Annotated in this window: 40 protein-coding genes and 1 tRNA gene (1 of these 41 cut by a window edge); 19 read left to right on the top strand and 22 right to left on the bottom strand. The window is 59.2% G+C overall.

Going from position 1 to position 40,921, the window contains the following annotated elements; translation table 11 throughout:
* Positions 1-231: 231 nt before the first annotated feature.
* Positions 232-2,106, bottom strand: a complete 1,875-nt coding sequence (locus P406_RS16725; RefSeq protein ID WP_003415632.1) for an MFS transporter — start codon at positions 2,104-2,106, stop codon at positions 232-234.
* A 242-nt stretch (positions 2,107-2,348) separates the two neighbouring features.
* Between P406_RS16725 and P406_RS16720 the strand changes: the two genes are divergently transcribed.
* Positions 2,349-5,825: a hybrid sensor histidine kinase/response regulator gene (locus P406_RS16720; protein WP_003317424.1), complete on the top strand. Its 3,477-nt coding sequence runs from the start codon at positions 2,349-2,351 to the stop codon at positions 5,823-5,825.
* 69 nt (positions 5,826-5,894) lie between these two features.
* Here the strand turns inward: P406_RS16720 and P406_RS16715 are convergent, their stop codons facing one another.
* Positions 5,895-6,833 (bottom strand): aspartyl/asparaginyl beta-hydroxylase domain-containing protein, encoded by a 939-nt coding sequence (locus P406_RS16715; protein WP_003415630.1) that lies wholly within the window; start codon positions 6,831-6,833, stop codon positions 5,895-5,897.
* A gap of 175 nt (positions 6,834-7,008) precedes the next feature.
* Positions 7,009-7,983 carry a cysteine synthase A gene (gene cysK, locus P406_RS16710; protein ID WP_046236764.1) on the bottom strand — a complete coding sequence of 325 codons (975 nt, stop codon included), beginning with the start codon at positions 7,981-7,983 and terminating at the stop codon, positions 7,009-7,011.
* A gap of 126 nt (positions 7,984-8,109) precedes the next feature.
* Here cysK and P406_RS16705 point away from each other — a divergent pair, with 126 nt between their 5' ends.
* Positions 8,110-9,177, top strand: coding sequence for a DUF748 domain-containing protein (locus P406_RS16705; protein ID WP_024648338.1), 1,068 nt, complete (start codon positions 8,110-8,112; stop codon positions 9,175-9,177).
* Here P406_RS16705 and P406_RS16700 read toward each other — a convergent pair.
* Both P406_RS16700 and P406_RS27950 read right to left on the bottom strand, forming a co-directional pair.
* Positions 9,174-9,662, bottom strand: a complete 489-nt coding sequence (locus tag P406_RS16700; protein ID WP_046236777.1) for a DUF2442 domain-containing protein — start codon at positions 9,660-9,662, stop codon at positions 9,174-9,176. The two genes, P406_RS16705 and P406_RS16700, sit on opposite strands and share 4 nt — an antisense overlap.
* A complete protein-coding gene (locus P406_RS27950; RefSeq protein WP_082100832.1) occupies positions 9,659-9,889 on the bottom strand; it encodes a DUF4160 domain-containing protein in 231 nt (76 codons plus the stop codon). The genes P406_RS16700 and P406_RS27950 overlap by 4 nt, the downstream gene beginning before the upstream one ends.
* Before the next feature lie 206 nt (positions 9,890-10,095).
* Here P406_RS27950 and P406_RS16695 point away from each other — a divergent pair, with 206 nt between their 5' ends.
* The 3 genes from P406_RS16695 to P406_RS16685 all read left to right on the top strand — a co-directional run bounded on the left by P406_RS16695 (position 10,096) and on the right by P406_RS16685 (position 13,077).
* Positions 10,096-10,941, top strand: a complete 846-nt coding sequence (locus tag P406_RS16695) for an AAA family ATPase (protein WP_003407249.1) — start codon at positions 10,096-10,098, stop codon at positions 10,939-10,941.
* A 39-nt stretch (positions 10,942-10,980) separates the two neighbouring features.
* Positions 10,981-12,159 carry a vWA domain-containing protein gene (locus tag P406_RS16690; protein WP_046236763.1) on the top strand — a complete coding sequence of 393 codons (1,179 nt, stop codon included), beginning with the start codon at positions 10,981-10,983 and terminating at the stop codon, positions 12,157-12,159.
* Between the two features lie 201 nt (positions 12,160-12,360).
* On the top strand, positions 12,361-13,077 hold the full coding sequence (locus tag P406_RS16685; RefSeq protein WP_046236762.1) for a WbqC family protein: 717 nt from the start codon (positions 12,361-12,363) through the stop codon (positions 13,075-13,077).
* Between the two features lie 37 nt (positions 13,078-13,114).
* On the opposite strand, the gene P406_RS16680 is transcribed toward P406_RS16685, so the two are convergent.
* The 3 genes from P406_RS16680 to P406_RS16670 all read right to left on the bottom strand — a co-directional run bounded on the left by P406_RS16680 (position 13,115) and on the right by P406_RS16670 (position 15,039).
* Positions 13,115-13,639, bottom strand: a complete 525-nt coding sequence (locus P406_RS16680; protein ID WP_003390926.1) for a DUF2937 family protein — start codon at positions 13,637-13,639, stop codon at positions 13,115-13,117.
* Between the two features lie 46 nt (positions 13,640-13,685).
* A complete protein-coding gene (locus P406_RS16675) occupies positions 13,686-14,486 on the bottom strand; it encodes a class II glutamine amidotransferase (RefSeq protein ID WP_046236761.1) in 801 nt (266 codons plus the stop codon).
* Between the two features lie 76 nt (positions 14,487-14,562).
* Entirely contained in the window at positions 14,563-15,039 is a 477-nt protein-coding gene (locus tag P406_RS16670) for a hypothetical protein (RefSeq protein ID WP_003317414.1), read from the bottom strand.
* 132 nt (positions 15,040-15,171) lie between these two features.
* On the opposite strand from P406_RS16670, the gene P406_RS16665 reads away from it, so the two are divergent.
* The 7 genes from P406_RS16665 to P406_RS16635 all read left to right on the top strand — a co-directional run bounded on the left by P406_RS16665 (position 15,172) and on the right by P406_RS16635 (position 22,049).
* On the top strand, positions 15,172-17,232 hold the full coding sequence (locus P406_RS16665; protein ID WP_046236760.1) for a S9 family peptidase: 2,061 nt from the start codon (positions 15,172-15,174) through the stop codon (positions 17,230-17,232).
* Positions 17,233-17,308: 76 nt separating this feature from the next.
* The gene (locus P406_RS16660) at positions 17,309-17,785 is read left to right on the top strand and encodes a cyclic nucleotide-binding domain-containing protein (protein ID WP_003345583.1); all 477 of its coding nucleotides are present in this window, start codon (positions 17,309-17,311) and stop codon (positions 17,783-17,785) included.
* Positions 17,786-17,851: 66 nt separating this feature from the next.
* Positions 17,852-18,226 carry a YajD family HNH nuclease gene (locus P406_RS16655; protein ID WP_003317410.1) on the top strand — a complete coding sequence of 125 codons (375 nt, stop codon included), beginning with the start codon at positions 17,852-17,854 and terminating at the stop codon, positions 18,224-18,226.
* A gap of 86 nt (positions 18,227-18,312) precedes the next feature.
* Entirely contained in the window at positions 18,313-20,091 is a 1,779-nt protein-coding gene (locus P406_RS16650) for a copper resistance system multicopper oxidase (RefSeq protein ID WP_046236759.1), read from the top strand.
* An 8-nt stretch (positions 20,092-20,099) separates the two neighbouring features.
* Positions 20,100-20,996, top strand: coding sequence for a copper resistance protein B (locus P406_RS16645; protein WP_174518718.1), 897 nt, complete (start codon positions 20,100-20,102; stop codon positions 20,994-20,996).
* A 66-nt stretch (positions 20,997-21,062) separates the two neighbouring features.
* Positions 21,063-21,563, top strand: a complete 501-nt coding sequence (locus P406_RS16640) for an RNA methyltransferase (protein ID WP_003317406.1) — start codon at positions 21,063-21,065, stop codon at positions 21,561-21,563.
* Positions 21,564-21,668: 105 nt separating this feature from the next.
* Entirely contained in the window at positions 21,669-22,049 is a 381-nt protein-coding gene (locus P406_RS16635) for a YgaP family membrane protein (RefSeq protein ID WP_046236758.1), read from the top strand.
* A 4-nt stretch (positions 22,050-22,053) separates the two neighbouring features.
* Here P406_RS16635 and P406_RS16630 read toward each other — a convergent pair whose 3' ends face one another.
* Positions 22,054-22,503, bottom strand: a complete 450-nt coding sequence (locus tag P406_RS16630) for a YcgN family cysteine cluster protein (RefSeq protein ID WP_003368281.1) — start codon at positions 22,501-22,503, stop codon at positions 22,054-22,056.
* Between the two features lie 210 nt (positions 22,504-22,713).
* Between P406_RS16630 and P406_RS16625 the strand changes: the two genes are divergently transcribed.
* The gene (locus tag P406_RS16625; RefSeq protein ID WP_003317403.1) at positions 22,714-23,307 is read left to right on the top strand and encodes a nitroreductase family protein; all 594 of its coding nucleotides are present in this window, start codon (positions 22,714-22,716) and stop codon (positions 23,305-23,307) included.
* Positions 23,308-23,373: 66 nt separating this feature from the next.
* On the opposite strand, the gene P406_RS16620 is transcribed toward P406_RS16625, so the two are convergent.
* From P406_RS16620 to gvpU, 6 genes are all read right to left on the bottom strand, one after another.
* A complete protein-coding gene (locus P406_RS16620) occupies positions 23,374-24,306 on the bottom strand; it encodes a D-2-hydroxyacid dehydrogenase (RefSeq protein WP_003409455.1) in 933 nt (310 codons plus the stop codon).
* A gap of 70 nt (positions 24,307-24,376) precedes the next feature.
* Positions 24,377-24,670 carry a YcgL domain-containing protein gene (locus tag P406_RS16615; RefSeq protein ID WP_003317401.1) on the bottom strand — a complete coding sequence of 98 codons (294 nt, stop codon included), beginning with the start codon at positions 24,668-24,670 and terminating at the stop codon, positions 24,377-24,379.
* Positions 24,667-25,800, bottom strand: coding sequence for a ribonuclease D (gene rnd, locus P406_RS16610; RefSeq protein ID WP_046236757.1), 1,134 nt, complete (start codon positions 25,798-25,800; stop codon positions 24,667-24,669). Before rnd ends, P406_RS16615 begins: the two co-directional genes overlap by 4 nt.
* Positions 25,801-25,989: 189 nt before the next feature.
* The gene (locus P406_RS16605; RefSeq protein WP_046236756.1) at positions 25,990-27,630 is read right to left on the bottom strand and encodes a phosphoethanolamine transferase; all 1,641 of its coding nucleotides are present in this window, start codon (positions 27,628-27,630) and stop codon (positions 25,990-25,992) included.
* 231 nt (positions 27,631-27,861) lie between these two features.
* Positions 27,862-29,553 (bottom strand): NAD-dependent malic enzyme, encoded by a 1,692-nt coding sequence (locus tag P406_RS16600; protein ID WP_003415604.1) that lies wholly within the window; start codon positions 29,551-29,553, stop codon positions 27,862-27,864.
* Between the two features lie 313 nt (positions 29,554-29,866).
* The gene (gene gvpU / locus P406_RS16595; RefSeq protein ID WP_003409447.1) at positions 29,867-30,349 is read right to left on the bottom strand and encodes a gas vesicle accessory protein GvpU; all 483 of its coding nucleotides are present in this window, start codon (positions 30,347-30,349) and stop codon (positions 29,867-29,869) included.
* A gap of 297 nt (positions 30,350-30,646) precedes the next feature.
* Here gvpU and P406_RS16590 point away from each other — a divergent pair, with 297 nt between their 5' ends.
* The gene (locus P406_RS16590) at positions 30,647-31,615 is read left to right on the top strand and encodes an LLM class oxidoreductase (protein ID WP_046236755.1); all 969 of its coding nucleotides are present in this window, start codon (positions 30,647-30,649) and stop codon (positions 31,613-31,615) included.
* A gap of 69 nt (positions 31,616-31,684) precedes the next feature.
* Here the strand turns inward: P406_RS16590 and P406_RS16585 are convergent, their stop codons facing one another.
* On the bottom strand, positions 31,685-32,614 hold the full coding sequence (locus P406_RS16585) for a LysR family transcriptional regulator (protein WP_003317395.1): 930 nt from the start codon (positions 32,612-32,614) through the stop codon (positions 31,685-31,687).
* A 332-nt stretch (positions 32,615-32,946) separates the two neighbouring features.
* Here P406_RS16585 and P406_RS16580 point away from each other — a divergent pair, with 332 nt between their 5' ends.
* From P406_RS16580 to P406_RS27945, 3 genes are all read left to right on the top strand, one after another.
* Positions 32,947-34,068, top strand: a complete 1,122-nt coding sequence (locus tag P406_RS16580; protein WP_046236754.1) for an alkene reductase — start codon at positions 32,947-32,949, stop codon at positions 34,066-34,068.
* A 331-nt stretch (positions 34,069-34,399) separates the two neighbouring features.
* Positions 34,400-34,648 (top strand): CopG family ribbon-helix-helix protein, encoded by a 249-nt coding sequence (locus P406_RS16575; RefSeq protein WP_003345556.1) that lies wholly within the window; start codon positions 34,400-34,402, stop codon positions 34,646-34,648.
* A complete protein-coding gene (locus tag P406_RS27945; RefSeq protein ID WP_003409443.1) occupies positions 34,626-34,937 on the top strand; it encodes a type II toxin-antitoxin system RelE/ParE family toxin in 312 nt (103 codons plus the stop codon). The genes P406_RS16575 and P406_RS27945 overlap by 23 nt, the downstream gene beginning before the upstream one ends.
* Positions 34,938-35,154: 217 nt before the next feature.
* Here the strand turns inward: P406_RS27945 and P406_RS16565 are convergent.
* From P406_RS16565 to dapA, 5 genes are all read right to left on the bottom strand, one after another.
* Positions 35,155-35,244, bottom strand: a tRNA-Ser gene (locus P406_RS16565).
* Between the two features lie 90 nt (positions 35,245-35,334).
* Positions 35,335-36,045, bottom strand: coding sequence for a phosphoribosylaminoimidazolesuccinocarboxamide synthase (gene purC, locus P406_RS16560; protein WP_003409442.1), 711 nt, complete (start codon positions 36,043-36,045; stop codon positions 35,335-35,337).
* A gap of 28 nt (positions 36,046-36,073) precedes the next feature.
* Entirely contained in the window at positions 36,074-36,832 is a 759-nt protein-coding gene (locus tag P406_RS16555) for an MBL fold metallo-hydrolase (RefSeq protein WP_011267088.1), read from the bottom strand.
* Positions 36,833-37,951 carry an NlpB/DapX family lipoprotein gene (gene bamC, locus P406_RS16550; RefSeq protein ID WP_003409440.1) on the bottom strand — a complete coding sequence of 373 codons (1,119 nt, stop codon included), beginning with the start codon at positions 37,949-37,951 and terminating at the stop codon, positions 36,833-36,835.
* A gap of 18 nt (positions 37,952-37,969) precedes the next feature.
* Positions 37,970-38,848, bottom strand: a complete 879-nt coding sequence (gene dapA, locus P406_RS16545) for a 4-hydroxy-tetrahydrodipicolinate synthase (RefSeq protein ID WP_003317384.1) — start codon at positions 38,846-38,848, stop codon at positions 37,970-37,972.
* Positions 38,849-39,173: 325 nt separating this feature from the next.
* Here dapA and P406_RS16540 point away from each other — a divergent pair, with 325 nt between their 5' ends.
* Together P406_RS16540 and P406_RS16535 are read left to right on the top strand one after the other, a co-directional pair.
* Positions 39,174-39,737, top strand: coding sequence for a glycine cleavage system transcriptional repressor (locus tag P406_RS16540; RefSeq protein ID WP_003368263.1), 564 nt, complete (start codon positions 39,174-39,176; stop codon positions 39,735-39,737).
* A gap of 9 nt (positions 39,738-39,746) precedes the next feature.
* Positions 39,747-40,220: a peroxiredoxin gene (locus tag P406_RS16535; RefSeq protein ID WP_046236753.1), complete on the top strand. Its 474-nt coding sequence runs from the start codon at positions 39,747-39,749 to the stop codon at positions 40,218-40,220.
* Between the two features lie 66 nt (positions 40,221-40,286).
* Here P406_RS16535 and P406_RS16530 read toward each other — a convergent pair whose 3' ends face one another.
* A protein-coding gene (locus P406_RS16530; RefSeq protein WP_003409439.1) for an AI-2E family transporter crosses the window boundary here: on the bottom strand, positions 40,287-40,921 show its 3' portion. Its footprint extends 436 nt past the window's final position; 635 of the gene's 1,071 nt are visible here — the last part of the coding sequence; its start codon lies off the right edge, out of view — the gene reads right to left on this strand; the stop codon is at positions 40,287-40,289.

Raw genomic sequence — 40,921 nt, 5'->3', positions numbered from 1 at the left:
GAAGGGTGCGACCAGGATCTGAGTGGCCGCATTGTTTTTTTTTTAATGATACGGCGACCACCGAGATCTACACTCTTTCCCTACACGACGCTCTTCCGATCTTCTGCGTCGTCTGTGCCATCGCGGTTGAAAAGCACTTTAGAGCAATTTGGCTAAAGGCACAGCTCGGAGACTGATGACTATCGTGCCAATCCGAAGTGATTGGCACGTCAGTCGTACGGAGCGCAGACGCTACTGCACTTTCCCTCTCAGCGCTTTCACTTCTTCGCGCACGTCCACGGGGGTTGCCACGTCGGCGGCAATGGGCGAACCCGCAACCAGTACCACGCGCGACCAGAGGCGGCGAAACAGGGTCTTGCTCGGGTCGCGGCTGAAGAAGCTGCCCCACAGGCCTTGCAGTGCCAGTGGAATGACCGGTACCGGGGTTTCCTGGATGATGCGGCTCATGCCGTTCTTGAAGCCGTTGATTTCGCCGTCGGTGGTCAGTTTGCCTTCCGGGAAGATGCACACCAGTTCGCCTTCCGCGAGGTACTGGGCGATGCGCTTGAACGACTTCTCGTAGATGTCCATGTCTTCGTTACGCCCGGCAATGGGGATGGTCCCGGCCGTGCGAAAGATGAAGTTGAGCACGGGCAGCTGGTAGATCTTGTAGTACATGACAAAGCGGATCGGGCGCCTCACTGCACCGGCAATCAGCAATGCATCGACAAAGGACACATGGTTGCAGACCAGCAGCGCCGCGCCTTCGTCCGGGATGCGGTCCAGATTGCGGTGTTCGACGCGGTACATGGAATGGCCAAGCAGCCAGATCATGAAGCGCATGGTGAACTCGGGGACGATCTTGAAGATGTAGATGTTGACCGCGATGTTCATCACCGACACGGCCAGAAACAGCTGCGGAATCGACAGTTTGGCAACGCTCAGCAGCAGGATCGAAACAATCGCCGAGACCACCATGAACAGCGCGTTGAGAATGTTGTTGGCGGCGATGACGCGCGAGCGCTCTTTCAGCGGCGTGCGCGACTGGATCAAGGCGTACAGCGGCACGATGTAAAAGCCACCGAATACGCCGATACCCAGAATATCGAACAGCACCAGCCAGCCCTGCCCTGAGGACAGCACCGCCAGCCAGTCGTTGGCCTGCACGTTCTGCGGGAAACCGCCCGAATGCCACCACAGCAGCAGGCCAAAAATCGTCAGGCCCATCGAGCCGAACGGCACCAGCCCGATCTCGACCTTATGCCCGGACAAGCGCTCGCAGAGTAACGAGCCCAGCGCGATGCCAATCGAGAATACGGCCAGAATCAGCGTAACGACCGTTTCGTCGCCGTACATCCATTCCTTGGCATAGGCAGGGATCTGCGTCAGGTAGATAGCGCCCACGAACCAGAACCACGAGTTGCCGACAATCGAGCGCGAAACCGCGGGCGTCTGCCCCAGTCCCATGCGCAAGGTGGCCCATGACTGGGTAAAGATGTTCCAGTTGAGCTTCATCTCCGGCGAGGCAGCATCGGCGCGCGGGATACCGAAGCTGGCCAGGAACCCCAGGCAGGCGACCAGCACGATGGCAGCCGCCACCACCCAGGCATAGTGCGAAGAAGACATCATCACACCCGCGCTGATGGTGCCGGCCAGAATCGCCAGAAAGGTGCCCATCTCGACCAGCGCGTTGCCGCCGACCAGTTCGCTCTCGCGCAGGTGCTGGGGCAGGATCGAATACTTGACCGGCCCGAACAGCGCCGAGTGCGTACCCATGGCGAACAGCGCGGCCAGCATCAACTCCAGATGATTGAACAGAAAGCCTGCGGCGCCAACCACCATGATGACGATCTCGCCGAACTTGATGATCCGGATCAACTTGTCCTTGGGGTACTTCTCGCCGAACTGCCCGGCCAGCGCCGAGAACAGAAAGAACGGCAGGATGAACAGCAAGGCGCACAGATTGACGTAGATCGAACGATCCCCGTCGATGCTCAGCTTATAAAGGATGGCAAGGATCAACGACTGCTTGAAGATGTTGTCATTGAATGCCCCGAGGGACTGCGTGATGAAAAACGGCAGGAAACGGCGTTTCCCGAGCAGGCTGAATTGTGACTGTTGGCTCATCGTCCGTGGTCCTGAGAGGCTGGGGAGAACTGACGCAGCGGCCAATCCGAGGCACATTGAAGACGTAACGCCGCCGAATGTCGATAGGACATTTTCTTTTACAAAACCTGTGTCGCTATTTTTATCACTTCGGGCTTTGTCGCGGCAGTTGCGACACCGCGCCACGCTCGACCTTGGTCGACAAAGACGAAGCGCGGCCATCGTGCGAGACTGCGCGTTATCGATACGGTGTGGAATTTGATATGTCGCTGTCCAGCGGGCTGATTGCGGCCGTTGCTCTTACCTATATGGCCATCATGTTCGCCATCGCCTTCTACGGCGACCGCTACAGCGCGTCGCTGCGCCCGACCATGCGTGCCTGGGTCTACAGCCTGTCGCTGGCGGTGTACTGCACCAGCTGGACGTTTTTCGGCGCAGTGGGTCAGGCCGCCGAGCAGTTGTGGTCGTTTCTGCCGATTTATCTGGGGCCCATCGTGCTGATGGTACTGGCGCCCTGGGTACTGCAAAAAATGGTGCTGATCAGCAAGCAGGAAAATATCACTTCAATTGCCGACTTCATCGCAGCGCGCTATGGCAAGTCCCAGTCACTGGCGGTGATGGTGGCGCTGATCTGCCTGATCGGCATGCTGCCGTACATCGCGTTGCAGCTCAAAGGCATCGTGCTGGGGGTGAATATCCTGATCGGTGCCGTGGCTGACTCCACCGGCACCCGCGCGCAGGACACCGCGCTGGTGGTGTCGCTGATTCTCGCGCTGTTCACCATCGTCTTCGGCGCACGCAATCTGGATGTCACCGAACACCATCGCGGCATGGTGCTGGCCATTGCTTTCGAGGCGCTGGTCAAGCTGTTTGCGTTCATGGCGGTCGGCGTATTCGTCACGTTCGGCCTGTATGACGGATTCGACGACCTGTTCAATCAGGCCAAACTGGCGCCACGCCTCGAGGAATACTGGAAAGACACGATCAACTGGCCGTCGATGTTCGTGCAGACCGGCGTGGCGATGATGGCGATTGTCTGCCTGCCCCGCCAGTTCCACGTGACTGTGGTCGAGAACATCGAGCCTCAGGACCTGAATCTCGCCAAATGGGTGTTCCCAGCCTATCTGGCGCTGGCTGCGCTGTTCGTGGTGCCGATTGCACTGGCCGGACAAATGCTCCTGCCCGGCTCCATGCTGCCCGACTCGTTCGTGATCAGCCTGCCGCTGGCGCACGCTCACCCGTCACTCGCACTGCTGGCCTTCATCGGCGGAGCATCGGCGGCAACCGGCATGGTGATCGTCGCCTGCGTGGCGCTGTCGACGATGATTTCCAACGATATGCTGCTGCCATGGCTGTTAAGACGCAAAAACACCGAGCGGCCGTTCGAAGCGTTTCGTCACTGGATGCTTTCTGTCAGGCGCATCAGCATTGTGATGATTCTCCTGCTGGCCTACGTCAGCTACCGGATGCTCGGGTCGACGGCCAGTCTGGCGACCATCGGCCAGATCGCCTTTGCCGCGATCACCCAGCTGGCTCCCGCGATGTTCGGTGCGCTGTACTGGAAGCAGGCCAATCGGCGTGGTGTATTTGCAGGTCTGGCGGCGGGCATCTTCATCTGGTTCTACACCCTCGTGCTGCCGGTGGCGGCGCATGGCATGGGCTGGTCTTTGAGCACGTTCCCACTGCTCTCATGGCTGCACAGCAACCCGTTCGACCTGCCTATCTCGCCGATGACCCAGGGCGTGGTGCTGTCGATGGCCGGCAACTGCACATTGTTCGCCTGGGTGTCGATGCTGTCGCGCACGCGAGTGGCCGAGCACTGGCAGGCGGGTCGTTTCATCGGTCAGGAAACCCAGGGACGCGACTTCAGCCGCCCGCTGCTCGCGGTACAGATCGAGGACCTGCTCAGCCTGTCGGCACGCTTTGTCGGTGAGGACCGCGCGCGGCAGAGCTTCATCCGCTTCGCCCAACGACAGGGCAAGGGTTTCAACCCCAGCCTGAATGCCGACGGAGAATGGATCGCGCATACCGAGCGACTGCTGGCCGGCGTGCTCGGCACCTCTTCGACCCGCGCGGTGGTCAAGGCTGCTATCGAAGGTCGCGACATGCAGCTGGAAGACGTCGTACGCATCGCCGACGAAGCCTCCGAAGTCCTGCAGTTCAACCGTGCGCTGCTGCAGGGGGCCATCGAAAACATTACTCAGGGCATCAGCGTGGTCGACCAGTCCTTGCGGCTGGTGGCCTGGAATCGTCGCTACCTTGAGCTGTTCAATTACCCCGAAGGCCTGATCGGCGTTGGCCGGCCGATTGCCGACATCATCCGCTACAACGCCGAGCGCGGACTCTGCGGGCCGGGCGAGGCAGAGGTTCACGTTGCGCGGCGTCTGCACTGGATGCGCCAGGGCCGCGCTCACACCTCGGAGCGGTTGTTTCCCAATGGGCAGGTGATCGAGCTGATTGGCAACCCGATGCCGGGCGGCGGGTTCGTCATGAGTTTCACCGACATCACCGAGTTCCGCGCTGCCGAACACGCCCTCAAAGGCGTCAATGAAAGCCTTGAGCAACGGGTAGCCGCACGTACCCACGAATTGTCCCAGCTCAACCAGGCGCTGACCGAAGCCAAGGGCACCGCTGAAGCTGCCAACGAATCGAAAACCCGTTTCCTGGCCGCGGTGAGTCATGACCTGATGCAGCCTTTGAACGCTGCACGGCTGTTCTCCGCTGCGCTGTCACATCAGCAGGAAGGGATTTCCAGCGACGCCCAGCAACTGGTTCGGCACCTGGACAGCTCGCTGCGCTCTGCGGAAGACCTGATCAGCGACCTGCTGGATATTTCCCGCATCGAAAACGGCAAGATCACCCCGGATCGTCAGCCGTTCCCGCTCAGCGCGCTGTTTGACACCCTGGGTGCCGAATTCAAGGCGCTGGCCCAGGAGCAGGGTCTGAGTTTTCGTGTGAGGGGCAGTTCACTGCGCGTCGACAGTGATATCAAGCTGTTGCGCCGGGTGCTGCAGAACTTTTTGACCAACGCTTTCCGCTATGCCAAAGGCCCTATTCTGCTGGGTGTCAGGCGCTACGGTGACAGCCTGAGCCTGGAAGTCTGGGACCGCGGTCCGGGCATTCCCGAAGACAAGCGCAAGGTGATCTTCGAAGAATTCAAACGCCTCGACAGCCACAAGACTCACGCGGCCAAGGGGCTGGGTCTGGGGCTGGCGATTGCCGATGGTTTGTGCCGCATTCTCGAGCATCCTTTGCAAGTGCGCTCATGGACCGGCAAAGGCAGCGTGTTCAGCGTCCGGGTACCGCTGGCCGCGCCCCAGGCGGCACTCCCCGCGACACTGCCTGAGGTCAGCCGCCCCGCACTGAACGGTACGCAGGTGCTGTGTGTCGACAACGAAGACAGCATCCTGATCGGCATGCACAGTCTGCTGTCACGCTGGGGCTGTCAGGTCTGGACCGCGCGCAATCGCCAGGAATGCGAAGCGCTGCTGAACAATGGCGTCCGGCCGCAGATTGCCCTGGTGGATTACCATCTTGATGAAGGCGAAACCGGTACTGAACTCATGGCCTGGCTGCGCACCCGACTGGGTCAACCGGTGCCGGGCGTGCTTATCAGTGCCGATGGGCGTGCGGAGTTGATCGCTCAGGTGCACGCGGCAGGGCTCGATTACCTGCCCAAGCCGGTCAAGCCTGCAGCGCTGCGCGCGCTGTTGAGCCGGCATGTAAGTCTGGACGGGTAACGGAATGCCGGTTGTTCGCAGAGGCGACGAACAACCGGATCAGTGCGGAGTAACAGAAAGGACTGTCGCTTAACCAAACAACCAGTAGCCCAGCAGCGTCAGTACCGCCACTGCCAGAACAGGGCGCAATATGCGATAAGCCTTGGGGTTGGCGCGCTTGAACTGCTTGACCTTGCCACTGAAGCCATCACTGAAACGCTTGCTGAACGCATACGCCTGGTTGATTCCGCCGACGCGCTCGTCGTCGAGATTCTGCGGGGCGGTGGCGCGGCCCAAAAACGCGCTGACGCTGCGGTTGATACGGGTCATGAAGCGGTTGGTCAGTGGACGCTCGATGTCACAGAACAGAATCACCCGGGTCTGGTCGGTCTCGTTCTTGACCCAGTGAACGTAAGTCTCATCGAACATGACGTCCTGACCGTCACGCCAGGCGTACTCCTTGCCATCGACGAAGATCCGGCAGTCATCGGAGTTGGGCGTGGACAGGCCCAGGTGATAACGCAGCGAGCCGGCAAACGGATCGCGGTGCGGATTGAGGTGACTGCCACCCGGCAACAGCGCGAACATCGCGCCCTTGACGTTGGGAATGCTGTTGACCAGTTCGACAGTTTTCGGGCACAGCGCCTCGGCAGACGGCAAGGCCTTGTCGTACCACTTCAGGTAAAAGCGCTTCCAGCCCTTCTTGAAGAACGAGCCAAAACCGGCGTCGTTGTTCTTCTCCGCCGCACGAATATAGCCTTCGTCGAACAGGTGCATGGCTTCGTCGCGAATGGTTTCCCAGTTGTCCTTGAGGACGTCCAGTTCAGGGAATTTGCTGCGGTCCAGATACGGCTCGGACGGCACGCGGGAAAACAGGTACATCAGTGCGTTGTACGGTGCGAACAATGCCGAATGGTTGACGAACTGCCGCAACAGAGGCAATCGGGCACGACCGCGCAAATGAACGTACAGCGTGCTGCCCAGAAACAGCATCAGGATCGATGCCTTGGCAACAAATGAAAGGGTCATGAAGCTCTCCTTGAAGCGGGCAGATAACGCCAAACGTCACGCGGGCAGTGCTGATGCATGATTCTGAATAATGACTGGAGCGCCGGGCGGACAGCGCTGATCGTCCGGCGAGTCGTAAGCTGGCCATCATAAACCCTTGCGTTGCCCGCATGAAGTGCGCACTTGCGAAGATGTGTTACTGGGAAAGCTCCTGATCGGTAAACAGATCGCTGAACAGCATGCTCGACAGGTAACGTTCGCCGGAGTCCGGCAGCACCACCACGATCGTCTTGCCTTGCATCTCCGGCTTTTCAGCCAGACGGACGGCCGCCGCCATTGCCGCGCCGCAGGAAATACCGCACAGAATGCCCTCCTCCTGCATCAGACGCCGCGCCATGGCCTTGGACTCTTCATCGGTGACACGCTCTACCCGGTCGACAATCGACAGGTCGAGGTTTTTCGGGATGAAGCCGGCGCCGATGCCCTGAATCTTGTGTGGGCTGGGGGTGATCGTTTCACCGGCCATCGCCTGGGTGATGATCGGCGAACCGTCCGGCTCGACCGCGACCGACAGGATCGGTTTGCCTTCGGTGTGCTTGATATACCGGGAGATACCGGTGATAGTCCCGCCAGTCCCTACACCTGCCACCAGAACGTCGATGGCACCGTCGGTGTCTGCCCAGATTTCCGGGCCGGTGGTTTTTTCATGGATGGCCGGGTTGGCCGGGTTCTCGAACTGCGCCGGCATGAAATAGTGCTCGGGGTCGCCTGCCAGCAGTTCTTTGGCCTTGGCAATAGCGCCTTTCATCCCCTTGGCCGCTTCGGTCAGCACCAGTTCTGCGCCCAGTGCCTTGAGTACCTTGCGACGTTCTATGCTCATGGAAGCAGGCATGGTGAGCATCAGTTTGTAGCCACGGGCAGCGGCAACGAAGGCCAGACCGATGCCGGTGTTGCCCGAGGTTGGCTCGACGATGGTCATCCCCGGCTTGAGCCTGCCGCTGCTTTCGGCGTCCCAGATCATGTTGGCGCCGATACGGCATTTGACGGAATAACCCGGATTACGCCCTTCGATCTTGGCCAGAATGGTGACACCGCGTGGCGCGATACGATTGATCTGCACCAGCGGCGTATTACCGATGGAATGGGCGTTATCAGCGTAGATACGGCTCATGAGGGTGTCCTTGTGCACATCGGTTAAAGACCCAAAGCCTATGCCGCCAACTGTGGGGCGTCCAGTCTGACCGAACGGATGACGGCGCGAGCAGTCAATCCATCATTGAAACAGGAGAGTCATGTCATGAAACGTCGCTACAGCTGGCCGCTATGGACCCTGGCCGCTCTGATAGTCCTGCTGGTCGCTGTCAATATCGCCCTGCCATACCTGGTGCGTGACTATCTGAACGACAAACTGGCCGACATGGGTGACTACCGAGGCGAGATCACCGATGTGGACCTGGCACTGTGGCGAGGGGCGTACCGGATCAAGGGGCTGAAGATCGTCAAGACCGACGGCAAGGTCCCGGTGCCCTTCTTCGATGCACCGATGATCGAACTGGCAGTCAGCTGGCATTCACTCTGGTATGACCATGCAGTGGTCGCAAAAGCCCTGTTCACCGGCCCGCAGATCAACTTCGTGGACGGCGGCAGCAAGCAGGACTCGCAGACCGGTCAGGGCACCGACTGGCGTACCCAGATGAACAAGCTGCTGCCTATCACCCTCAACGAGTTGCGCATCGACGACGGGCGCATCACGTTCAATAACTTCAACTCCACGCCCAAGGTAAAAATCGAGGCGGATCAGGTCAATGCCAGCATCTACAACCTGACCAACGTGGTCGACGTGGAAGGCAATCGCGACGCCGAGTTCAAGGGCAAGGCGCGTCTGCTGGGCCACGCCGATCTGGAAAGCTCAGCCAGATTCGACCCGTTCAGCAACTTTGAAGACTTTGACTTCAAACTGCGCGCCACCGGTATCCAGCTCAAGAAACTCAACGACTTCTCCTCGGCCTACGGCAAGTTCGATTTCAACGCTGGCGATGGCGACGTGGTAATTGAAGCGCAGGCCGATAAAGGCCAGCTCAAGGGCTATATAAAGCCGCTGCTGCGCAACGTGGACGTATTCAACTGGCATCAGGATGTGGAAAACAAGGACAAGGGTGTTTTCCGATCGATCTGGGAAGCGCTGGTCGGCACCAGCGAAACCGTATTGAAAAACCAGCGGGAAAACCAGTTCGCCACACGCGTCGACCTCAGCGGCAGTGTCCATCAGCAGGACATCAGCGGCTTCCAGGCGTTTCTGCAGATCCTGCGCAATGCGTTCGTGCAGGCATTCAATGCGCGCTATGAGAGCAGCAAGGGTTCCTAGCGTGTTTTTTTGTCTTTGCCGTAGACGCCCCGCTCTTCGGCGGCATGTGCCTGTTGCTGCAATGCATCCCAGCCCAGGCAAGCCAGCGCCAGGGTGCGTGGTGTAGGCTCGCGGGAGTTGCTGTAGCGGGTGATGCTGCGCGGGCTGACACCCAATGCTTGTGCGGCCTGAGCCAGGGGCAAACCCGTGCGGGCCCGCCACCCGATGAAAATACGCGTGTTTTCATCGGTGGCCGCTTGAGCCTGAGCGTCAAGGTACAAGGTATCGGCACCGATCTGGATATCCGGCTCCGGCCATTCAACCGTCCAGCCATCATCGCCCACCTGGGCCTGGGCAAAGGCATCGGCAGCGATCAAAGGCCGTAACCCAGGAAAAGTCTGCACATCCGCGCTCATGTCGAGCACGAATTGCTGATCGTCGATGAACGTCAAGGCCAGTCGATAACCAGACTGGGCCTGAACCTCCTTGAGCCGTGGGCGTTTCATGGATGCCATCGTTTCCATTCCTCCATCAGTTCGTTGCGGTGAGTTCGTATCCATTCAAGAGCTTCCCTTAACACAACAGCCGGTGCGGTTCCGCGCGTGGGCTCTACAAGCTCAAGGCAAATCAGCACGTCCAGCCCTCCACCGGTCAGGTGAACATGCGGCGGCAGGTGGTCTTTTTCTCTCCGCTGAATCCTGTATTTATCCCCGAATCTGTATTTGGTCGGCATAGCACGCACAGTATCGCCAAATTAGCCATACCAGAAGCAGCGTTACAATTTAGACCCGGTCACAGCGTGACGCGCCATTCAAGAACTGAATGAGGCGTCTTCGTTCACAGCCATCGGGCCGCCACGTTATAGTCAGGGCATTGCTTGCCCCTCTTACGGCGTGCGTGCCGACCGGTTACGCGCGCCCACGCGAAAAGGATGGATCAATGAAGTTCGAAGGTACGCCGGCCTACGTTGCCACTGACGATCTCAAGCTGGCGGTCAACGCGGCCATCACGCTGGAGCGTCCATTGCTGGTCAAGGGCGAGCCCGGCACCGGCAAGACCATGCTCGCCGAGCAACTGGCCGAGTCCTTCGGCGCGAAACTGATTACCTGGCATATCAAGTCCACGACCAAGGCCCATCAGGGTCTGTACGAGTACGATGCGGTGAGTCGTCTGCGCGACTCGCAACTGGGCGTCGACAAGGTCCACGACGTACGCAACTACCTGAAAAAGGGCAAGCTCTGGGAAGCCTTCGAGTCCGAGGAGCGTGTGATTCTGCTGATCGACGAAATCGACAAGGCCGATATCGAGTTCCCCAACGACCTGTTGCAGGAACTCGACAAGATGGAGTTCTACGTTTACGAGATCGATGAAACCATCAAGGCCAAAAAGCGACCGATCATCATCATTACCTCCAACAACGAGAAAGAGCTGCCGGATGCCTTTCTGCGTCGCTGCTTCTTTCACTACATCGCCTTTCCGGATCGGGCCACGCTGCAACGCATCGTCGATGTGCATTACCCGGACATCAAGAAAGACCTGGTGAGCGAAGCGCTGGACGTATTCTTCGACGTGCGCAAAGTACCTGGGCTGAAGAAGAAGCCCTCCACTTCCGAACTGGTCGACTGGCTGAAGCTGCTGATGGCCGACAACATCGGTGAAGCCGTGCTGCGCGAACGCGACCCGACCAAGGCGATTCCGCCACTGGCCGGCGCGCTGGTCAAGAACGAGCAGGACGTGCACTTACTGGAACGTCTGGCGTTCATGAGCCGTCGCGGCAACCGCTGATCGTGTCTATCCAACCTGCCATGTAAAAGGGCGACAGCCATGCTGCTCAACCTGTTCAACGAAATGCGCGCAGCCAAAGTGCCGGTGTCTCTGCGTGAACTGCTGGACCTGATCAATGCGCTGAAACAGCGGGTCGTGTTCGCCGACATCGATGAGTTCTACTTCCTGGCGCGCACGATTCTGGTCAAGGACGAGCGCCATTTCGACAAGTTCGACCGGGCCTTCGGCGCATATTTCAATGGCCTGGAAAATCTCGACGAGCATTTGCAGGCGCTGATCCCGGAAGACTGGCTGCGCAAAGAGTTCGAGCGTTCGCTGACGGACGAGGAACGCGCGCAGATCCAGTCGCTGGGCGGCCTCGACAAACTGATCGAGGAGTTCAAGAAACGCCTGGAAGAACAGAAGGAACGCCATGCCGGTGGTAACAAATGGATCGGCACCGGTGGCACCAGCCCGTTCGGTTCGGGTGGCTATAACCCGGAGGGCATCCGAGTCGGCGATGCAGGCGAGCGCAAAGGCAAGGCCGTCAAAGTCTGGGACCAGCGCGAGTACAAGAATCTGGATGATCAGGTTGAGCTGGGGACGCGCAATATCAAGGTGGCCCTGCGTCGCCTGCGCAAGTTCGCTCGTCAGGGTGCCGCGGATGAACTGGACATCGACAGCACCATCGATCACACCGCACGCGATGCGGGCCTGCTGAACATTCAGATGCGTCCGGAGCGGCGCAACACCATCAAGTTATTGCTGTTGTTCGACATCGGTGGCTCGATGGATTCGCACGTCAAGGTCTGTGAAGAGCTGTTCTCCGCGTGCAAGACCGAGTTCAAGCATATGGAGTATTTCTACTTCCATAACTTCATCTATGAATCGGTGTGGAAGAACAACCAGCGCAGAAGCTCGGAGCGGACCGCCACCCAGGACCTGCTGCACAAGTATGGCGAGGACTACAAAGTGATTTTCATCGGCGACGCCTCGATGGCGCCCTATGAAATCACCCAGCCCGGCGGCAGCGTCGAACACTGGAATGAAGAGGCGGGCTATGTATGGATGCAGCGCTTCATGGGCAAATTCAAGAAGATCATCTGGATCAATCCCTACCCGAAAGATGCCTGGGACTACACCACCTCGACGCATATCGTGCGTGATTTGATCGAGGGGCAGATGTATCCGCTAACCCTTAGCGGTCTGGAAGAAGGCATGCGTTACCTGGCGAAATGAAATAAGGCTGCTGCCAATGCTGTACAAGCCGGTCATCAACCGGCCGGTACCACCCGACCAGCAGCATGATCATTTTGAACACCCGAACTACGCTGACAGTTCCACACAACCAATCAGACGGAAAAGCGCTGATTGAGTAGGTCGTTTTGCAGTTACTCCATCGTTTTGCCTGAGCAGCCGTCGCGACGTCGCGGGTTACTTATGAACGAAACGCTCGGGATCATGCAGCCTTACTTTTTCCCCTACATCGGTTACTTCCAGCTCATTGCGGCGGTCCAGCGCGGGCTGGTCTTTGACATCGTCAAATACAAACGCAAAAGCTGGATGAACCGCAATCGGGTACTGGGTAGCAAAGGCGACTGGCAATACATCAATGTTCCGGTCTGTGTCAGCGAGGGCGCACTGATCAAGGACGCGACCATCATCGACCTTGCCTGTGCCCACCGACGAATCACGAATCAGCTTGAACACTATCGAAGCAAGGCACCCTACTTCCGGGAAACCTTGCAGGTGGTCGAGCAGACATTCGGCACACCTGCCACCCACCTGTGTGAACTCAATACACGCGCGCTGAAAGTGGTCTGCGAGTATTTAGGCATGAGCTTTGACTGGGAAAGCTGTGCAGCGATGAACCTTGATCTGCCGCCCATTGAACATGCAGGCCAATGGGCGCTGGAAATAAGCACGGTGCTGGGGGCGCGTCAGTACATCAACGCCACAGGTGGACGCGAAATTTTCATACCCGGCGAATGGCAGGAACGAGGCATAGAACTGAGGTTTCTCGAGCCCGCTTCATTCAGTTATTCCACGGGACCTCTGAATTTCGTCGAAAACCTTTCAATCATCGACGTGCTGATGTGGAACGCACCTGAAACAGTACTCGCCTATCTACGTAATGAAACACGGGCAGTCATATGAACTGCCCGCCGATGTTTCGCTACGCCCCGCCCCACAGTCAATTCCAGTCGCGTTCGAGCTGAGGCTTACGTCGTCCGCCGTGGACGACCCAGCCAAGCAACAGCACGAAGCTTTCGATCACCAGCGCCAGCAGCAATGCACTGATGATGCCCCAGGCAATGACTTCGGGGGCCAGCAGAACTTGCCACGTATAACCATTGAAGGTTTCGCGACGGATATCCGGATCGGAAGAGGTAGCCACGAAGATGGCTTTGGAATACCAAGGCCCCTGAAGCCCGAGCCACTGACGCTCAAGAATGTGCGTGCGGTTCATCAGGGTGTCGATGGTGTCCGCATCGCTGCGGAAAACCGGGTCTTCACTGCTGCGATAGTGCTGGATCAGCGCCTGGATATCGCCCTTGAAGAACTGCTGCGCAGTGGCGGTATAGCCCTTGACGGCTTGTTGCGCCTCGATCAGATGCGCTTCGACACGCTTGCTGTAATCACTGATGAAACCGGGAATCTGTACCCCGAACAGCAGGCCCATGGTGAACAGGACCAATCGCAGATAACTTCGCAGCATCAATATCCCTCTTCTTTTTTATCCATTAAGCCGATGTGATGGTGTCTTACGGCCTGGCCGTCTCGGTCGCGGTGTCGACCGAACCTTGCGCCACGCTCTCGCCCTTGCGCCACAGACTCCACTGGCCCGGTTCATAGCGGTTCCAGTTTTCGTTCTCGGTCAAGGGTTCGGTCGCGATGACCGTGACCACGTCATGCGGTGTGGTTTCAGCCTGAAAATCGACAATCACGTCGACATCTTTCAACCTTGCCGGACCGAACGGAGCTCGGCGGGTGATCTGAACCAGTTTGGTACTGCAAAAGCAAAACAGCCAGTCACCGTCGCTCAACAGGCAGTTGAACACGCCTTTGCTGCGATATTCGGCACACGCCTGGATCAGCGTAGGCAGCAATTCCTCGACGTCGACGGGCTCGGGAAAGGCTTCGCGGACGCGATTGAGCAGGTCGCAGAACGCCGCTTCGCTGTCGGTATCGCCCACCGGCCGATAAAAGGTAACGCCCGGGGTGAAATCCGCCAGCTGACCGTTATGGGCAAAGCACCAGTTACGGCCCCAGAGCTCACGCACGAAAGGATGGGTATTGGACAGGCAGACCTTGCCGACGTTGGCCTGACGAATATGGCCGATCACGACTTCGCTCTTGATGGGATAACGCTGCACCAGTTGGGCGACTTCCGATTCACTGCTGGCTGCCGGGTCCTGAAACAGGCGCAGTCCACGGCCCTCGTAGAAGGCAATGCCCCAGCCATCGCGATGCGGACCGGTGCGGCCGCCCCGCTGCATCAGCCCGGTAAAGCTGAAGACTATGTCGGTCGGGACATTGGCGCTCATGCCCAGTAGTTCACACATGCTCAGGTTCTCGCTTCAAGACGTTTTGCAGCAGGTCATGCGCCGCAGGTAGCGGCGCTTGCCAACGAAGCGGGAGCTAAAGCCGCGGCTCGACCCGCGCAGCCCTGGTTGGCGCAAGAGGCGCAGCGTTCTTGCGAGCGTAGTGATCGTCTTCGGCGAAAGGTTCGTCAGCAGGGTCTGTTTCGACAGGCTGAGCGGCAGACTTGGGCTGGCGGGCCTTGCGGCTGCGTTCGATCGGCCAGCGGATCAGCACGAACAGCAGGTACGCGGCGAAGGCGAACATGCCATACATGGCCAGGTCCGACACGGCTGTCCAGATATTGCTGCCGACCTTGAACATCAGGTCGAGCGCGGTGATCGCCACGGCTGGCGCCATCGCGTCCTTGGCGGGGTCGACCATGGTCGGCGTAAACAGCAGCACCGCGACCGCCACCAGCAACGGCTCCTTGAGATACCGCCACATCCAGCGGGTCATCAGAAACCATACGAGCAGGCAACCCAACGCGGCGAAGGCGTAGACGCTCCAGGCGATCAGATAGTCGTTTTCGGTCATGACGTCCGTGGTAAGCCAGGTAAAGAGGCGCTTATGATAACGGCTTTTGCCTGACGCGGCTTGCCTCGCTTCAGTATTCGGTTCAGCGTGTACCGATATTTTCCTGATTGATGCCTTAACAGAGAGCCCAGCATGTCCTTCTCGAATGCAACCTCCAGCGCCCCGATCGCTCGCAAGGCCGACGGTCCCGACCCTTATGCCTGGCTGCAGAACCGCGACACCGACGAAGTGCTCGACTACCTCAAAGCCGAAAACGCCTGGCAGGAGCAGCAACTGGCAGAGCAGACCGGGTTGCGCGAAAGCCTGTTCGAGGAAATCAAGGGCCGCATCCTCGAAACCGACCTGTCGCTGCCCTCCCCCTGGGGCCCGTACCTTTATTACACCCGCACCACACAAGGCGACGAATACGCCCGGCACTACCGCTGCCCGCGCCCGGCCGACGACAGCAACACGGTGGATGAAAGCGCCGAAGAATTGTTGCTCGACCCTAACGAGATGGCCGATGGCGGCTTTTTCTCGCTGGGCGCGTTCAGCATCAGCCCTGACCACCAGCGTCTGGCCTATAGCCTGGACACCAGTGGCGACGAGGTGTACGAGCTTTACGTCAAGGAACTGAGCACCGGTCAGATCAGCAGCCTGCCCTTCGAAAACTGCGACGGCAGCATGACCTGGGCCAACGACAGCCAGACCCTGTTTTTCGGCGAGCTGGACGACACCCATCGCCCAGGCAAGCTGCATCGCCATACCTTGGGAACGGCATCGGCAGAGCTGGTGTTCGACGAGCCGGACGGCCGCTTCTTCCTGCACTGTTTCCGCAGCAGTTCCGAGCGCCAACTGATCATTCTGCTCAACAGCAAAACCACCAGCGAAGCCTGGGTGCTGGACGCCGATCATCCGCAACAGGCCTTCACCTGCCTCGCACCGCGCAGCGAAGGTCACGAATACTATCCAGACCACGGGTTGCTCGATGGCGTCTGGACCTGGTTCATCCGCAGCAATCAGAGCGGCATCAACTTCGCGCTGTATCACGCAGCGCAACAAGCCAGTGGCGTACCGGTGCGCGAGGACTGGCAGACGCTGGTCGCGCACGACGACAAGGTCATGCTCGAAGGCGTCAGCCTCAACGCCAAAGGCATCAGCCTGAGCCTGCGCGAGGGCGGCCTGCCGATCATCGAAGTACGTCCGCAGGCGCTGCCGACCTATCGCGTGCAGCTACCTGACGCCGCCTACAGCCTGTATGTGCAGGACACGCTGGAATTCGACAGCGACAAAATCCGCCTGCGCTACCAGTCGTTGAACCGGCCAGCCCAGGTCCGTCAACTGACCCTGGCCAGCGGCGAGCAGGTTGTGCTCAAGGAAACCCCGGTACTGGGCATCTTCGACGCCGATGCCTACGTCAGCCAGCGTTTGTGGGCCACGGCCAGCGATGGCACCCAGGTGCCGATCAGCCTGGTGGTCAAGCGTGAACTGGCCGGACAGGCCACCCCGCTGTATCTGTATGGCTACGGCGCCTATGGCGAGAGCCTCGACCCGTGGTTTTCCCACGCCCGTCTGAGCCTGCTCGACCGTGGCGTAGCGTTCGCCATTGCCCATGTGCGCGGCGGCGGCGAGCTGGGCGAGGCCTGGTATCGCAACGGCAAGCAGGAGCACAAACAGAACACCTTCGGTGATTTCATTGCCTGCGCCGAACACCTTGTCGCCCAGGGTCTGACCAGCGCTGAACAGCTGGTGATCAGCGGTGGCAGCGCCGGTGGCCTGCTGATCGGTGCGGTGCTCAACCAGCGGCCCGAGCTGTTCAAGGCAGCGATTGCCGAAGTGCCGTTCGTCGACGTGCTGAACACCATGCTCGACCCGGACCTGCCGCTGACCGTCACCGAATACGACGAATGGGGCAACCCGCAGGAGCCGGAGGTCTACGCGCGCATCAAGGCCTACGCGCCCTACGAAAACGTCACGGCCCAGGCCTACCCGGCCATGCTTGTCATCGCCGGCTACAACGACAGCCGCGTGCAGTATTGGGAAGCCGCCAAATGGGTCGCGAAATTGCGCGCCACCAAGACCGACGACCATCCGTTGCTGCTCAAGACCGAACTGGGTGCCGGACACGGTGGCATGAGCGGTCGCTATCAGGGCTTGCGTGACGTGGCGCTGGAGTACGCGTTTATCTTCAAGGTATTGCAGATCGCTGAATGAACTTGGTGTGAAACACCTGTCTTACTAGGATCGGGGGCAGCGGAGTTGCCCCTTTGTCAGGATTACCAGACCTCACATGTCAGAACCACTGTCCAACCTGAACAACGCCATACGCGACATGCTGCTGGATTGCGGCCTGTTCGACACGCTGCTGCCGGGCGATTTCTTTACCGTAGCCGGCTATTTCAGCATTACCGATATCGATAAGGGCGAGACTATTTTCGCCGAGGGCGATGCCGGAACCTTCATGTGCATCATCCATCAGGGCACCGTGTCTGTGCAGAAGCTTGCTGCAGACGGCCAACAGGTGGAAATCGCCGTTCTGCGGCGCGGACGCGCTTTCGGAGAAATGGCGGTGCTGGATGGCGAGCGCCGTTCGGCCAGTTGTATTGCAGCCACCAGTTGCCAGCTATTGAACCTGGGCCGTGATTCGCTGGACAAGATGCTCGAGGACGCGCCGAAAATCGCTGCCAAGATCATTCGCGCCCTGGCCATCTCGTTGTCCAAGCGCCTGCGCATGGTCGATGGTCAATTGCTCTCCCAGCAGGTGTGAGTTTGCCCATCTGGCGCTAAACTTGCCGATATTCCGCTTTCAATGCGCACACGCACAGGTGACACCATGAGCACGGCCAATCCCCCTTCCCATACTGCCAAGCTGGACCGCATCCTGGCCGACGCCCAGCGCGATCGCGAGATGGGCTACCGCGACAAGGCGCTGCGCATGTACCCGCATGTTTGCGGCCGCTGCGCGCGCGAGTTCGCAGGCAAACGCCTCAGCGAACTGACCGTACACCACCGCGACCACAACCATGACAACAACCCGCAGGACGGCTCCAACTGGGAGCTGCTGTGCCTGTATTGCCACGATAACGAGCACTCGCGCTACACCGACCAGCAGTACTTCGCCGATGGCTCTCTGGGCAGTCCGAAAACCGCCAAGGCCACTCACAACCCGTTCGCCGCACTGGCCGGGCTGATGAAAAAGGACGAGTGACCTCGGCACCACCGACCAGCCACGCTCCCCCGCCCGACCCGCACTTCCCCTGGCCTGCGGCCACCCGACCGACCGGATATTTCGCCATGCCCACCCGAACCTCAAGACGAACCTTTGTGAAAGGGCTGGCCGCCAGTGGCCTGCTCGGCGGCCTCGGGCTGTGGCGCAGCCCGGCGTGGGCGGTGACCAATCCGGGTCAGCCAAACGGGTTGTCCGGCACCGAGTTCGATCTGTATATCGGCGAAACCCAGGTCAACATCACCGGCAATGCCAAGACCGCGCAGACCATCAACGGTGGCATCCCTGGCCCGCTGCTGCGCTGGCGCGAAGGCGATACCGTGACCCTGAGGGTCAAGAACCGGCTCGACGAAGCCACGTCCATCCATTGGCACGGCATCATCCTGCCGGCCAACATGGACGGCGTGCCGGGGTTGAGCTTTGACGGCATCGCGCCGGATGGCCTGTATGTGTACCGCTTCAAGGTCAGGCAGCACGGCACCTACTGGTATCACAGCCACTCCGGCTTCCAGGAACAGTCGGGGGTCTACGGGCCGCTGGTGATCGATGCGAAAGAGCCGGAGCCGTTCGAATACGACCGCGAACACGTGATCATGCTCAGCGACTGGACCGACAAAGAGCCAGTCCAGCTGATGAAAACGCTCAAGAAACAGTCCGATTACTACAACAATAACCAGCGCACCGTCGGCGACTTCATCAACGACGTGGGTGAAAAAGGCTGGAGCGAGACCACCAGGGATCGCTGGATGTGGGCGAAGATGAGGATGGACCCGACCGATCTCGCGGATGTCAGCGGTGCAACCTACACCTACCTGATGAACGGTCAGGCGCCGAACATGAACTGGACCGGGCTGTTCAAGCCTGGTGAGCGGATCCGACTGCGGCTGATCAACGGCTCGGCAATGACGTACTTCGACGTGCGTATTCCAGGCCTGAAGATGACCGTGGTGGCCAGCGACGGCCAGCACGTCAAGCCGGTGACCGTCGACGAGTTGCGCATCGCAGTGGCGGAAACCTTCGACGTGATTGTCGAGCCGGCGGAAGGTGCCTATACCCTGTTCGCCCAGTCCATGGACCGCACCGGTTATGCCCGTGGCACCCTGGCCAGCAGGCCCGGCCTGCAGGCTGTCGTGCCGCCGCTCGATCCACGCCCGCTGTTGAGCATGGATGATATGGGCATGGCGGGCATGGAGCATGGCAGCATGAACCACGCCGCAGCCCCGGCAACGCACGACATGTCAGGCATGGACCACAGCAAGATGGGCCACGACGCGATGCCCGCAATGGACCATGCACAGATGCCGGCCAGGAAAGCGCCGACCCCGCAATCGCACCCCGAAAGCGAAAACAACAACCCGCTGGTCGACATGCAAGCCATGAGCACCTCGCCAAAGCTCGATGATCCGGGCATAGGCCTCCGGGGCAATGGCCGCAGAGTCCTGACCTACGCCGACCTGCGCAGCACCTTCGAAGACCCGGACGGCCGTGAGCCCAGCCGCACGATCGAGCTGCACCTGACCGGGCACATGGAAAAATACGCCTGGTCATTCGACGGTGTGAAGTTCTCGGACGCCAAACCGCTGATGCTCAAATACGGTGAGCGGGTGCGTGTCGTGCTGGTCAACGACACGATGATGACCCACCCCATCCATCTGCATGGCATGTGGAGCGACCTCGAAGACGAGAATGGACAGTTCATGGTGCGCAAACACACCATCGACATGCCACCGGGGTCACGTCGCAGCTACCGCGTGACCGCCGATGCGCTGGGCCGTTGGGCTTATCACTGTCACATGCTGTACCACATGGAAATGGGCATGTTCCGCGAAGTGCGGGTGGAAGAATGAGGACCTTGATGTTGAGCAGAACGCTGAATTCGCCCCGCCTGCCGATGCTGTTGCTGGCCGCCGGGCTGACCGCTACACCGTGGACCTCGAGCATGGCCGCCGGGATGGAAGGCATGGACCACGGCAGCCATGCGATGCACATGGACGCCAGCGACAGCGAGGACGCGCCCTCAACACAGACTGCGCCCGCCCAGAGCCGAACCCCGATCCCGCCGATCACTGATGCGGACCGGGCTGCGGTGTACACCAGCCACGCCGGCCATCAGGTCCATGACAGCGCCATCAACAGTTACTTCCTGGCTGACAAGCTGGAATGGCAGGACGCCAACGACGGCAGCGCGCTGGCCTGGGACCTGTCCGGCTGGATTGGCGGTGATATCGACCGCCTGCTGCTGCGCTCCGAAGGTGAGCGAACCAACGGCAAGACCGAAGAAGCGGAAGTCCAGGCGTTGTGGGGCCACTCGATCAGCCCTTGGTGGGACGTGGTCGCCGGAGCGCGTCAGGATTTCAAACCGGGCGCGCCGCAAACCTGGGCCGCCTTCGGCCTGCAGGGCCAAGCCATTTCGGATCTGGATATCGAGGCCACCGCGTTCATCGGTGAAGCCGGGCAGACCGCCGCTCGCCTGGAGGCCGACTACGACCTCCAGCTGACCAGCAATCTGGTGCTGCAGCCCACCGCGGAGCTGAACTTCTACGGCAAGAACGACCCGCAACGCGGCAATGGTTCGGGCCTGTCGACCAGCGAGTTCGGCCTCAGACTGCGCTACGAGATCACCCCGCAATTCGCGCCTTATGTCGGGGTGAGCTGGGACCGCTCCTACGGCAAGACAGCCGATTACGCGCGCGAGGACGACGAAGACACCCAGGACGCGCGACTGGTGGTCGGCGTGCGCATGTGGTTCTGAACACAGTCAATGGCATTGCTCTGAGGCTGCCGTATAATCCCCGGTTTTCTTCAGAGCACCCTCCCCGTGGCCAACAAACGGTATGCCTGCATCGGTCTTTACAACCCCAAGTCCCCGGAAAACGTCGGCTCCGTCATGCGTGCGGCCGGCTGCTACGGCGTGGCGTCGGTGTTCTATACCGGTAAACGCTATGAGCGCGCGCGGGACTTCATCACCGACACCAAGAAAATCCATCAGGACATCCCGCTGATCGGCATCGAAGACCTCAAAAGCATTCTGCCGCTGGGTTGCATTCCGGTGGCTGTCGAACTGGTCGACGGCGCCCGCGCACTGCCCGAATACACCCACCCTGATCGCGCGCTGTATATCTTCGGCCCGGAAGATGGCTCGCTGGATCAGGAGATTCGCGACTGGTGCGAAGACGTGGTCTATATCCCGACCGAGGGCTGCATGAATCTGGCGGCGACCGTCAACGTCGTCCTCTATGACCGCATGGCCAAAGGTATCAATACCCGTTCGGGCCCGCAGTTCGGTCGCGAGAAAATTGATCCGGCCAGCGACCGCTGACGGAAAAGCATTGAACCTGTGTCGCGCACGGGCAGTCAGTTTCTCTGAATCGAGCAACTGCTTCCAATCTGCCAACTCCGACCTACTACCTCATGGAGAGCCATCATGCGCGACACCCCAATCATCGAACGCATCGACACACCTGAACTGCTCCAACGCAACCCCGAGCAGAACGTAAACGGCTGGGAGCGCATTGGCTCGCTGGCTGGCGGCGTACTGCTGATGGGTAAAGGCGTCCGTCGTGGCGGCTTTCTGGGCCTGATTCAACTGGCCATCGGCGGCGCGGCTCTGGCGCGCGGCATCAGTGGTCACTGCTCGGCCAAGAGCCTGATGGAAAAAGGCCGCAGCGATCTGCAAAGCGCACGCTCGACCATCGAACGTGCCGGTGCGCAACTGAACACCCTCAAGGACGACGCTGAAGATGCCGTGAAGACGGCGGCTGCCAAAGGCGTGGAAGCGCTGACCGAGCCGAAGCCGGTCGCTTAAGCGTTCAACCTGCGCGAAAAATCAGGTAATCCTCCCAGTCGTCTTCGGCCACATTGTTCTCGCTGAGCATGCGGCCTGACTGGGAGATGCGCTCGTGATGCACGGCCGTGCGATCACCACACACCAGATGGTGCCAGAGCGGCAAATCCTTACCCTCGCTGACCAGACGATAGCCGCAGGTCGGTGGCAGCCATTTGAATTCATCTGCCTGACCAGGCGTCAGCTGAATGCAATCGGGCACCGAGGCACGACGGTTTGCATAGTCGGAGCACTGGCAGGTTTTCAGATCCAGCAGCTTGCAGGCAATTCGCGTGTAATAAACCGCGTTGTCTTCCTCATCCTCAAGCTTCTGCAGGCAGCACAGGCCACAGCCATCGCACAACGACTCCCACTCCTGGGTATCGAGCTGGTCAAGGGTCTTGCGAATCCAGAAGGGTTCAACTTTAGCGGCCATGGTTCGGACAACGGTATCGATAATGAAAAGGCCGCCAGTCTAGAGGTACACGGGGTGCGGGCCAAGCACTTGCGACTGCCGGTAGCCGGGACTTGTCAGCGACGGGGCAAAACAGTAGCGTTAACGGGTTTTCAGTGCGTTCAAGCGATGCCTGCCGACCACGGCCCATCAAGCCACGCTCGTTTTCAACCTTCGCTATCAAGGACTTTCATGAGCACGAACCCTCGCATCGCCGATCACCCTATCGACCCGCAATTCACCGAGCGCTGGTCGCCACGTGCCTTCAGCGGCGAAAGCATCGACCAGGAAACCCTGCTGAGCTTTTTCGAAGCCGCACGCTGGGCGCCCTCGGCGTATAACTCGCAGCCCTGGCGCTTTCTCTATGCACGTCGCGATACGCCGAACTGGGAGCGTTATCTGGGCTTGCTGAACGAGTTCAACCGCAGTTGGGCGCAACACGCGGCAGCCTTGGTGATCGTCATTTCCAAGACCACCTTCGTCGCCCCAGGCGCAAGCGAAGAGAGCCCTGCCCTGTGGCACACCTTCGACACGGGTTCGGCATGGGGTTACCTTGCACTGCAGGCCAGCCTGAGCGGCTGGCACACCCACGGCATGGCCGGTTTCGATCAGGATCTGACCCGCAAGGAGTTGAATATTCCCGAAGGCTACGCAGTGCATGCGGCCATCGCGATTGGCAAGCTGGGGGACAAATCGACCTTGCCGGACTACCTGCAAGGCCGCGAAGTGCCAAGCCCGCGCAAGCCGCTGGCAGAACTGGCCGCCGAAGGTGATTTTTCGCTATAACCGACTGTCTGCTGTAATCGATGCCTGCGAGCCGACGCCTGACACGTCGGCTCGTTGGCAAGGGCGTCAGTAACCTCGCGAAAAATCGACCTCTCCGCGCAGCGCTTCTCCTGCCTGAAAAGCGTTCAGGTTATGCACGAAAAGCTCGGTCATGGCCACTGGCGAGGTAGGCGCAGAGCTGTGACCGGTCAACAGCAGACCGTAGGCAGTCCAGAACGGATGCCGCTGCGGCAAAGGCTCCTGACGGCAGACGTCAATCACCGCACCAGCCAGATGCCCTTCCTTCAACGCCTCGACCAGATCCGCATCGACGACCGCGACCCCGCGTCCGACGTTCATGAACAGCGCCGTGGGCTTGAAGCTGGCGAACAACCTGGCGTCGTACAGGTCGTGCGTCTCGGGCGTGTTGGGCAGCAGGTTGATGACGTAATCCATCTCGCCGAGCAGACGCGTCATGTCTGACAACGCCGTCACTTCAATGAACGGCTCCTGAGTGCGCGCACTGGAGGCCACACCGTACACCTGCACGCCGAACGGCAGGAGGAACTCGGCAACGCGCTGACCGATATCGCCGGCACCGACGATCAATGCCTTGCGGCCCGCCAGGCTCTGCCCGGTGCGGTTGTCCCACTTGCGCTCGACCTGACTCATCAGGCGCGCCAACACCTCACGCTCATGGCCGAGCATGTAGGTCAAAACGAATTCAGCCATGACCTGGCCGAAAATCCCGACTGCACGCGTCAGGCGATAGTCCCGCGACAGGCTGTCGGCCAGCAGCGGTGTGATGCCCGCCCAGGTGGATTGCAGCCATTGCGGCGTGTGCCCCTGCCGCAGCAGATTGGCCATCAGGTCGGGCTGTCCCAGCCAGACCGGGCAGTCGCTGGCCATGCGCGACAACTCGGCAGAATCGCCAGTGCTGAAAACTTCCAGATCAGGCGCAGCCTTGCGCAACAATTGGGTGTAAACGTGGTAATCGTGCTCGGCAATCAGAACGCGCATGTTTCAAAAACCTTAAAAACAGGACAGGCAACCCACGTCGATGTGGGCCGCTTTACAACGTGAGCAACGATTACATGGGATCGTTGCGGCGCAGCAGCTCTTCGGGCAGGTGCTCGATGTAATCGTCTTCAGCCGGCGGCATCTGCAAGTGATAGCCCTGGCTGTCGAGGTTCTCCAGCACCACATTGATATCTTCGCGCGACAGCGCCCGTTCGGGGCTCAGTACCAGATCGAACGCATGAACCGGCTTGCCGAAGGCCACCATCAGCTCGGGCGGCACACGCTTGAGGACGTCACTTTTCAGAACGTAAAGGTACATCTCGTTTCTTTTCGGGCTGCGATAAATCGAGCAGATGCGCTTCAAGACGGTTCTCCGGAGGTGGCCAGGCTGTCCAGCAGCGCCTGACCCATCAACTCGCGACGCCAGCCACGCAGCGAGTCGGGTAATTGGTAAGGACCGTCGGGGTAGCCGCTTTTGAGCAGGGCTTCGAGGGTCTTCTTGCGCAGCATCAGCTCCGGGGCCATGTCCAGTCGCTCGGCGTACTGCTGACCGATGGCCCGCAGACGCTTGATCGACCCGGCCGCATCGATGGGCAACGGCTCGGGCAACGCAGGTGGCCATTCTTCCGGAGGCAACACGCTCGCGGTCTTGATCAGCGCGAGCAGAAACTCGCCGTCATGGCGGACCGTACGCGGGTGCATGTCTTCAATCCGTGCCAGCGCGCCGAGGTTGTCCGGCTGGGTCTTGGCCAATGGCCAGAGCGAGTGCTCACGCACGATGCGGTTGCGCGGCAGGTTGCGGGCACGCGCCTCGCGCTCACGCCAGGCACACAGCTCGCGCAGCACCGCCAGCTGGGCGCGGGACAACTTCCAGGCCAGCTTGGCGTCGCGATACACCTCGTACGGGTCCACCTCACGGCGCAGGTTGGCGACCAGTTCCGCGCCGTCATCCAGCAGCCAGGCGTATTTGTCGTCGGACAAGCGCGGGCGCAGGATGGTGAACAGCTCGGCCAGATGCACGGCATCTTCGGCCGCGTAGCTGATCTGCGTTTCCGACAGCGGACGCTGCAGCCAGTCGGAGCGGGTTTCGCCCTTGGGCAGGTCGATGTCGAGGACCTCCTGCACCAGACGCGAGTAGCCCATGGAAAAACCGAGGTTCAGGTAGGCAGCCGCCAATTGGGTATCGAACAGCGGGACCGGCAGGCTGCCGGTCAGGCGCAGCAACACCTCGAGGTCTTCGCTGCACGCATGCACCACCTTGATGACGTCGGGGTTTTCGAGCAACGCAGACAGCGGCCGCCAGTCGTTGATCAGCAACGGATCAATCAGCCAGGCGCTCTGCCCGTCGCCGATCTGCAGCAGCGCAGCGATCGGATAAAAAGTGTCGACCCGCATGAACTCGGTGTCGAGCGCCACAAAAGGCAGTGACTGCCATTGTGCGCAATGCCGGGCGAGGCTGTCGTCGTCGCGAATCCAGTGAATATCGATGGCCACACGGCTCTCCCTTCAACAATGGCGCGCAGTATATATCGTCATGGGAGATTATCGCGCGTCTGTCGTCCGGGTCTGGCGCATCTTCATGCAAATGACGGACAGGAGGAGCTGTTGCCGGGCAGACGCGCTGCCGATGATCGTCCCCATAACGTGAGAGGACGATCAATACCCGACACGCCGCGCACGTGGTTACTTGTCGGTGGCCGCCAACTCGCTGCGGCATCCGGCAAACATATCGAGACTGGGGTCATAAACCTTGGTGTCGACTTTCAACAGGCCGAGCATGGAATGGAAAAGATTGTCCTGACTCAACGGTGCGTTACGCTGTTTGGCCAGGCACTCCGGCGTGACGGCGAAGGACTTCTGATAGTTATCGGACAACCAGACCATCATCGGCACATGCTTTTGCTGATCAGGCGCCAGCACATAAGGCGTGCCGTGCAGGAACAGGTTGTATTCGCCCAGCGACTCGCCATGGTCCGACAGATACACCATGGCGGTATCGACCTTGTTTTGATTGGCGCGTAAAAGATCAATCAGCGTGGACAGTACATGGTCGGTGTACAACAACGTGTTGTCGTACGCATTAACGATGCTGTCCCGGCTGCAATTGTTCAGCGCATTGCTTTCACACACCGGGGTAAACTTTTCAAACTCTTTTGGGTAACGTTTGTAGTATTCAGGCCCGTGGCTGCCCATCTGATGCAGAACAAGCACCGTGTCCTTGTCGAGGCTGTCGATAAAGGTCTGCAGGTTTTGCAAGAGTATCTCGTCCCGGCATTCGTGGTTGTTGCACAACAGCGGATCCTTGAGATTGCTCACGTCCTGAAAGGTCACTCGATCACAGGTGCCTTTGCAGCCAGCCTGATTGTCACGCCATATCACGTCTATACCCGCGCGCTTCAGTACATCCAGCAAGCCTTCCTGATTGCGCGCCTGGGTAGCGTTGTAATTCTTGCGTCCCATGTTGGAGAACATGCAAGGCACCGACACGGCGGTTTCGGTGCCGCAGGAATACACATCGGTAAACGCCACCAGCCCGTTTTCCTTGTTCAGGTTGGGCGTGGTGTTGCGACCGTAGCCAAGGATACCGAAGTTCTCGGCCCGGGCACTTTCGCCGACCACCAGCACGGTCAAGGATTTGCGGGCATGCGTGGCCCAGTCCGCAGAACGTTTGGCGTCCTCGCCGATCTTGACGAACGGCCGTCTTGCGGAGATCACCTGTTCACTCAGGTAGCCCAGCGACGCACCAATGTAATTGCTCGGCACCACCATCAGGCGCAATTCATGGTGATTGCGAAACAATGACGACAAGCCCTGGTAATTGGCCAGTGCAACGCCGCCGATTGCCACGCAGCACGCCACCGTCACCAGCAGTTTGCTGAACAGTTCAAGGTGCCAGCGACGGTAGCTGATCGGCAGTTTCCAGAGGATCAACGAGGGCACTACGCCCAGCAGAAGGATATACAAGGCCAGTTTTAAAGACAGCAGCCCCTGCACTTCCGTAGCGTTGGTTTCGGCGAAGTTTCGAAACATGCCGGCGTCGATCATGACCCCGTATTCGGTCATGAAATAAACCACCCCCGCGCTGATCATAAACAGACTGATCAACACCGGTTTAAACACACGACGGAATGCCAACAGCGTCAACACAATATTGAACACGCAGAAAATCATCAAGCCAAACGCAAAGCGCATGGCCAACCCTTTGCTATCGGCGCTGGTAATCGAGAAAAGATGCTGCCAGAGATTGAGATTGAAACCCAGTAACAGAAACGCACTGGCAAGTAGGGTTACAACCTCTGGACGAACAGTTCTGGGTGTCGGCATCGTGGTCTGCTTATCGAATTAATATGCATCAGGCGTTCGGGAGCCAGTTAATGCTCCGATGGCGCGCACTGTAGGCAGCGCATCATCAATTTTATGTGAAAACGATGAGAGTATTGGGTTGAATGAAGCTTATTTCACTGTAAAGAAATGCGTTGCAGCATTAACGCATTTGCGAGCAGCGTGTCTCCGCAAGCAAGCTTGCGGAGACATCAGCCGTTCAAACGCGCCTGATCAGACCGAGCGACGACGATAGGCCCGGTAGCCCGGCAACCAGAAATTACGCTCGATGGCCTCAAGCAGCGCCTCTTCGGTGGTTTCCAGTGCCAGCCCTTCGGCTTGCGCTTCCATGGCCACAGCCAGGGCGATCTTGCGGCTGACCTGCTGGATTTCCTTGAGCGGCGGCAACACCGCATCACCCTTCCCTGTCACCATCGGCGAGCACTCGGCCAGCGCATTGGACGCCGCCATGAGCATCCGGTCGGTGATACGCGATGCCTTGCAGGCCACCACGCCGAGGCCGATGCCCGGAAAGATGTAGGAGTTGTTGCACTGCGCAATGTGCACCGTGCGACCGTTGATCTCCACTGGCGCAAACGGACTACCGGTGGCTACCAGTGCATTGCCGTCGGTCCAGCGCAGGATTTCTTCCGGAGTGGCTTCCACTTTGGACGTCGGATTGGACAGCGGCATTACCAGGGGTTTGGCGCAATGCTTGTGCAGTTCGCGAATCACCTGCTCGGTGAACAGACCGCGCTGCCCGGACACACCGATCATTACGGTGGCCCCGGCGTGAGTGACTACGTCGAGCAACTGCGGAAAGGCTTCCGAGCCGGCAGTCCAGCCAGACACGTCGGCAGTCTTTTGCGCCAGTCGTTTCTGGAAGTCGAGCAGATTGTCCATGCTTTCGGTCAACAGGCCGAAACGATCAACCATGAAGATACGTTTGCGCGCTTCGCTTTCGCTCAGGCCTTCGATGCGCATCGCTGCGATGATGTGCTCGGCGATCCCGCAGCCTGCCGAACCGGCACCGACAAACACCACTTTCTGCTGACCGAGGGTTTCATTCTTGGCCTTGCAGGCCGCCAGCAACGTACCCACGGCGACCGAAGCGGTGCCCTGGATGTCATCGTTGAAGCAGCACAGCTCGTCCCGATACTTTTCGAGCAACGGCATGGCGTTGGACTGGGCGAAATCTTCGAACTGCAGCAACACGTCAGGCCAGCGACGCTGCACCGCGTCGATGAACAGCGCGATGAAGTCTTCGTATTCCTTGCCCGATACCCGCTCGTGACGCCAGCCCATGTACATCGGGTCGTCCAGCAGCTCACGATTGTTGGTGCCGACATCCAGCACGATCGGCAGCGTGTACGCCGGGCTGATCCCGCCACACGCGGTGTACAACGACAATTTGCCAATCGGAATGCCCATGCCGCCGATGCCCTGATCGCCAAGACCAAGAATTCGTTCGCTGTCGGTCACGACAATGATCTTGATCCGGTCCTTGGTCGCGCTGCGCAAAATGTCATCGATGCGGTCGCGCTCAGGGTAGGAAATGAACAGGCCGCGATGCGTGCGGTAGATCTTGGAGAATTCCTGACAAGCCTGCCCCACCGTCGGCGTGTAGATGATCGGCAGCATCTCGTCCAGGTGGGAGTCGAGCAGACGGAAAAACAGGGTTTCGTTGTTGTCCTGGATCGAGCGCAGGTAGATATGCTTGTCCAGGTCGCTGGCACACTGTTTGTACTGGCTGTAGACCCGGGTGACTTGCTCTTCGATCGTCTCTACGTTCTGCGGCAGGAGCCCGATCAGATTGAATTCGACCCGCTCTTGCGGGGTGAAGGCACTGCCTTTGTTCAGCAGGGGCATTTCCAGCAGTGAGGGTCCTGCGTAGGAAATGTACAAAGGTCGCGAAGTTTTGGTCATTTTCTCTAATCGCCTTTTTCGTCTACTCATTAATTCTTTACGTCGACCGGGGCGGGCAGCCTGGCTCAGTTCTTGTTGTTTTTTCTTGTCGCCAGCTCTCTATCAGGCCATGCCGAAAACCATTCGGCAGATAAGGTCAGGGCGAACATATTACTCGCCTGACAGCGGCTTGCGACATTTTGTCGCGCAAAGAGTGGCTAAGTGACGCTATTGCAGACACAGCTTCCCATGACCAGCCAGTGCATTCAGCACGCTGGAAGCCATCATGGTCTCGGGTTGAAAAAGCCCCGACGGACGTCGGGGCTCCATGGGGTCAGGCTGCGTCAGGCTTTTCGGCGATAAGCCCGATGGTGAACCCATCGACTGCCGAGATTCGGCCCCGCCACAGCACACCGGCATCACAAATCGGGTTGCCGTCAGTGGAATAAGTGCGGCAGTCCTTCAAGTGAATGAAATGGAAGGCCGGGGTGTCTTCAGACGACTCACCTGGCTTGAAGGACAGGATCATCTCTTTCATGGTCGCGTCAGTGCCGTTGGCGAACGAACTGAACGGTGCCGAGATATCGTCGGCCAACTGCTCGAAATACGCATCGTGAGAAATCAGATGCCCGGAAACCAGATTCCCGCCCACCGACAACGTCACGCCCATCTCAACCTTGGTGTTGGCAACAAACTTGACCAGCCATTGCAGCAACCAGTCGATCTGCTTGCCCTGCCACTTGAACTGAGCAATCACGTCATCGTGGCTCTGGCTGGGAGAAGGTTGCGACTTTTGTACCTGATCTACGTCTGACATCTGAAAGCTCCTCGCCTCACAAAACGTTGAACCCAAGGTATAGATCAGATCGAGCGAAAGCGAAACCGGGAGGCAGGATTAGTTTGCGAATGGCCGAAGGGTACGTGTGGAACCAGGCGATTTCGCAGGAAGATGATGACAGTGTTTCTACTCTGCACAGGTTGCCAGTGATTCGGTTAAGTGTTGCAGACCGAATATTGGTGATTTTTTTTCACAATGACTGATCCAAAAGATCGGAGATCCGCCTAAAGGTCATCTATAGAATCGAATGATCGATTTCCGAAACGGAGTAAAACGATGACTCAGAACAATCAATCGCTCAGCCTGGAGAACCATACGGCGTTCAGCGGTACATTCCAGCCTGATCAGTTGACCATCGGATTCATCTCGCCCGCGCGGGGCTATCCTGACGGCCCTTTTCCCAGCCTGGAGGACCAGGCCGAGATCGTGCAGCGCCTCGATCAGAGCGATGCTGCGGCACTGTGGCTGCGCGATGTGCCGTTTTACGATCCGTCATTCGGCGATACCGGCCAGGTCCTCGATCCGCTGGTGTACGCGGGCTGGCTGGCAGCGCTCACTCATAGAATCGCCATCGGCACTGCCGGCATCGTCAGCCCGTTGCGAGAGCCGGTTATCACCGCCAAGCAGATCGCTACGGCGGACCAACTATTGGGGGGCCGCTTTCTCGCTGGCATGGCTTCGGGTGACCGGGCAACAGAGTACCCGGCTTTCGGGGTCGACTTTGCCAGCCGAGCGGAACGCTATCGGGAAGCGCTAACGCTGATCAAAACGCTGATTTCAGAGTCGTTTCCGCGCCTGAAGACACAGCATTTCGGCCAGTTGCGGGGCGATATCGATCTGGTACCCAAACCCGCAGCCCAACGGGTCCCTATCATTGCTATCGGTCGCGCTGGACAGAGCCTGGAGTGGCTCGCGGCCAATGTCGATGCCTGGATCTGGCATGGCGACGCGCTGCGCATGCCGGAGGCTGTGCCGCATTGGCGTGAGGCAACCGCTTCCAGGGGATTCGTCCCTTTCGGCTATGGCGCGATGTTCGATCTCGACACCAATCCTGACGCGCCGCTACAAACGGGGCGGATGCTGCGGGGCGGTCGAAAGGCGCTGAAAGAGTTCTTCTCGCGGCAACGCGAAGCCGGGATCAATCATGTCGCATTGAACCTCAAGCCCACGCGGCGCCCCTCTGTGGAGGTGATCGATGAACTTCAGGAGCACATCCTCCCCGAATTTTCCATCACGTCAGGCTGAGGAGACAGGGACGGCTTCGCGCTTCTGTGTTGTCAGCGGCTTTGCGATCATCCCCGATTCAATGATTATTCAAGCCCGCTCAACACGCCCGGCAGGCGTGAGATTGGCTCCCAGGTAGGCGACCAACGCGCTGACTTTTGGCAGCGCCTCGCGACTTCGAAGCCAGACAAGATTCATCGGAAGGCCTTCGGTAGCAAGATCCGGCAGCACCTCCACCAGTCTGCCGCTGTTCAGATGCACCTGGACCAGCCAGGTCGGTAGTTGAGCGATGCCTAGCCCCGCCAACACCGCCATCACCTCACCCTCTCCGTCTCCCACGGCAATGTGCGGATGCATGATCCTGCGCTCCATATCCCCCGGCTGACGACCCTTGAAGTACCAGGGGATCGCCATACCGTCATTTTGCCCGTAGCCGATGCACTGGTGGTCATCGAGGTCCGACACCGTTTTGGGCTGCCCATATTGATTTACATACTCGGGCGAAGCGCAAAAAATCAGTTTCTGCGTCCCAAAAAACTGGTGAGCCATGGCGGCTGGCCAGGCATCTGAACCACCAATCCTGACGACGATATCGATGCCCTCATGCACCGGGTCGACGTACCGATCGGAAAAAGACACATGGGGCTGCAACCTGGGGTGCTGCTTCATGAAATCAAGAATCAACGGCAGGACATGTAAACGCCCATACGAAGCTGGCAAATCAATACGCACCTTGCCCTGTGGCTCGGTCTGGGTCGAAGTCAGCGCAATCTCGACTTCCTCCAGATCCGAAAGGACCGTTGTGCAGGTACGGTAGAAGGTTTCCCCTGCCTCGGTGAGCGACAGCCGACGCGTAGTGCGCTGAAACAACCGGGTGCGCAGACGCCCTTCCAATCGCGCAATGCTCTTGCTGATCGCCGAGTTGGTCAGGTTCAACCGTTCAGCTGCGGCCGTGAAGCTGCCCATGTCGGCGACGATGACGAACACATCGATACCCTTGAGTCGCTCAGACGAAAACATAGACGCTCCGATTATTGAATTCCATTCCACTCACTTGATAGAAACCAGCAAAAATCAAATGCCATTTCTCCAATAGACTATGTCAAAACCTGTTCGGATTGAAGCCTCATACAGCGCTGAACTGGCCCCGGACAACACCTCACGCTCGGACTATCAGTCCTGATGATGGCGTTCGCAACATCCCTGCTGGGCAAATTGGCGGGGGGCTAATGGGCCTCGGAGTGATCGTTGCGCTGCTGCTGACGCGTCGTCAGTCATCCCCTGACAGCCGCCTCCCCCAAGGCTGCTGCCGTCATTGTCCTTTTGATTCCCCCTCCACAGGAGAGACTGCCTTGACTCTGTTCAACGAATTCAAACTCGGCAACACGACCCTCAGCAATCGCGTCGTCATGGCGCCCATGACCCGCTCGCGTGCCCCTGAGGATATCGCCACCGAACAGATCGCGCTGCACTACACCCAGCGCGGCACCGCCGGCCTGATCGTGTCGGAAGGTACGCCGATCTCTCGCGAAGGCCAGGGCTACCTGTTCAATCCAGGCATCTATACACCGGAGCAGATAAAGGGTTGGAAGCTGGTGACCGACTCGGTCCACAGCGTCGGTGGTCACATGTTCGCGCAGCTCTGGCATGTTGGCCGCGTGTCCCACACCTCGATCCAGATCGACGGCCAAGCACCGGTCAGCGCCACCACCAAACAAGCACAGGGCGCAGTCGCATTCGCTTATGGCGAAGACGGCGAACCCGGCTTCGTGCCTACCTCCGTGCCGCGCCCGCTCACCACCGAAGAAGTGGCGCGAGTCGTCGAGGATTTCGCCCAGGCCGCGCAGAATGCGATCGACGCCGGTTTCGACGGCGTAGAAATTCACGGCGCCAATGGATACCTGCTGGAGCAGTTCCTCAACCCGCTGGTCAACGATCGCACCGATCAGTACGGCGCGAGCAACCTGCAAGATCGCCTGCGCTTCGTCTTCGAAGTGGTCGATGCCGCCTGTGCCAGAATCGGTGCCGACCGCGTTGGTATTCGCATCTCGCCCTATGGTCAGTTGTTCGATATACCGCTCTACCCGGAGATAGACGAAACCTACTCGGCGCTGTGTGCAGGCATGCGCGAACGCGGCATCGCCTATGTACACGTCATGGACCAGACGCACTTCTTCATGGCCGGCGAAAGCTCCGCCGCGCAGGAGCAGGCACTGCGCAAACTGCTCAAGCACTGCAAGGCCGAACTGGGCAACACCGCGCTGATCCTCGCCGGCGACATGACACGCGAACGCGCTGATGCGCTGCTGGAAGAAAACCTGATCGACCTGGCTGCGTTTGGCCAGCCCTTCATCGGCAACCCCGATCTGGTCGCCCGCCTGAAAAACGGCTGGCCCCTGACGACCCCGGACCGTGACAGCTACTACGGTGGCGATGCGCACGGCTACATCGACTACGCGCCTTACCGCGCTTGATCTAACGGCCGGGGCGCCGCGTTCGAGCGGTGTCGCGGCTGGTCTAGCGGTGAAAGCTGCCTTTCAGCCGGGCACCGGCAACTGTGTCAGCGCAGCCATATCCTTGCCGTGAGGAATTGGGTCTGAATGACGACGAGCTGGAAGTCCTCAGGCATAGGCTTGTACGGCATCTGACTGAACCGCTAGACGGATGAGAAGCCGATAAACGTAAACTCTCGGTAAAATCTGTTTTGACTGAACGTTGACACACCCGGTGCGCTAGCAAGTACACTGAGTATACCGATTCATTTATTGTATACATTGTTTACAGCTAGCAGCCGTGGAGGCCAATATGGCATCGCCTGTCCTGTCATTCCGAGTAGAAGAAGGCTTGGTCGAAATGCTCGACCAGCTTGCCCTTGCCACGGACCGTGATCGTCAGTACCACCTGAAACGTGCTCTGTCTCGCTACGTTGAAGCAGAAGCGTGGCATTTGAAAGCCATTGATGAAGGCTTGGCCGACATCGATGCAGGGAAGACGATCGATCTGGAAACCGTTAAAGCCAAGTGGGTAGCACGTGCCGCAAATCGAGTTAAGTGAAAAAGCCGATAGCGATCTGGAAGCGATTCATGAGCATTACGCGGGGCTGATGGGCCACCAGAGAGCTGACGAAGTCATAAATACCATTCTGGAATCCATTGAGCAGCTTGCAACGTTTACGGGGATGGGACGCCCTTCCCAAACCCCGGACGTGCGCGAGCTGGTGCTTACCCGCTACCCCTTCGTAGTGAGCTATGTGGTTCGCACCCGGGTCGTATTCATCGTTCGTGTGCTGCATGAGCGGAACGAGCGCCTGAACACTGCAAAAATCCCGGATCAATTCCGCTAGGCCCGACCCTGTAGCCCTGCCATTTACATCCCCCATCAGCTGCGTTTATGCCCGTACCACCGCGCCAAAGGCCGCATGAACGACTTGATAACCCTCGCCAGCCTAATCCGACCGAATGAGGCAGGAATGCGGGACCAATTTCCAGAAGCCCTGGAATGATGGTTATTTTGGCCACAAAAAAACCCGTAGCTGAATCAGCTACGGGTCTTTATTTGTATGGCGGAGAGATAGGGATTCGAACCCTAGGTACCGGTGAAGGTACAACGGATTTCGAATCCGTCCCATTCGGCCACTCTGGCATCTCTCCAACGGCGCGCATCATAACAGCATCAACGCAGAAGGCGAAGCCCTTCTGCTGTTTTTTTTCGTGCTATCAAGCGCTTGCGTGTTTTTCCGCTTACAGCGGCACGCCCAGACGGTTTGCGACTTCTTCGTAGGCTTCGATGACGTCGCCCAGACCCTGGCGGAAGCGGTCCTTGTCCATTTTCTTGCGGGTGTCCTTGTCCCAGAGGCGGCAGCCGTCCGGGCTGAATTCGTCGCCGAGGACGATTTCACCGTGGAATACGCCGAATTCGAGTTTGAAGTCGACCAGCAGCAGGCCGGCGTCGTCAAACAGTTTGGTCAGCACGTCATTGACCTTGATCGACAGCTCTTTCATGCGAACCAGTTGCTCGGCGGTGCCCCAGCCGAACGCCACAACGTGGGATTCGTTGATGAACGGGTCGCCCTTGGCGTCGTCCTTGAGGAACAGTTCGAAGGTGTACGGGTTGAGCTTGGTGCCCTCTTCGATGCCCAGACGCTTGACCAGGCTGCCAGCGGCGTAGTTACGCACAACGCATTCGACCGGGATCATGTCGAGCTTCTTGACCAGGCACTCGTTGTCGCCCAGCAGCTTGTCGAACTGGGTCGGAATACCCGCGTCTTCGAGCTTCTGCATGATGAAGGCGTTGAACTTGTTGTTCACCATGCCTTTACGGTCGAGCTGTTCGATGCGCTTGCCGTCGAACGCCGAGGTGTCGTTGCGGAACAGCAGGATCAAGCGGTCAGCGTCGTCGGTCTTGTAAACCGATTTGGCTTTGCCGCGGTAGAGTTCTTCACGTTTTTCCATGATGGGCTCCGCTTGCTAAGTAGTTGGGCTAGGCGATATGTCGCCAGTCGAGCCCTGAATCTTGATCGGCCAGTTGCAGCCAGTCCGGGTCGCACCCGAGGGTGTCGACGAAACATTGCCGGGCCAGGTGCGGCAGGTTGTTCTTGCTGCTGAGATGCGCCAGCACCAGGTGCTGAAGGTCCTGCCATCCCAGTTCGCTCACCAGGCTGGCGGCCTGATGGTTGTTCAAATGACCGGTTTCACAGCCAACGCGCTGCTTGAGAAAGACCGGATACTGGCCTCGGGCAAGCATGTCGCGACAGTGATTGGCCTCGATCATCAAGGCATCCAGGCCTTGATAACGCTGTAATACGTTGGAGCAGTAAGAACCAAGGTCGGTCAGCAGGCCAAAGCGGCGCTTGCCGTCACTGAAGACGAACTGCGTCGGCTCAAGCGCATCGTGAGCGACCGACACCACATCGATGTCCAGTGCGCCGATCTGAAGACTCTCCCCGCCTGCCAGCAGGCCGGCAATTTCCACCGGTTTGCGCATTCCGCGCAACGTCCCGCTGCTGAGGTAGACCGGCACATTGTAGCGCCGCGACAGCAAACCCACGCCATGCACATGATCGGCATGTTCGTGGGTCACCAGTATGGCGCTCAGCTGGCTTGCCGAGACGCCCAGACGAGCCAGGCGCCGCTCGGTTTCCCGCAGGGAGAAACCGCAATCGACCAGTACGTACGTATCGTTGCTTGCGACCAGCGTGCCGTTGCCACGACTGCCGCTGCCGAGAACCGCGAAACGCACTTAACCCAGGTTGTCTTGAATAACGCTCAACACGCGACGTGCGATATCCGCAGGTGCAACGGTGTTGATGTTCTTCTCGACGGTCACTTGAACGTTGTCACCGACCTTGCTCAGGCGGACCTGATAGCGTTCGGCGCGGGCATCGATCTCTTCCTTGGTCGACTTGCTGCCAAACATGCGGCCGAAGAAACCAGGCTCGTTTTCAGGCGTCTTGGCCTTTTCAGCCAGGTTGATGTAGTACAGACCCAGGCTGCGGTTGATGTCCTCGACACGCCAGTCGCCCTGATCCAGCGCACGGCCAACGCTCGACCATGCGCGGTCCAGATCGGCACCGAGGTTCAAGACCGGGTTGCCGCTGCCGTCTTCGCTCAAGGCAACACGGCTTGGGGTGTCGTAGTCACGTGCCGCCAGCAGGGAAATCGAACCGCCCTTCTCGGCGTTGCGGCCCATGCTGGCCAGCAGGTCGTCGGTCAGTGCGGCATCAAGGCCCAGGTTGGTGGTGCGCGTCGGGAAGGCCACGTCGGCAGTGCTGCCGGCAGGACGCTCGACGCTGACCACGTAGACTTCACTGGTATTGCGCTGCACGCCCGGCTCGATACGCACCCGCACGCGGGTTTCTGCATCGGCGGCGACGCCGGCAGCGCTCAGACGCTTGGCCACCGAAGCGGACAGCTCATCAAGGCGCTGCCAGGAAGAGCTGAATTCGCCCGTCTGTGGACGCTCTTCAGCGATACGGAAACCGTTGTCTTCGAAATACTGATGAGCCACCGGCCAGACTTCGGCTGGCTGACGCTGAGCCAGGATCCAGTGCGCATCACCACTCTTCTGCAGGCTGAAGTCGCTCGACTCGGAAGTCGTGCCCAGCGGCTGAGGACGCGGCACGATGTACTCGCCGTCTTTCTGGGTGCTGTCAGCCACGTTACGCGGGATCGGCAGCAAAGGATCCAGACGCTTGACGCCGCTAACATCGGCGGGCAACTGCATGGGTGGGGTCTGGGTCGCCTGGAGGTAATCACTGCCGCGATCACGGAAGTAACCATCTTCGCCCCAGAGCCAACCGCAACCGCTGGTGCTGGAGATAATAAGAGCAAGTGCGGAAAGTCCGGCCAATCGCTTCATTGCGTGATACTTCCTCAATTAAACCAGGACGCCGGACTGGCGCATGGCCTGACGCAGCGGTTCATGACAGGCTTCGCTGAGCCAGGTAAGCGGCAGACGGATACCGTCTGGCATCAAACCCATTTCATGCAATGCCCACTTCACGGGGATAGGGTTGGATTCGATGAACAGGGTGTTGTTGAGCGGCATGAGCTTTTCGTGAATCGCCCGGGCCGTTTGCGCATCACCACGCATGGCCGCTGCGCACAGATCGCTCATGGCGCGCGGTGCAACGTTAGCGGTTACGGAAATATTTCCCTTGCCGCCCAGCAGCATCAATTCGACTGCTGTAGCGTCGTCGCCGGAGTACACCAGAAAATCGCTGCTGACGCTGGCCAGGATGTCCTTGGCGCGTTGCAGGTTGCCGGTGGCTTCCTTGATACCAACGATGTTTTTTACCGTCGACAGACGCGCAACGGTCTCTGGCAGCATGTCGCAGGCCGTACGGCCCGGCACGTTGTAGAGGATCTGCGGGATGTCGACAGCATTGGCGATGTGGCTGAAATGCTGGAACAGGCCTTCCTGAGTCGGCTTGTTGTAGTAAGGCGTCACCAGCAGGCACGCGTCGGCACCCGCATTTTTGGCGTTGGTGGTCAGTTCGACGGCTTCACGCGTCGAATTGGCGCCTGTACCGGCGATAACCGGAATGCGACCTGCAACCTGAGTGACCACCCGGCGGATGACTTCGATGTGTTCGTTCACATCCAGCGTCGCCGACTCACCGGTGGTGCCTACGGCAACAATGGCGTGGGTGCCCTCTTGCAAGTGGAAGTCAACCAGTTTGCTCAGGCTGTCCCAGTCCAGACGACCTTGTGCATCCATTGGTGTGACCAGTGCCACCATACTGCCCGCAATCATGCAACCGCTCCTGCCGGAAAAAGAGAGCCGTAATGGTACTGGCGCTATCAGCCTTGTACAAGCGAAGTACCGCGCTCTGAGCATTCCCCTGAGCGATGGTTTTCGCTACCCTTCGTCCTTTGATCGGTACTGGTCACCTGCGCACCTCGCTCAATCGGTCGAATTTGTCGCCAGAAGCCCCGCCCCAGCGCACTCCAGCCCAGTCATGGTATATCCATACAGGCCAGGCGCCGAGGGACCCGGCAAGTAATCTTGCGCCATCGATTGTCGAAACAGCCCCGCAAGTCCGAAAAAGTACCGACCGCTCATCGTCTAGGAATGCTGCATGTCGTCCACCCCCACAGTTCGCGAACAATTCCTTGTCATCAGTGCCCTTGGCGCAAACCCCATGGAGCTGACCAACGTCCTGTGCCGCGCCAGCCATGAAAACCGCTGCTCGGTCGTCACCTCGCGCCTCACCCGCCACGGCGAGTGCAGTGCGCTGATTCTTCAGGTGTCGGGCAGCTGGGACGCTCTGGCGCGCCTTGAAACCGGCCTGGCGAGTCTCTCCAAGAAGCATGCGTTCACGACCAGCGTCGTGCGCAGCGCCACTCTGGAGAACCGTCCGGAAGCCCTGCCCTACGTGGCCTACGTCAGCTCGGCGTACCGCCCGGACATCATCAATGAGCTGTGCCAGTTCTTCATCGACCACAACGTCGAGCTGGAGAACCTGATCTGCGACACCTATCAGGCTCCGCAGACCGGCGGCACCATGCTCAATGCCACGTTTACGGTGACACTGCCTGCCGGGACACAGATCAGCTGGTTGCGTGATCAATTCCTCGATTTCGCCGACGCGTTGAATCTGGACGCACTGATCGAACCCTGGCGTCCACAAGCCCCAATGTAAGGAGTCCTCATGACTGTCACAGTAGATCATCCGGTTCCCGATTTTCAGGCACCCGCTACCAGCGGACAGACTGTCGAACTGTCTGCGCTCAAGGGTCAGCAGGTGGTGATTTATTTTTACCCGAAAGACAACACGCCCGGCTGCACCACCCAGGGCCAGGACTTTCGTGACCATATCGCGCAGTTTCAGGCAGCCAACACGGTTGTCCTCGGTGTTTCCCGCGACAGCCTGAAGACCCACGAAAACTTCAAGGCCAAGCAGTCTTTCCCGTTCGAGCTGATTTCGGACAAGGACGAAGCGGTCTGTCAGCTGTTCGACGTTATCAAGCTCAAGAAGCTCTACGGCAAGGAATACCTGGGCGTCGACCGCAGCACCTTCCTGATCGACAAGGAAGGCGTACTGCGTCAGGAATGGCACGGTGTGAAAGTGCCGGGCCATGTGGCTGAAGTATTGGCGCAGGCAGAAGCCCTGAACAAAGGCTGATCCGCGTGCCCCGCTGCGGCGCGCAAGGTGCCGCAGCGATTCAGCGCTGCGGCTGTGACTATCGCGTCAAAGCAGCGGAGCTACCGTCGGCTCATTGCGTGGCCAGGCGTCGAGCACGGCCTTGAACAGCGTGGCCAGCGGAATCGCAAAGAAGATCCCCCAGAACCCCCACAGTCCCCCGAACAGCAGCACGGCGCAGATGATTGCGACCGGGTGCAGATTGACGGCCTCGGAAAACAGCAGCGGCACCAGTACGTTGCCATCCAGCGCCTGAATGATGCCGTGAGCGATCATCAGGTAGATGAACTGATCGCCCCAGCCCCACTGGAACAGACCGATCAATGCCACTGGCACGGTGACCACCACTGCGCCGACATAAGGAACGACCACCGATATGCCGACCAGCATTGCCAGCAGCGCCGCGTAATTGAGCCCGAGCGCGGCGAAAGCGATGTAGGTCACGCCGCCACAGATGAAAATCTCGATGACCTTGCCGCGAATGTAATTGGCAATCTGGCGCTTCATCTCATCCGCCACCCGGTTGATCAAGGCACGCTCACGGGGCAGATAGCCACGCGCCCAGCGGCCGATCATGTGCCGATCCTTGAGGAAGAAGAACACCAGAATCGGCACCAGCACCAGATAGATCATCAGGTTGACCAGCAAAGGCAGACTGGAGATCGAGAACGTCAGCGCCAACT

The sequence above is a fragment of the Pseudomonas syringae pv. coryli str. NCPPB 4273 genome, from assembly GCF_000972175.1.
Classification (GTDB): domain Bacteria; phylum Pseudomonadota; class Gammaproteobacteria; order Pseudomonadales; family Pseudomonadaceae; genus Aquipseudomonas; species Aquipseudomonas syringae.
The sequence above is the reverse complement of the archived record's forward strand: the minus strand, read 5'-3'. Positions and strand labels throughout refer to the sequence as shown.

What these genes read in the sequence shown, in the direction of transcription:
- P406_RS16535 (WP_046236753.1), top strand. Translation starts at nt 39,747, where the DNA reads ATGACTGTCACAGTAGATCATCCGGTTCCCGATTTTCAGGCACCCGCT.
- P406_RS16660 (WP_003345583.1), top strand. Translation starts at nt 17,309, where the DNA reads ATGTCAGAACCACTGTCCAACCTGAACAACGCCATACGCGACATGCTG.
- P406_RS16715 (WP_003415630.1), bottom strand. Translation starts at nt 6,833, where the DNA reads ATGACCCTTTCATTTGTTGCCAAGGCATCGATCCTGATGCTGTTTCTG.
- P406_RS16690 (WP_046236763.1), top strand. Translation starts at nt 10,981, where the DNA reads ATGCTGCTCAACCTGTTCAACGAAATGCGCGCAGCCAAAGTGCCGGTG.
- P406_RS16725 (WP_003415632.1), bottom strand. Translation starts at nt 2,106, where the DNA reads ATGAGCCAACAGTCACAATTCAGCCTGCTCGGGAAACGCCGTTTCCTG.
- P406_RS16650 (WP_046236759.1), top strand. Translation starts at nt 18,313, where the DNA reads ATGCCCACCCGAACCTCAAGACGAACCTTTGTGAAAGGGCTGGCCGCC.
- dapA (WP_003317384.1), bottom strand. Translation starts at nt 38,848, where the DNA reads ATGATTGCGGGCAGTATGGTGGCACTGGTCACACCAATGGATGCACAA.
- P406_RS16635 (WP_046236758.1), top strand. Translation starts at nt 21,669, where the DNA reads ATGCGCGACACCCCAATCATCGAACGCATCGACACACCTGAACTGCTC.
- P406_RS16585 (WP_003317395.1), bottom strand. Translation starts at nt 32,614, where the DNA reads ATGTTTTCGTCTGAGCGACTCAAGGGTATCGATGTGTTCGTCATCGTC.
- P406_RS16675 (WP_046236761.1), bottom strand. Translation starts at nt 14,486, where the DNA reads ATGTGTGAACTACTGGGCATGAGCGCCAATGTCCCGACCGACATAGTC.
- P406_RS16695 (WP_003407249.1), top strand. Translation starts at nt 10,096, where the DNA reads ATGAAGTTCGAAGGTACGCCGGCCTACGTTGCCACTGACGATCTCAAG.
- P406_RS16645 (WP_174518718.1), top strand. Translation starts at nt 20,100, where the DNA reads ATGTTGAGCAGAACGCTGAATTCGCCCCGCCTGCCGATGCTGTTGCTG.
- cysK (WP_046236764.1), bottom strand. Translation starts at nt 7,983, where the DNA reads ATGAGCCGTATCTACGCTGATAACGCCCATTCCATCGGTAATACGCCG.
- P406_RS16575 (WP_003345556.1), top strand. Translation starts at nt 34,400, where the DNA reads ATGGCATCGCCTGTCCTGTCATTCCGAGTAGAAGAAGGCTTGGTCGAA.
- P406_RS16670 (WP_003317414.1), bottom strand. Translation starts at nt 15,039, where the DNA reads ATGACCGAAAACGACTATCTGATCGCCTGGAGCGTCTACGCCTTCGCC.
- P406_RS16620 (WP_003409455.1), bottom strand. Translation starts at nt 24,306, where the DNA reads ATGCGCGTTCTGATTGCCGAGCACGATTACCACGTTTACACCCAATTG.
- P406_RS16625 (WP_003317403.1), top strand. Translation starts at nt 22,714, where the DNA reads ATGAGCACGAACCCTCGCATCGCCGATCACCCTATCGACCCGCAATTC.
- P406_RS16700 (WP_046236777.1), bottom strand. Translation starts at nt 9,662, where the DNA reads ATGAAACGCCCACGGCTCAAGGAGGTTCAGGCCCAGTCTGGTTATCGA.
- P406_RS16685 (WP_046236762.1), top strand. Translation starts at nt 12,361, where the DNA reads ATGAACGAAACGCTCGGGATCATGCAGCCTTACTTTTTCCCCTACATC.
- P406_RS16680 (WP_003390926.1), bottom strand. Translation starts at nt 13,639, where the DNA reads ATGCTGCGAAGTTATCTGCGATTGGTCCTGTTCACCATGGGCCTGCTG.
- P406_RS16655 (WP_003317410.1), top strand. Translation starts at nt 17,852, where the DNA reads ATGAGCACGGCCAATCCCCCTTCCCATACTGCCAAGCTGGACCGCATC.
- purC (WP_003409442.1), bottom strand. Translation starts at nt 36,045, where the DNA reads ATGGAAAAACGTGAAGAACTCTACCGCGGCAAAGCCAAATCGGTTTAC.
- P406_RS16540 (WP_003368263.1), top strand. Translation starts at nt 39,174, where the DNA reads ATGTCGTCCACCCCCACAGTTCGCGAACAATTCCTTGTCATCAGTGCC.
- P406_RS27950 (WP_082100832.1), bottom strand. Translation starts at nt 9,889, where the DNA reads ATGCCGACCAAATACAGATTCGGGGATAAATACAGGATTCAGCGGAGA.
- P406_RS16705 (WP_024648338.1), top strand. Translation starts at nt 8,110, where the DNA reads ATGAAACGTCGCTACAGCTGGCCGCTATGGACCCTGGCCGCTCTGATA.
- gvpU (WP_003409447.1), bottom strand. Translation starts at nt 30,349, where the DNA reads ATGTCAGACGTAGATCAGGTACAAAAGTCGCAACCTTCTCCCAGCCAG.
- P406_RS16630 (WP_003368281.1), bottom strand. Translation starts at nt 22,503, where the DNA reads ATGGCCGCTAAAGTTGAACCCTTCTGGATTCGCAAGACCCTTGACCAG.
- bamC (WP_003409440.1), bottom strand. Translation starts at nt 37,951, where the DNA reads ATGAAGCGATTGGCCGGACTTTCCGCACTTGCTCTTATTATCTCCAGC.
- P406_RS16720 (WP_003317424.1), top strand. Translation starts at nt 2,349, where the DNA reads ATGTCGCTGTCCAGCGGGCTGATTGCGGCCGTTGCTCTTACCTATATG.
- P406_RS16605 (WP_046236756.1), bottom strand. Translation starts at nt 27,630, where the DNA reads ATGCCGACACCCAGAACTGTTCGTCCAGAGGTTGTAACCCTACTTGCC.
- P406_RS16600 (WP_003415604.1), bottom strand. Translation starts at nt 29,553, where the DNA reads ATGACCAAAACTTCGCGACCTTTGTACATTTCCTACGCAGGACCCTCA.
- P406_RS16665 (WP_046236760.1), top strand. Translation starts at nt 15,172, where the DNA reads ATGTCCTTCTCGAATGCAACCTCCAGCGCCCCGATCGCTCGCAAGGCC.
- P406_RS16590 (WP_046236755.1), top strand. Translation starts at nt 30,647, where the DNA reads ATGACTCAGAACAATCAATCGCTCAGCCTGGAGAACCATACGGCGTTC.